Origin of the sequence: Hydrogenophaga sp. (genome assembly GCF_019264445.1) — a bacterium.
Classification (GTDB): Bacteria; Pseudomonadota; Gammaproteobacteria; order Burkholderiales; family Burkholderiaceae_C; genus Hydrogenophaga.
Window position 1 is genome coordinate 1 of sequence record NZ_JAHVAB010000076.1, and the last position, 56005, is coordinate 56005.

Consider the following 56005-nt stretch of genomic DNA (forward strand, 5'->3'; position numbering starts at 1 on the left):
CATGAGGGCGGTGACCACCATGTCGGCGGCGGTGCCGTGACCCAGAGGGGTTTCGCGCAAAAGCGTGCAGCTCACGCCCAGCAGGCCGGCGCTGCCCAGCCAGGTTTGGCCGTTCTCGTTGTAGGCCCAGTGGATGTTGGACGGCACATCGAGTGAAAAACTGCGCGACGCGCCCGGGGAGGCGCCGGGCGCTTCTGACGGCACCAGGGGCCAGAGGGCCGGCGCAATGCGGCCGACCGGGCGGGCTGCGCCCTCCAGCGTCTGGAGCCAGCTGCGCAGCCACACCTTCTGGCAGGCTGCCACCCACACCGTCTGGCCCGAACGGCCACCCGGCTCGAGTGCGAAATGCAGCTCGGTGGTGTCGGCCAGCAACCGGTCTTCGAGCAGGCCTTCAAGGGCGGCGCGCAAACGCGTGGCGGCCACTTTGGGCAAGGCGACGCGGTGCCATGAAACGGCCCTGGGCGGGAGCACGAGGACCACGTCGTCGTCACGTGGCAGCAACGCGGCCGCGCACTGTCCATGGTCGGTAATCTGCTGGCCATTGCTTGACGTAGCCCAGTCGAAGAGGGCCGACGCGCCAGCAGCGGGGGCAGCAGAGAAGTCCGAGGGGGTGACGATCAGCACGGTGATGCGGTCATTCGAAGGTGTTACAGGGGGCCGGGCCTGCCATTCTAGAGACCCGACGTGACACGCGGTGGGCTGGTGTGCACGTGCACGCCGCAGATTTTCACTGGCGGGCGAAGCGTTCGCGCCAGCTCACACGCACATCGAGGTTGTTGCGCACCACGAGAGAACGCTCTTCGATGATGGTGTTGTCCAGCCTCAGGCGCCCCCGGACCTCGAAGTGGTTGCTGCGCACACCGTGGTACAGATCAGACAGTTGGGCCGTCACGGCGGGCACGGCGGCGCGCGCATCGGCCATGGTCCTGAAGGGCTCGCGTTCGCGGGCCGCGATCATTTGCCTGGCCTGCGCCATGTCCATGCCGGGCAGGGTCGCGCAGATCGCCTGCGCGCTGGCGGTGTTCAGGTTGAGTGTGGACCGCGTGGGCAGGACCGTGACGTACGGTTCAAGGCGGGCCAGGCTGTTGCGGCTGATGCCCAGCCAGGCCAGCTGGGCAAATTTCTTGGGCAGCAGCGCGGTGCGCGAGGGCAGCGGATCGTTCAACGCCAGGCCCATGGAGGTGCGCAGCTCGTTGGCGGCCGCATTGAGCTCCGACACCGGCAGCCCCAGTTGTTCGTAGAGTTTGCTGAAACTGCGCATGTCTGGCTCAGACAGCTCGACCTTGGCCAGTGAGCCGGCGCCCACCGTGCGCACCACGTTCATGAAGTTCATGCGCGACTGCATGTCGATGACTTCGCCCGAGAGGAAGGCTTCCAGCATGCCATCCGTGTTGTTGTTCTTGTCGGCGGCCAGAAAGCTGGACAGCCGCGCTTCTTCCAGCGGCATCGCCCAGGGCTCGCCCAGGTGATCGGCGTTGCCGCTGGTCTGGTTGTCGCGCGCATCTTCGCGCAGGATCAGGCGCGCCCAGTCCAGCGCGCCGGTGAGCACCCAGCCCGCTTGCGTTCGCTGGCGCTCGGCTTGCTCCACCTCCGCTGCTCGCCACTGCTGCCACAGGGCAGCCGCCGCCAGCGTGGCCACCAGCGTGACGACCAGCATGGCCAGCAGCAGCGCAGCGCCTTTCTGGTGGTGCCGGTTCATCGACCGGCCTCCAGCGTGGGGCGAACCCAGTCGCGCACCAGGCTGCCGCTGAGGCCCTCGCCAGTGCCCAGCACCAGCTCCAGTCGCACGCCGTTGGGCAGGTCGCCGGTGCGTGTGCCCGTGGTGCCCACGCTTTGCTCGTCGCTGCCGACCGACGATTGGGGGTTCGCCCAGGCTTCTCCGCGGTGGTAGTACAGCCGCCAGTCGTCGATACCGAGCAGGGCGATGGCGCTGTCGGTGCCTGCATTGCCCGTCTGGGAGGGCAGGGTGCCTCGGCCCCATTCGGCGGCGCGCTGCCAGGCGCGCGCCAGTTCGTCGCGGCGCAGCAGCGGGCCCGATTGCCAGCGCACCCATTGGCCGCTGGCCTGGATGCTGGATGAAATCTGCGGCAGCCCGGCCAGTGCCACGCCGGTCAGCCGCGTCCAGGCCACCACCCGAATGCCGCGGCTGTCCAGACCGGATTCGCCGCTGTCGCGCCGCGTCATGCGCAGCACCTGCCCATTAAAGTCCAGCGTGTTCACCTCGCCCGTGTCGATCAGCGCATCAAGGTCGGCCGCCCATTGCCCCATGGCGGCCTGCATGCGCAGCAAGTCGTCGGCGCGTTGCTGGGTGATGTTCTGGGTGCGCGTCATGCCGTCGAGCGAGCGCCAGCTCAGCAGCGCCAGCATGGACATCACGACGATGGCCACCAGCAGTTCGACGAGGGTGAAGCCGCGCGTGCGCTGCATCTCAGTACCGGCCCATCACGGTCGACAGGCTGAGCAGTCGCACGTTCACGCCATCCACGGGCGCTTCCACCACAGCATCTACCCGACGGAAGTTGGGGTTCGGTGTGGGCAACACCGACACGCGCACGCGCATCTCGCGCCCCGCTTGCGAACACAGCGCGTCGTTGTCACCCGTACCGGGCAGCTGCCGTTGCAGCCGCAGGCGGGTGAGCTCGTTCTCGGCGCAGAGTTGCGCCAGCCATTGGTCACTTTGTCGGGCGGAAGCCCGGGTGAGCGCGCCCGTGGCCTGCAGGCCTGCGGCGAGCGTGATGGCCACCACCGCCAGTGCAACGAGCACTTCAATCAGCGTGAAGCCGCGCGCACGGCTCATGGTGTGGCCGCCAGCACCGCGAATGGCGAGAGGCCGTCGGTGCCCAGCGTGATCCGGCGCTCGCCTTGCACCAGCATCAGTCGCTGTGCCGCGATCAGCGGTTCGGGGCCCAGCACCAGGGTCTGTGCTCCCGGCGGTTGCAGCACCTGGGCCTGGGTATCCTGGCTCAGCCAGGGGCGCGGCCCGGTCAGCGAGCCGGTGCCGGCCTGCGTGGGAAGACCGATGAACTCAAATCCCTGGGGAAGGCTGCGCCAGACCACCGGCAGTCCGCTCGTGCGCGATTGGGCGCGCGCTGACTCCAGCATGGCCGTCAGGCGAAGGCCTTCGCGCTCCAGGCGGGTGGCGCCGTCGTCCCTCAGGGCCAGGCTCACGCCAGCCGTGGCAAACGCCACGATCACCAGCACCACCATGAGTTCGAGCAGGGTGAAGCCGTGAGCGTGGGCGCGGCACTTCACTGCCAGCTGCCGATGTCGGCGTCCTTGCCTTCGCCACCGGCCTGACCATCAGCGCCCAGCGAGAGCACGTCGACCTCGCCCCTCAAGCCAGGGTTGATGTACTGATACGAGCGGCCCCAGGGATCCCCCGGCAGTTTGTCGAGGTAGGGGCGCCAGTTGGGTGGCACCGGGCCCGCGGAGGGCTTGGCCACCAGAGCGTTCAGGCCCTGTTCGTTGGTCGGGTAGCGCTGGTTGTCCAGCCGGTACAGCTTGAGCGCCTGCATCAGGTTGTTGACATCGGTCTTGGCGGCGGTCACTCGCGCGTCGTCGGCCCGATCCAGCACATTGGGCACGATCAGCGCCGCCAGAACGCCGATGATCACCAGCACCACCATGAGTTCGATGAGGGTGAAGCCGCGCTGCACGGCTCGCGCAGAACGGGCAACGATGCCAGCCGTGCGACGGGTGGGTGTGGTGAGGTGTTGCAAATCAATCTCCCGCAAACAAGGGCCGCGCAAGGCCTCGATGAACAGGCCTTGAACCGGTGGTCGTCGATCATAATGCGCGCATATGAAACAGGCACCCGCGTTCGGCCATTCCGGCTTTCTCATGGAAAGCCCTGCCGCCCTGCAGACGGCGGGGCGCCGTGGGCCGACCCTCGCTGCAGCGGTTCTCTGGCTTGCGGCTGGCCTGAGCGCCGGGTACTGGGTGTTGATGGCGTGGGGTCGTTCTCCCGTGACCCCGGTGTCGGCCATGGCACCTGCCCAGCCGGTTGCAGACGCTGGCGCGGTGGCCCGCACGCTGGGCGCCTTGCCGGCCGCCGTCGCTGCGAGCAACGTGACGAATGCGCCGCCGCCGCGTTACATCCTGCTCGGGGTGGTGGCCGTGGGTGCCCAGGACGGCGCTGCGCTGATTGCCGTGGACGGGCAGCCGGCGAGGCCGTACCGGGTGGGTTCACCGCTGGACGGCGGCCTGGTGCTGCAAGCGGTGACTCGCAACGCGGTGAAGCTCGGCCCGGCAATGGATGCGCCATCCACCGTGCAGCTGAGCCTGCCCGAGACAGCCGCCACGCGCTCCTGACGCGCGCTTCAGTGCGCGAGCAATTTCTGCGCGGCCAGCAGCAGCGGCCACGCGAGCATCACCCCGGTGCCCTGGCTCACGCGCATGCCCATGTCGAGCAGCGGTTGTGCCTGCAGGTGAATCAGCATCAAGCGGTGGCCGGTATCGCCTGAGCGGTGACCGAACACGAGATAGTCGGCCACTGCGGGCACCAGCCCGCGCGCAATCAGCGCTGCCGAGCTTGCCACGTAGCCGTCGACCAGGACCACGCGCCGCTCGCTGGCCGCTTGCAACATGGCGCCGGCCATCATGGCGATTTCAAACCCACCCAAGGCGGCCAGGGCATCCACCGGGCCCAGTGCCTTGCGGTGTCGGCTGGCGGCGGCTGACAGTTTTTCAATGCGCTTGGGGTGCAGGGCGTCGTCCACGCCCTGAAAGTCATCACTGCCACAAGCATCCGCCAGTGGAACGCCGCACAGGCGCGACAGCAGCATGGATGCGCTCACCGTGTTGGCCACGCCCACATCGCCCAGGGCGATCACGTTGCCGGGCAGATGGCGCACCACATCCATGCCGGCATGCAGCGCCGACACGGCCTGCGCCTGCGACATGGCCGGGCCCAGCATCAGGTTGCGCGTGCCATAACCGATCTTGCGCGGCAGCAGCGGTGCCTTGCGCTGCACCGCATCGGGCAGGGCGATGTGGGTGGCCACGCCCGCGTCCACCACCGTGAGGTCAAAGCCATGCATCTGGGCCAGCGCGTTGACCGGTGTCGTTCCGAGCACGAGTTGCAGCACGTGCTCACTCGTCATGGATTGCGCCTGGTCGGACATGCCCTCATCCGCAATGCCGTGATCGCCTGCAAACACCACCAGTTGCGGTGCATCGAAGGTCAGCGTGTCGAACGGTGTGGCGCTGCTGTTCTGGATGCGCGCCAGCTGCAGCGTCAGCGCTTCCATGCGGCCAAGCGCATGCTCGGCGACTCCCTCGGGTGTCAGCCGCAGCGAAACGGCGTGATCCAGCAACGTGTCCGTCGTTGGCGCAATGTGCGGAAGCGTCAGGTTGGCCGGTAACTCGGGTGCCCGCCGGGTGATCGGTTCAAAGACAGGGTCGAGTGCCATGGTGCAAGCGGCTTTGATCAGCTCTTGAGGAACAAACGGTACACGGGGTTGCTGGTTTCCTCCACGTATGGGTAGCCCAGCGTGTTCAGGAATTTGTCAAAGGCCTTGTGGTCTTTTGCCGGGACCTGAATGCCGACCAGGATGCGCCCGTAGTCCGCGCCCTGATTGCGGTAGTGGAACAGGCTGATGTTCCAGCCAGGTCGCATCAGGCTCAGGAATTTCATCAGTGCGCCCGGGCGCTCCGGGAACACGAAGCGAAGCAGGCGCTCGTCGTGTGCCAGCGGCGAATGCCCGCCCACCATGTGGCGGATGTGCTCTTTGGCCAACTCGTCGTGCGTGAGGTCCAGGGTTTCAAACCCATGCTTGATCAGATTGGCAGCGATCTTGACGGACTCGCCCTTGCCCTGCGTGGTCAGCCCCACGAACACGTGCGCAGCACTGCCGTCGTGAATGCGGTAGTTGAATTCGGTGACGTTGCGTGGCCCGCCGGGCAATTCGCCGATGACCTCGCAGAAGCGGCGAAAGCTCCCGCGCTCTTCCGGAATCGTGACCGCAAACAGCGCTTCCCGCTCCTCGCCCACTTCGGCGCGCTCGGCCACAAACCGAAGCCGGTCGAAGTTCATGTTGGCGCCACAAAGAATGGCGGCGTAGGTCTCGCCTCGCGTCTTGTGGGTGGCGACGTACTGTTTGATCGCCGCCACCGCCAGCGCGCCAGACGGTTCGACGATGCTTCGCGTGTCCACAAAGATGTCCTTGATGGCAGCGCACACCGCGTCTGTGTCCACGGTGATGTACCCATCCACCAGTCCGCGGGCGATGCGGAACGTCTCTTCACCGACCAGCTTGACCGCTGTGCCATCCGCGAACAGACCCACATCGGGCAAGGTGACGCGTGCACCGCCCTCCACCGAGCGCAACATCGCGTCCGAGTCGGTCGTCTGCACACCGATCACCTTGATGTCAGGACGAACCGCCTTGATGTAGTTCGCCACACCGGAGATCAACCCACCACCGCCAATGGCCACGAACACCGCATCGAGGTGTTCGGACCCCAGGCTTTGCAGCTGGCGGAGGATCTCCATCGCGATCGTGCCCTGGCCAGCGATCACGTCGGGATCGTCAAAAGGGTGCACAAAAGTGAGTCCCTGCTTCTTCTGCAGTGCCAGGGAGTGCGTGTAAGCATCGGAATAGCTGTCACCGTGCAGCACGACCTCGCCACCGAAACCGCGCACCGCGTCAATCTTGACCTGCGGCGTGGTGGTGGGCATCACGATCACAGCCCGGGTGCCCAGCTTGCGGGCCCCCAGCGCCACCCCCTGCGCATGATTGCCAGCAGAAGCACAGATCACGCCCTTTTTCAGCTGCTCGGCCGTCAGGTGCGCCATCTTGTTGTACGCGCCGCGCAGCTTGAAGCTGAATACCGGTTGCTGGTCTTCGCGCTTGAGCAGCACCGTGTTGTGCAACCGACGGCTCAGGGTGCCTGCCCGCTCCAGCGCAGACTCGACGGCCACGTCGTACACGCGCGCGTTGAGTATTTTTCTCAGGTAGTCGGCCGGCCCCAGGTTGGTGAGTGGCGACGCAGCGGCAGCGTTGTTTTCTTGTTTGGTGCGGGCAGTCGGCATGGTGTTCCTCGGCGCACATCATATAGAGGGCGAAAAAAAGCCCGGACTGGCAGAACCAGACCGGGCTTGAATCCACCCGTGGAGGGTAGAGGAGACAACCGTAAATACAATGTCGCGAGTATAGCGCTCGCATGCTGCGTTGCAACATGCATCGATCACTTTTCTATGATTTTTAGAGCGCCACCCTCAATACCGTTGGCAAACTCACGACTGGATATACAGATGGAATGCACCGTTACCTGGACCGGCGCCGCCGGTACCCGATCCCACATGGGCTTTGTCGCCGAGACGGGCAGCGGCCACGTGATCACCATGGATGGTGCGCCCGACGCCGGCAAGCCGGAAAACGGCGGGGCCAACATGGCAGCGCGCCCCATGGAGACCGTGCTGGCCGGCACCGGCGGTTGCACCGCCTACGACGTGGTGCTGATCCTCAAACGCGGCCGCCACGATGTGCGCGGCTGCAGCGTCAAACTGCTCACCGAGCGCGCGGCCGTCGACCCGAAAGTGTTCACCAAGATCCACATGCACTTCACCGTCAGTGGCAAAGGCATTCCGGCCTTGGCCGTCGAGCGAGCCATTGCCATGAGCCACGAGAAATACTGCTCGGCCAGCATCATGCTGGGCAAAACCGCGGACATCACCACCAGCTTCGACCTGCTGGAAGCCTGAACTCCTCCTCTGGAGGAGCTCAGATGCGGTGAGCCACGGTGGTCATGACCTTGGCAGCTGCTTGCATGAGGCCCTTGGCCGGTACAGGCAGCTCCACGGCGCCTGCTTGTTGTGCCTCGCGCGCGTGCCGCGCCTCGTCGTCCTTCATCTGCGCCACCACAGCCCGCGACGCGAGGTCTTTGGCGGGCAGACGGTCCATGTGATCGGCCAGGTGCGCTTCCACCTGTCGTTCTGTTTCGACGACAAAGCCCAGGCTCACACCCGGCCCCATCCGGCCCGCAATCAGACCCAGGCCGAAGGCACCCGCATACCAGAGCGGATTCAGCAGCGACGGCCGCGCACCGAGTTCCTCCAGGCGGGTCTGGGTCCAGGCGAGGTGGTCGGTTTCTTCTCGCCCGGCGGCCTCCAGTTGTTGGGCCAGCGCCTCATTCGGGCGTTGACCTGCCCGGCCGGGCCATCGCGCTGCCAGTGCCTGCGCGCTGTACAGCGCCTGGGCGCACACCTCGCCGACGTGGTTCACCCGCATGAGCGCGCCTGAAAGCTGGCGTTCCTGCTGATCCAGCGCCGTGTCCGAGGTGGTTTCTGGCAACGTGGGGCAATCGCGCGTCGCTCTTGGCGCCACGAAAAGGGTTCGTAGCGCCGAGTCGAAGGCGTTCAAAAGGGCGTCGGTGGTGTTGGGCATGGCGAAGCTCATGTGTCTGGCTAGGGGTGCATGCTGCCACGGTTTGCGTGCTGCAGTTTGCAGTGGGGCAAGGACCCATTTGTTTCCTGGGTTGAACGGTTGTGGCCGCAACTCGGCGCACCAACGGCTATACCTATGAGGGTATCTACTAACGCCGTGGCACCTGTGCAACGGATGCACCGCCGTGAGGCAAGAAAAGCCCTCATCACCATGGCGCCATCGGAAACTTTCTGATGCAATTGCCTCAGCTTCCTGAATGGAGGTTGGCTCGGCGGCAGAGACTTCCGGCCCTTATTAACCCTTGGAGAACCCTTCCATGAAAAAGACCCTGATCGCTCTGGCCGCCGTGGCAGCCACCAGCGCCTCCTTCGCACAATCGACCGTGACCCTGTCGGGCACCGTTGAAACTGGTCTCGAAAAGCGCTGGTCTGGCGATGCCACCCGCATGACCTCCAACCGCAACGGCACCAGCAACTGGACCCTGTCCGGTGCTGAAGACCTCGGTGGCGGCCTGAAGGCTGTGTTCCAAGTGTCGACCTCTTTCAACACCGACACCGGCACCGTGACCTCCACCGACGGCTTGGGCAACAACGGCATGTTTGTTGGTTTGACCGGCGGTTTCGGTACCCTGCGCGCTGGTCGTCCGGTCAACACGCTGTACGCAAACGTCTTGTTGGCCAACGGCACCAAGGGTGTTTCGGGTCACGACGCCAACGCAGTGTTGGGTGGCAATGCTGCTGGTGGCGCAGGCGCTACTGGCAAGACCTCCAATGCGTCCAGCTCGGTTTACGTACCCAATGCCGTGCAGTACCACTCGCCCCGTTTTGGCGGCGTGCAAGTGCAGGTTGAATACGCGCCCTCCGAGTCCACTGCTGCTGGCAACAAGGCAGGCACGGGCTTGGCCGTCCGCTATGACGGCGGCCCTCTGAGCGCGTCGTTTGTGAACTACCGTGGTGCCGTTGCCAGCACCGCTGCCGCCAACGGCCTCAAGGCGGTGAACCAGTTCGCCGTGTCGTACGACTTCAGCGTCGTCAAGGTGCTGTTCACCATCCGCGATCAAGGCGGCGTTTCTTCCGCTGCGGACAATTCTTGGGCGCTGGGCCTGACGGCGCCTGTGGGCCCGGGTCTCGTGTACGCCTCGTTCAACAGCAACGAGCAAGTGGGCGACGATGGCCGCACCATCATCGCTGGCTACAAGTACAACCTGAGCAAGCGCACTCAAGCCTACGTGAACGTGGCACGCCGCAACGCTGCCTGGGTTCCCGCAGTCGTGACCGCCGGTGGCGGCAACGGCGCCAAGTCCAGCACTGGCTTTGGCTTCGGTCTGCAGCACAACTTCTGATTTTTTGCTGGCCTCGAGCCAGCTGGAACCATGAATGTGAAAGCCGCTCGTCTATGACGGGCGGCTTTTTTGTTGTCTGGCGAACGTGGAGCGGTTGATGTGATGAGCATGGCATGTTGCACATAGACAACGAAATGACTGGAACTTGAGCCGTTTTTCAGGGCTTACCCTTACGAAGTTGGGCTTTCGTCCTACCATGCACCAGTCAGTTTTCTAACTTTGCGGTGGTGTTCACCGCAATATTCTTAAGGAAGTAACCATGAAAAAATCACTCATTGCTCTTGCTGTGCTGGCTACAGCTGGTGCTGCCTCGGCTCAGTCGACGGTGACGCTTTACGGCTTGGCTGACATTTGGGTCGGTTCCGTGAAGGCCAGCGCAAACGTAGGTGGTGTGTCCACTTCCGCTCGCACCACCAGGATTGACAGCGCCGGCTTCAACACCAGCCGTTTCGGCCTCAAGGGCAGCGAAGACCTGGGTGGTGGCTTGAAGGCCAATTTCCAGTTGGAGCAAGGCTTCAATATGGACAACGGCACCGCCCCAACCGGTACCGCGTTCAGCCGCCAAGCCTGGGTGGGTCTGTCTGGTGGTTTTGGTGAAGTGCAGCTGGGCCGCGTTTGGACCTCCTACGACGACATCCGCTCGTCGGCCAACGACACGTTCAATGCCAACATCGCTTCTTCCTTCAGCACCTGGGTGGGCTACAACGACCGCACCAACAACGGCATCAAGTACCTGACGCCTGCATTCGGCGGCTTCAGCGGCAGCTTGACGTACGCTCTGGGCGAAGACAAGAACACCAGCACCAACGGCAAAGACAACAATCTGCTGTCGCTTGGCGTTCAGTACGCCGGCGGCCCTGTGTTTGTCGGCTTCGCGCACCAGACTGAAAAGTCCGGTACCGTGACCAAGCTTGGCGCTGCTGGAACCTTGGGTGCCCTCATTCCTGATGGCACCAAGGTCACCTACAACCTGCTCAATGGTTCCTACGATCTCGGCGTGGTCAAGTTGCTTGCTGGCTTCAATCAAGCCAAAGCCACCGATCCAACCGCTCCTGGTTACCTGAAGGCTAGCGAGTACTTCTTCGGCGTTGAAGCGCCTCTGTCGTCTGCTCTGAGCCTGGCTGCTGGCGTTTCCCAGTCGAAGATCAAGGATGATGTGAGCCCACAGGCCAAGGGCACTGGCTTTAGCGTTGCTGCGAAGTACGCTCTGTCCAAGCGCACGTTCACTTACGCCGCCTTCAACCAGACCAAGTTCAAGGATGACACTGGCCTGACCAACGACAGCGCCAAGACCCAACTGTTCGCAGTTGGCGTGCAGCACGCGTTCTAAGTCTTCCGCTGACTCTCGTCAGTTGTTGATTCAAAACCCACCGTGGCAACACGGTGGGTTTTTTCATTTTTGAGTGACGCCGGGTTAGTTGGTGTTTGAGGCAGGCCTCTTGGCTTCAGCCTTGTTGGCCTTGTTTTTCTCAGTCGCGGCAGCGATAGCCGGCTTGAACGCTTCGCCGTTGACCGTCAGGCCTTCGGTTGAAAGTTTGGCGGCGCGTTTGTCGCCAATGCCGGGTACCCTCTGGATCAAGTCACTCCAGTTCTTGAACGGCGCCGTCTTGCGCTCTTTCAGGATCTTGGCGGAGGTGTTGGGGCCGATGCCTTTGATGCTGTCGAGATCGGCCACCGTTGCGGTGTTGATATCGACAGCAGCGAAGCTGGCGGCGGCGAGAAGTGACAGCAAGCCGGTGAGAATTTTTTTGAACATGAATGTCCTCCGTGTAATGCGTTTGAGATGCCACGGCGTGGGTTTGCCCCCGATGGTGACCATGGCAGAAGTCAACCAGAGACTTCCGAGTAGAAATGTAATTCGAAAGTTTGATTTTTGAAATCGCAGAATTCTCCCGCGAGCCTGACGACCGGCGACGCACTCATCAGCCGCAGCCTTCAAACGAGCGCCTTTGCCATCTGCCTGGCTTGGGCGCTGAGCGGGTGTGCCGGTGTTTCATGGGAGTCGGCTGGCACTTCAGATGAAACCCCACCGCTGCGGCCGCAACGGGTGGCCACGGGCGCGAGCGCTGCCCTCGTGGAGGCGTCGGCACGCCTTTTTGCCACGCCGGCCGATGGCGTGCCTTGGGAGCCGTTTTACTTCCCCGGCAAGCGGTATGTGCCGTTCGAGCCTGTGCAGGTGGATGGACGCCCGGCGCTGCGGGTGCGCGCGAAAAGCTCGGTCAGCATCCTGCGGCAGCGGTTTGTGCCTTCGCTCGACAAGGTGGGGCGTCTGTCTTTTTCATGGCGGGTGGATGCGGTGTCTCCCACGGCGGATCTGGCCGACTCCGCTCTGGCCGACTCGCCCGTCAGGGTGGTGCTGGCGTTTGACGGTGATCGCTCGCGGTGGCCTGCCCGAACGCATCGGCTGTCTGAAATGAGCCGACTTCTCACGGGAGAGGAGTTGCCCTATGCGACGCTGGTCTACGTTTGGAGCGTGAAGGAGCCTGTGGGCACCGTTGTGGTGAATCCACGCACCGACCGCATTCGCAAGCTGGTGCTCGACAGCGGTACCGCTGAGGTAGGTCACTGGCGCAACCATGTGCGGGACGTGAGGGCCGATTTTCGTCAGGCCTTTGGCGAAGAGCCTGGGCCTTTGCGCTTGGTCGGGCTGATGACGGACACCGACAACACCGAAAGCGCGTTGACCGCTTGGTACGGCGCTTTGTCACTGGAGCATGCAGTCGACTGATTGCAGCGTGTCGCCCACTTGAATGCCCGATTGGGGTTAGTCCCGTGCATGAGCGGGAACGTTTGTTGCATAGTGGCGTGATGTCCATTTTATTTAGGTGTCAACAAATGAATTACTCACTTGCGGTTCTGTGCGCAGCGATGGCGTTGGGGGTGGGCGGCGCCCATGCCAAGACCTTCAAATGGACCAGCGCCAGCGACATTCCCACTTGGGATATTCACTCGCAGAACAACGCGCTGGCCAACGGTGTGCATGCGGCTGTGTACGAATCGCTTGTGTACTACAACAGCAAGACATTCAAGCCAGAGCCTGTGCTGGCCACGGCCTGGAAGCAAGTCACGCCCACCCAGCTGCGCCTCAATTTGCGCACGGGCGTCAAGTTCCACGATGGTTCGACCTTCTCTGCCGATGACGCGGTGTTTTCGATCGAACGCGCGATGTCCAAGACCTCCAACTTCGGCATTTATGCGCAAGGTATCGATCGCGTGGTCAAGGTCGACGCCAACACCATCGACATCTTCACCAAGGACCCCAACCCGGTGTTGCTCAACCAGCTCACTGAGCTGCGCATGATGAGCAAGGCGTGGGCAGAAAAGAACAACTCGACCGCGCCGAAGGACATCAAGACGCAAGACGAGACCTTTGCGCACCGCAACGCAAACGGCACCGGTCCCTTCATGCTGAAAGAGTGGCAGCCTGACCAGAAGATCGTGCTGGTGAAGAACACCGCCTGGTGGGGCAAGGCCGAGGGGAACGTCACCGAGATCGTGTACACGCCCGTGAAGGCTGTGGCCACGCGCATGGCGGCGTTGCTTTCTGGCGAGGTGGATCTCGTGCTTGACCCGAGCCCGCAAGACTTGCCACGCGTGCGCTCGGACGCTTCCCTCAAAGTGATCGATGGCATCGAGAACCGCACCATCTTCTTCGGCATGGACCAGTTCCGTGACGAGCTGCCCGGCAGCAACATCAAGGGCAAGAACCCGCTGAAAGACCGCCGCGTGCGCCAGGCGCTCTACCAGGGCATCGACATGTCGACGATCACGCGCGTGAGCCTGCGTGGGCTGGGCCAGGCCACCGGCGCGCTGGTCGCGCCGCAGGTGAACGGATGGACGGAGGCCGTGCACAAACGCTACCCGTTTGACGTGGAGGCGTCCAAGAAGCTGCTGGCCGAAGCCGGCTACAAGGACGGGTTCGAGGTGGACTTTGCCTGCCCCAACAACCGCTACATCAACGACGAGGCGATCTGCCAGGCCGTGACGGCCATGTGGGCACGTATTGGTGTGAAGGCCAAGCTCCGCACCCTGCCGCTGGTGACCTACTTCCCCATGATCCAGCGCTACGAAGCCAGCATTTACATGCTGGGCTGGGGCGTGCCGACCTTTGATGCGCTCTACAGCCTGCAGTCGCTGGTGCGCTCGGTGGGTGCAGGCGGTGACGGCAACTACAACGTGGGCCGTTACAGCAACCCGCAAATGGACGCGCTGGTGGAGCGCACCAAGAAGGAAACGGATCTGAAGTTGCGCACCGAGTTGCTCACCAAAGCGCTCGCACTGCAGAACCAGGATGTGGCGCACATTCCGCTGCACAACCAGGTCATTCCATGGGCGATGAAGAAGAACATCGACGTGGTGCACCGCGCCGACAACCGGCTGGACTGGCGCCTCATCAAGGTAAACTGATTCGCAGGCATTGATCGAGGGTCGCGCACCGCAGGGGGCGACCCTCTCTTTATTTCCCAAACGATGTTTGCATTCATTCTTCGACGACTCGCGCAGGCCGTGATCGTCATGGTCAGTGTGGCCCTGATCGCGTTCATGCTGTTCCAGTACGTGGGGGATCCGGTGGTCTTCCTGTTGGGACAAGACGCCACCGCTGAACAGATCCGCGAGCTGCGGGCGGACCTCGGGCTGGACCAGCCGTTTTTTGTGCAGTTCTGGCACTTCCTCGCCAATGCGGTGCAGGGCGAATTTGGCCTGTCGCTGCGCCAGGGCGCCAAGGTGTCCCGCCTGATCGCCGAGCGGTTCCCGGCGACGCTGGAGCTGGCGATGGTGGCGGCCGTGCTGGCGCTGGTGGTGGGCATTCCCATGGGGGTGTACGCCGCGCTCAAGCGGGGCACGTTTCTGAGTCAGGTGTTCATGACCGTCTCACTGCTGGGTGTGTCACTGCCGACCTTTCTCATCGGCATTCTTCTGATCTTGCTGTTTGCCGTCACGCTGGGGTGGTTTCCCAGCTTTGGCCGAGGCGACGTGACGCAGGTGGGATGGTGGACAACCGGGCTCCTCAGCGCCAAAGGCTGGCACCACATCACGCTGCCGGCAATCACGCTGGCCATCTTCCAGCTCACGCTGATCATGCGGCTCGTGCGCGCCGAAATGCTCGAAGTGCTGCGCACCGACTACATCAAGTTTGCGCGCGCGCGTGGGTTGACCAACCGCGCGGTGCACTTCGGCCATGCGCTGAAGAACACGCTGGTGCCGGTGATGACCATCACCGGCCTGCAGCTCGGTGGCCTGATCGCGTTCGCCATCATCACCGAGACGGTGTTCCAGTGGCCCGGCATGGGGCTGCTGTTCATTCAGGCCGTGACGTTTGCCGACATTCCCGTGATGGCCGCCTACCTGTGCCTGATCGCGCTGATCTTCGTGGTCATCAACCTGATCGTTGACTTGCTGTACTTTGCAGTCGATCCGCGCCTTCGCGTGGAGAAGGCAGGCGGCCACTGATGTCGACGATGTCCCGCATCAAGGCGCACGGCCGCGCTTTCTCGCACATCGCGGCTTTCCACCCCGAACTCACCGCGCTGCGCCGCGACCTGCACGCGCATCCCGAACTCGGCTTTGAAGAGCACTACACGGCGAAACGCGTGGTCGAGTCGCTCAAGGTGTGTGGCGTGGACGAGATCCACACCGGCATCGGCAAGACCGGCGTCGTGGCGGTGATCCGTGGCCATCGCCATGCCAGCGGCCGCATGATCGGCCTGCGCGCGGACATGGACGCGCTGCCCATGACCGAGCACAACGACTTTGCCTGGAAGTCGTCACGCCCCGGCATGATGCACGGCTGCGGTCACGATGGGCACACCGCCATGCTGGTCGGCGCGGCGCGCTATCTGGCCGAAACGCGGCAGTTCGATGGCACGGCCGTGCTCATCTTTCAGCCCGGCGAGGAGGGCTTTGCGGGCGCCAAGGCGATGATCGAAGACGGCCTGTTCGAGCGCTTCCCGGTGCAGTCGGTCTTTGGCATGCACAACTGGCCGCAGATGCGCCCAGGCATGGTGGGTGTGAACCCCGGCCCCATGATGGCGTCGGCCGATCGCATCACCATTGAAATCATCGGCAAGGGTGGCCATGGGGCGCATCCGTACCAAACCGTGGATCCGGTACTGGTGTCGGCCCACATCATCACGGCGGTGCAGAGCATCGTCTCGCGCAACGTGCGGGCGATCGACAGCGCCGTGATCAGCATTTGTGCGATGCAGGCGGGCGACCTGGGCGCTTTCAGCGTGATGCCCGGCAAGGCCACGCTCGTGGGGACGGTGCGCACATTCAACCCCGAGGTGCAGGCCATGGTGGAGCGGCGGCTGCAGGAGGTCTGCTCCGGCGTGGCGCTGGGCCTGGGTGCCACGGCGCACGTGAACTACGAACGCATTTATCCGGCCACCATCAACACCCCGGACGAGGCGGGCTTCGCGGCCGATGTCGCGCAGAAGCTGGTGGGCCACGAGCACGTGGACCGCAACATGGACCCGAGCATGGGGGCGGAAGATTTCTCTTTCATGCTGCAGGTCAAGCCCGGTGCTTACCTGCGGCTGGGCCAAGGCGCTGAAAACGGCGTGGGCAGCTGCTTCCTGCACAACAGCCGGTACGACTTCAACGACGAGGTGCTGCCACTCGGCGCAGCCCTGCATGCCAGTCTGGTGGAGCAAGGCATGCCGCTGGTGGATTCGGCGCCAGCCCAGATCAAAAGCCAGTCAACAACCACAACCCCATCAAGGAGCGAAGCATGAATTTCAGGACCGCACTGACGACCACCCTGGTCTCGACCGCGCTGGTCGCCATGGGCGCCGCCTCGGCGCAGACGATCCGCATCGGCAACCAGGGCGATGCCCTGTCGATGGACCCGCATTCGCTCAATGAGTCGCTGCAGCTCAGCGTGACCAACAACGTGTACGAGCCGCTGGTGGGCCGTGACCAGAACCTGAAGCTGGTGCCGGCACTGGCCACGAGCTGGAAACAGACGTCGCCCAGCGTGTGGCGCTTCGAACTGCGCAAGGGCGTGAAGTTTCACGATGGCGCGCCCTTCACGGCCGACGACGTGCTGTTCACCTTTGCGCGTGCATCGGGCGACGGCTCCGACATGAAGAGCTACACCAACGACGTGAAGGAAGTGCGCAAGGTCAACGACTTCACCGTCGACATCGAGACCAAGGGCCCGTTCCCCATCCTGCCCGACGTGCTGTCGCTGCTGTTCATCATGAACAAGAAGTGGTCGGAGGACAACCAGGCCACGCGCCCTGTGGACCGCCGCAAGGGCATCGAGAACGCGGCGTCTTTCCGCGCCAACGGCACCGGCCCGTTCCGCCTGCGCGAGCGCCAGCCCAACATCAAGACCAGCTTCGTCCGCAACGGCAACTACTGGGGCAAGATCGAAGGCAATGTGCTCAATGTGGAGTACACGCCCATCGGCAACGACTCCACCCGTGTGGCCGCCTTGCTTTCCGGGCAGGTGGACGTGATCGAGCCCGTGCCGCTGCAGGATGTGGCGCGCGTCAACGGCAGCGGCAAGAGCAAGGTGATCCAGGGCCCGGAGCTGCGCACCATCTTCCTGGGCATGGACCAGAAGCGCGACGAGCTGCTGTATTCCAACGTCAAGGGCAAGAACCCGTTCAAGGACAAGCGCGTGCGCCAGGCCTTCTACCAGGCCATCGACATCAACGGCATCCAGCGCACAGTGATGCGAGGCGCTTCAAAGCCCACCGCGCTGCTGGTGGGCCCGGGCATCAACGGCTTTGACAACGCGATGAACACGCGTCTGCCGTACGACCCCGAAGCGGCCAAGAAGCTGCTGGCCGACGCCGGCTACCCGAATGGCTTCGAGGTGTCGATGAACTGCCCCAATGACCGCTACGTGAACGACGGCGCCATTTGCCAGGCGGTGGCGGCCAGTTTGGCGCGCGTGGGCGTGAAGATCAACCTGCAGGCCGAGACCAAGGGCACCTACTTCCCCAAGGTCTTGCGCCGCGACACCAGTTTCTACATGCTGGGTTGGACGCCTGGCACCTACGACTCGCACAACGCCCTCAACGCGCTGGTGCGGTGTGTGGACGACAAGGGCAGCGGCCAGTTCAACCTGGGCGCGTACTGCAACCCCAAGGTGGACGAGCTGACGGTGCAGATCCAGTCCGAGACGGACAAGACCAAGCGCGATGCCTTGATCAAGGAGGCCTTCAAGCTGCATGCGGATGACATCGGTCACCTTCCGCTGCATCAGCAGGCTTTGGCCTGGGGTGTGGCCAACAACGTCGAGCTGGTGCAGCTGGCCGACAACTTCATGCCGTTTCGCTTCATGTCTGTGAAGCCCGCGAAGTAAGCGCACCCGGTCGCCGCAGGGCCACAAGCCTTGCGGCGACCCCGTTTCCATACAGGTTCCCCACGTGATCAGCCTCATCAAAAGAGGGCTCGACAGCGATGTCGGCCACAGCTTCCGGACTTCGCCCACCGCCATCGTGGCGGCGGTGATTGCGTTCATCTGCATCTTCTGTGCGGTGTTCGCGCCCTGGGTCGCCCCGCACAACCCTTTCGATCTCGCCACGCTCGAACTCTCCAATGCGCGCTTGCCGCCCGCGTGGAGCGCTGAAGGCACCAGCCGGTTCCTGCTCGGTACCGACGACCAGGGCCGCGACATCCTGTCTGCCCTGATGTACGGCGCGCGCATCTCGCTCGCCGTGGGGCTGGCGTCGGTGGTGCTGTCGGTGGTGATTGGCGTCACCTTCGGTTTGCTGGCCGGTTTTCTGGGTGGCTGGATCGACAGCGTGCTCATGCGCCTGTGCGACGTGATGTTGTCGTTTCCCGCCATCCTCATCGCGCTGCTGATCGCGGGTGTGGGCCGCGCGCTGTTTCCCAATGCCCATGAGACCCTCGCGTTTGGCGTGCTGATCATCTCGATCACGCTCACGGGCTGGGTGCAGTACGCGCGCACGGTGCGCGGCTCCACGCTGGTGGAGCGCAGCAAGGAATACGTGCAGGCCGCGCGCGTGACCGGTGTGGCACCGTTGCGCATCATGCGCAGCCATGTGCTCCCCAACGTCATGGGGCCAGTGCTGGTGCTGGCCACCATCCAGGTGGCGACGGCCATCATCACCGAGGCCACGCTCTCGTTTCTCGGCGTCGGCGCACCGCCCACCTCACCGTCGCTGGGCACGTTGATTCGCGTGGGCAACGACTACCTGTTTTCCGGCGAGTGGTGGATCACCATCTTCCCGGGCGCCATGCTGGTGCTGATCGCACTCAGCGTGAACCTGCTGGGCGACTGGCTGCGCGATGCCCTCAACCCGCGCCTGCGCTGAATTCACATGAGCCTTCTACAAGTCAAAAACCTGGTGGTCGAGTTCCCCAGCCGCCGCGGCACGCTGCGCGCGCTCGACGACATTTCCTTCGACATTGCCCCGGGCGAAATCCTGGGTGTGGTGGGCGAGTCCGGCGCGGGCAAGTCGCTCACGGGCGCATCCATCATCGGCCTGCTGGAGCCGCCGGGACGTGTGGCATCGGGCGAGATCCTGCTGCAAGGCCAGCGCATCGACAACCTGCCTTACGACCAGATGCGCAAGGTGCGGGGCCGCAAGATCGGTGCGATCTTCCAGGACCCGCTCACCTCGCTCAACCCGCTGTATTCGGTGGGGCGCCAGCTGATCGAAACCATCACCACCCACCTGCCGGTGAGCCACGCCGAGGCGCGCCATCGGGCGATCGAGCTGCTCAAGGACACCGGCATTCCGGCCGCCGAACAGCGCATCGACCACTTCCCGCACCAGTTCTCCGGCGGCATGCGCCAGCGCGTCGTCATTGCGCTGGCGCTGGCCGCTGAGCCGCAATTGATCGTGGCCGACGAACCCACCACGGCGCTGGATGTGTCGATCCAGGCGCAGATCATCACGCTGCTCAAGACCATCTGCAAACAGCGGGGCGCTGCGGTGATGCTGATCACCCACGACATGGGTGTGATCGCCGAGACCTGCGACCGCGTGGCGGTGATGTACGCCGGGCGCATCGCCGAAATCGGCCCGGTGCATGAAGTGATCAACCAGCCTTCTCATCCCTACACCGCAGGTCTGATGGCCTGTATTCCCGACATGAGCCAGGACCGCGAGCGTCTGCACCAGATTGACGGCGCCATGCCGCGGCTCAACGCCATTCCCCGTGGCTGCGCCTACAACCCGCGCTGCGAGAAGGTGTTTGACCGCTGCCATGTGGACCGGCCCGATCTCCTGACCGCCGGCGCCACGCGCGCTGCTTGCTGGTTGCACGCTGGCGGGAAGGCGGTGGCCGCATGAGCGCCGAGATGACCGAAAACACTGCCCAAGCTCGCACGGCCGAGACCCGCGCTGCCGTGTCTGCTGCCACCACCGAGGCCGCCAACGCGTCACCGTTGGTGCGTGCCACCGATCTGGCCAAGACTTTTGACGTGTCCGCACCGTGGCTCAACCGTGTCATCGAGCGCCAGCCGCGCCAGCTGCTGCGCGCGGTCGACGGCGTGTCCTTCGACATTCCGCGCGGCCAGACGCTGGCGCTGGTGGGTGAGTCCGGCTGCGGCAAGAGCACGGTGGCACGCCTGCTGGTCGGTTTGTATGAGCCCACACGCGGGGGCTTCGAGTTTGACGGGCAGGACGCGCACGCGGCCTTCAAAACCCCTGAAGGCCGCAAGCTGCGCCGCCGGATCCAGATGATTTTTCAGGATCCCTACGCCAGCCTGAATCCCCGCTGGCGGGTGGAAGACATCATTGCCGAGCCGCTGCGCGAACACGAGATCGAGACCGACCCTGCGGCCTTGCGCGCGCGGGTCGATGAGTTGCTGAAGTCGGTGGGCTTGTCGCCCCTGGACCGTGTGAAGTACCCGCACCAGTTCTCGGGCGGCCAGCGCCAGCGCATTTCCATCGCGCGCGCGCTGGCGACCCAGCCCGAGTTTCTGGTATGCGACGAGCCCACCTCCGCGCTGGACGTCAGCGTGCAGGCGCAGGTGCTCAACATCATGAAAGACCTGCAGCGCGAGCGCGGTCTGACCTACCTGTTCATCAGCCACAACCTGGCCGTGGTGCGCCACGTCAGCGATCAGGTGGGGGTGATGTACCTCGGTCGGCTGGTGGAGCTGGCGCCCAAGCACACGCTGTTTGACAGCCCGCGCCACCCCTATACGCGCATGCTGCTGGATGCCATTCCCAAGATGCACGACACCGGGCGTGCCCGCACACCGGTGTCTGGCGAGGTGCCCAATCCGCTGAACCCACCCAGTGGTTGCGCGTTCAACCCGCGTTGCCCGCACGCCAACGACCGCTGCCGCAACGAGCGGCCCGAGCTGTTGACGCTGGGTGGTATCCGAATTGCCTGCCACGCGGTGCAGGAAGGACGCATCTGAGCGGTGGCGCGCGCCTTCAGGCGTAGCGCTTGCTCTTGAGGTTGTTCTTCATTTCCTTGAGCAAGGGCTGCAGCTTCGTGCCGCCGATGCGCAGCGCCAGGCAGGTCGCCACAATGTCGATGACCATCAGGTGCATCAGGCGAGAGGTCATGGGGCTGTAGCGGTCGTAGCCCTCCGGGTGGTCGGCCGACAGGTGAATGTGGCCGCTCTGCGCCAGCGGTGTGCCGCTGGTGGTGATGGTGATCACCGTCGCGCCGTGCTTGCGGGCAATGTCGGCTGCGTCCATCAAGTCGCGTGTGCGGCCCGAATTGGAAATGATCACCAGGCAGTCGCCCGGCCCGAGCAGCGATGCGCTCATCACCTGCATGTGGCCGTCGCTGTAGGCAATGGCGTTGATGCCCAGGCGAAAGAACTTGTGCTGCGCGTCCTGCGCCACGATGCCCGAGTTGCCCGCGCCGTAGAACTCGATGCGGCCGCGGTTCTTGTACGTGGCCACCAGCGCATCGACTGCCTTCTCGATCGCATGGCTGGAGGCGTCGTTGCGGTACTTCAGGAACGCCGCCACCGTGTTGTCGATCACCTTGACCAGCACGTCGCCGGTCTTGTCGTCCATGTCCACGCTGCGGTGGATGAACGGCACGCCTTCGCTCACGGTGCCGGCGAGCTTGAGCTTGAAGTCCGACAGACCGTCGTAGCCCATGCTGCGGCAGAAGCGCACCACCGTGGGCTTGCTCACATGGGCACGGTCGGCCAGTTCGGTCACCGGCAGGCTGGCGAAGGTGCGCGGGTCGAGCAGCACGAGCTTGGCCACGCGCTGCTCGGCAGGTGCCAGCGAGGGCATGGAGGCTTTGATCCGGTCAAGCATGGCGCGAGCCCTCGGTTACATCGATGGACGGAATCGTGAAATTTTATTACACGAGCTGGCCGATAATCCAGCCATGAACCAGCTCGACGCCCTCAAACAATTCACCACGGTGGTGGCCGACACCGGCGACTTCAACCAGATCGCGGCCTACGCCCCGCAGGATGCGACGACCAACCCGTCGCTCATCCTCAAGGCGGTGCAAAAGCCCGAGTACGCGCACCTGCTGAAGGACGCGGTCGCGAGCTACGGCGCGCAGGGGCTGGACGAGGTGACCAACCGGCTGCTGGTGCGTTTTGGGTGCGAGATCCTGCGGCTCATCCCGGGGCGCGTGTCGACCGAAGTGGATGCGCGGCTCAGTTTCGACACCGAAGCGACGGTCACGCGCGCGCGCCGCATCATCGAGCTGTACCAAGGCGAAGGCGTGCACGTGGACCGCGTGCTGATCAAGATCGCCTCCACCTGGGAAGGCATTCAGGCGGCCGCGCGGCTGGAGCGCGAGGGCATTCACACGAACCTCACCCTGTTGTTCTCGTTTGCTCAGGCGGTGGCGTGCGGGCAGGCCAAGGTGCAGCTGATTTCGCCATTCGTGGGCCGCATCTACGACTGGTACAAAAAGTCCGCCGTTGCCGGCTGGGACGAGGCCGCCATGGCCGGTGCCAACGACCCGGGCGTGCGCTCGGTGCGCAGCATTTATGAGTTCTACAAGAAGCACGGCATCGCGACCGAAGTGATGGGTGCCAGCTTTCGCAACGTGGGCCAGATCACGGCACTGGCCGGCTGCGACCTGCTCACCATCAGCCCGGACCTGCTGGCCCAGCTCGCCGCCAGCGAAGCGCCGCTGGATCGCTCGCTCGACGCAGGCGCGGCCAAAGCGATGGACATCCCCTTCGTGACGCACGACGAAGCCAGCTTCCGCTTCGCGCTGAACGAAGACGCGATGGCGACCGAGAAACTGGCCGAGGGCATTCGCGCTTTCGTGGCAGACACGATCAAGCTTGAAGCCTTGATGAAGTAGATCGGCCGCAGCCAAAACAAAAGCCCCGCGATCGCTCGCGGGGCTTTTGTTTTTGGGGCTTTGTCAGAACGCCAAGAGGCATTCCGACGCAGCATGAGGGCCTAGCGCAAGGCGCATGGGCGCTGACAGTAGCGGAGCTACGGCAAGCCCATGCAACGCGGCGATCGGCCCTCAGGCAAGGAGAGCCGGAGCAATTACATGCCCATGCCGCCCATATCACCCATGCCACCCATGCCGCCACCCGGCATGGCAGGTGCGTCATCCTTCGGGGACTCGGCCACCATGCACTCGGTCGTCAGCATCAGGCTGGACACCGAAGCGGCGTTCTGCAGCGCGGTGCGGGTCACCTTGGTGGGGTCCAGGATACCCATTTCGATCATGTCGCCGTAGGTGTCGTTGGCGGCGTTGAAGCCGTAGTTGCCCTTGCCGGCCAGGATGGCGTTGACCACCACCGATGGCTCGCCACCGGCGTTGGCCACGATTTCGCGCAGGGGCGCTTCGATGGCCTTGAGCACCAGCTTGATACCGGCGTCCTGGTCAGCGTTGTCACCCTTGATGGCGCCGGCAGCCTGGCGGGCGCGCAGCAGTGCCACGCCGCCACCGGCCACGATGCCTTCTTCCACTGCAGCGCGGGTGGCGTGCAGGGCGTCTTCCACGCGGGCCTTCTTTTCCTTCATTTCGACTTCGGTGGCAGCGCCAACCTTGATCACGGCCACACCGCCGGCCAGCTTGGCCACGCGCTCTTGCAGCTTCTCGCGGTCGTAGTCGCTGGTGGCTTCTTCGATCTGCACGCGCACTTGCTTCACGCGGGCTTCGATGTCAGCGGCAGCGCCAGCGCCGTCGATGATGGTGGTGTTTTCCTTGCCGATTTCCACGCGCTTGGCCTGGCCCAGGTCGGCCAGCGTCACCTTCTCCAGCGTCAGGCCCACTTCTTCAGCGATGACCTTGCCGCCCGTCAGGATGGCGATGTCTTCCAGCATGGCCTTGCGGCGGTCGCCGAAGCCAGGTGCCTTCACGGCCACAACCTTCAGGATGCCGCGGATGGTGTTCACCACCAAGGTCGCCAGGGCTTCGCCTTCGACGTCTTCGGCAATGATCAGCAGCGGACGGCCGGCCTTGGCGACTTGCTCCAGCGTGGGCAGCAGGTCACGGATGTTGGAGACCTTCTTGTCGTACAGCAGCACGAAGGGGTTGTCCAGCAGGGCCGATTGCTTCTCGGGGTTGTTGATGAAGTAGGGCGAGAGGTAGCCGCGGTCGAACTGCATGCCTTCGACCACGTCGAGTTCGTTTTGCAGCGACTTGCCGTCTTCCACGGTGATCACGCCTTCCTTGCCAACCTTGTCCATGGCATTGGCAATGATCTCGCCGATGCTGGAGTCGCTGTTGGCGGAGATGGAACCCACCTGGGCGATTTCCTTGCTGGTGGTGGTGGCCTTGGAGGCCTTCTTCAGCTCGGCGATCAGGGCTTCCACAGCCTTGTCGATACCGCGCTTGAGGTCCATCGGGTTCATGCCGGCGGCCACGTACTTCATGCCTTCGCGCACGATGGCCTGGGCCAGCACGGTAGCGGTGGTGGTGCCGTCACCGGCGTTGTCGGAGGTCTTGGAAGCGACTTCCTTGACCATCTGGGCGCCCATGTTCTGGAGCTTGTCCTTCAGTTCGATTTCCTTGGCCACGGACACACCGTCCTTGGTCACGGTGGGGGCGCCGAAAGAGCGCTCGAGCACCACGTTGCGACCCTTGGGGCCCAGGGTGACCTTGACCGCGTTGGCCAGGATGTTCACGCCTTCAACCATGCGTGCGCGGGCTTCGCCGCCGAAAATGACGTCTTTTGCTGCCATGTTGATTTCTCCGGAATATTAAAAAGTTAATCAGTTCGGGATGGAGCGGCCGGGCGCGCTGCGCGTCGGTCGGTCAGTCCCGCAAAATCACTTGGATTCGACAACTGCGAACAGGTCGTCTTCCTTCATGACCAGCAGTTCGTCGCCAGCGACCTTGACGGTCTGGCCGCTGTACTTGCCGAACAGAACGCGGTCACCGACCTTGACGTTCATGGCGGACAGTTCGCCTTTGTCGTTTTTCTTGCCGGGACCGACCGCCAGGACTTCGCCCTGGTCAGGCTTTTCGGCGGCGGCGTCAGGGATGACGATGCCGGAGGCGGTCTTGGTTTCGCTGTCAATGCGTTTGACGATCACGCGATCGGCGAGAGGACGAAGGTTCATTGCATCTCCTGGGTATGAAACAGATGGGGTTGTTCAGAACGGTGAAGCGGACCCGCAGGGCCAGCGCTTGCCGCTGATCGACTTGGGATTGGGTGTTAGCACTCAACTCCAGCGAGTGCTAATGATAAGGGTGCCGCAGGGGGTTTTCAAGGCAGCCCGGGGTTTATTTGCCAAAAGCGCGGACCTGACAGGAATACCCCCGGGGTGTATGTCACAAACATTTACGATCACGGGATGGACCGATCCTCCCGTGCTGTTTTTCCTTCATACCGAGCGGTGTTTCGCCGATGGCTGGCTTGTGCCGTGCTGCTGTGTGGCGTCGCCCAGGCCTCTGTGCCGGGCCTGGCGAGGGCGGCGATTGCCCCTGAAGTCGATGTCACGCTGCAGGCGGCTTTTTGGGTGGACGCCACGGGTCAGGCCACCGTGGACGAGGTGGTTTCGCTGCCCGCCACCGCCTTGCAGCCCATGGAGCACTACCGCGCCTTCCGGCTCGATGGTGCGGCCTTGTGGCTGCGCGTGGAACCACCTTCGCTCGATCCCGGACACCGCTGGTACCTGATGCTCAGTGCCGCAGCGTTTGCCAACCGGGCGACGCTGCACACCCTGGGGCCTGATGGGCAGTGGCAGAAGCAGGAGGCCGGAGATCGATTGCCGGTGTCGCAGTGGGACCACCCGGACCAGACGCCCGTGTTTGCCCTCGCGCCCCAGGCGGGGGCCCCTGTCTGGCTGCGACTGGAAAACCGGCCGGCCTCGCTGAGCCCGCGCCTGCTGCTCATGACCGAGGAGCGCTTGCTCGAGATGCGCTCCTGGACTTTTCTGATGGTGGGCGGTTACCTGGGGTTTGGCTTGCTCGTGCTTTTTCTGGCGTGGGTGCACGCGCGCTTGTACGCCGACCGCGCCTTCGTGGCCTATTGCGCCTACGTGATCTGCATGCTGGGCTTCCAGGCCTCATTCACCGGCATCGGGGGGCTGTTTTTCTGGCCGGATCACGCGCGCTGGAACGATGCCGCACCCGCGTTGTTCATGCTGTGGCTGACGGCCTCCGGCATCTGGTTCGTTCGCGAAGTCTGTGCGGTGTCGAGGTACCACCAGCGCGTGGACCGGTTCGTGCTGGTCTGGTCGTTGTTCGGTCTGGTGTTTCCAGCGCTCTACCTCTGGCTGCAGAACCAGGCCGTCTTCGTGGTGCTCAATCTGTATGGCCTGCTGTCGGTGCTGCTCAGTTTTGGCCTGTGCGTGTGGACGTGGCGTCTGGGAGAAAAGTACGCCGGCTGGATGGCCATTGGTTTCCTGCCCGTGCACCTGAGCTATCCGTTTCCCGCCTTGCGCAGCGCCGGCTGGCTGCCCGATGGCTGGGCGACGCAGTACGCGGTGCTGATCGGTTCGGCCATCGAGATCCCTTTGCTGCTCTACATCCTCCACCGCCGTGCGAAGGAATTCAACGAGAACCGGGCGCGCCTGCGTGCCATTGAAAGCACCGACCCGCTGACAGGTCTGACGGTGGTGCCCGTGCTCACGCTGCGTTTGCGCGATGCGTTGCGCCGCGCGCGGCGGTACGGGCATCGCTGCGGGCTGGTGCTGGTGGACCTGGCCAACCACGCGGACATCGTGTCGCGCGAGGGGCGCGAAGCGGGCGATCGTGCGCTGGTGGTGGCTGCTTCCCGCCTGTCTGCCGTGGTGCGCGATGTGGACACCGTGTGCCGCATTGCTGAAGCGCGTTTTGTGGTGCTCGTTGAGGGCCCGCTCGCCGACGATGAGCTCAAGCGGCTGGCGCAGCACATCGTGGCCAGGGGGCTGGAGCGCATCCCGGCGTTGCCCGCTGACGTCGCCTTGCGTTTCCGGCTGGTGTCGATGGCCTTGCCCGATGACACCATGGCCGGGGTCGACGACGACCACCTCGTCACGCACATGGGCGCTGCGCTGGATCGGATGGTGAGCGATCCGCGCAAGGTGGTGCAACACCTCTCACCGGCAACGAACTCGCCACAGCCGGAGGAGGGCAGCGTCGAACTGCCCGCCGCTCAGAAGTGGGCCAAGTAGCCCCCATCGACCACCAGCACCTGCCCGGTGACGTAGCTCGCGGCGGATGACGCCAGAAACACCGCAGCGCCACCGATCTCGTCGGGTTGCCCCCAGCGGCCCAGTGAGCTGCGCCGGGTGAGCCACTGTGTGGTGGCCGGGTCTTCCACCATGCCTGCGTTGGCTTCGGTGGCGAAATAGCCCGGTGCAATGGCATTGACGTTGATGCCCTGAGCGCCGAGTTCGGCCGCCAGCGCACGGGTGAGCGCCTCCAGCGCCCCCTTGCCTGTGGTGTACGCGGCATCGCCTGCGCGCGCGATGGGCCCGGCGATGGACGTGACATTGATGATGCGGCCAAAGCCTTGCTCGCGCATCGGGCGAGCCGCCTCGCGGCACAGGTGCCAGGCCGAGACCAGGTTCGACTCCAGCAGCTCGCGCAGGGCCTGGGCCGGCAAATCATCCAGCGCCTGGCGCCGGCGTTGGCCGACGTTGTTGATCAGGATGTCGAGCCGTCCGCTCTGGGCCAGCACATGGCCGACGGCAGCGCTGGCGGCGGCTTCGTCGGTCACGTCAAAGGCGAGGGCATGCGCGCAGCCCGCGGCGTCCCTTCCTGCCTGGCTCACTGTGTCTGCGGCGTCCTGCAAGGCACTTGCGTCGCGGCCGTTGAGCCAGACCGTGGCACCGTGAGCGGCCAGTGCCGTGGCCATCGCGAGACCCAGACCCCGGCCCGCACCAGTGACCAGGGCCACGCGGCCTTGCAGCGAGAACAGCGTGGTGGAAATCGGGCGGGTGGTGTTCACCGCCCGATTATCACGGGCACATGCGTTAGAGCGAGAGCTCTGCCATCGACGATTCGGAGAAGGTCATCTCCGGCTCCATGCCATCGAAGGGCAGCGTGAAATAGAACGTGCAGCCCTCGCCAGGCGCGGTCTCTGCCCAGATGCGCCCGCCATGGCGCTCGATGATGCGCTGCGACAGCGCCAGGCCGGTGCCCGTGCCTTCGAAGTCCATCGAGTGGTGCTGGCGCTGGAACATCACGAACAGGTTGTGCGCCTTTTCCAGGTCAAAGCCCACGCCGTTGTCGGCGATGAAGAACGTGCGTCCGCCGACCGGGTTGACCTTCCAGCCCAGCTCGATGCGTGCCACGTCGCGCGGGCGGGTGTACTTCACGGAATTGCCCAGCAGGTTGCCCAGGGCCTGCGCGAGCAGCATGGCATCGCCGCGCACCACGGGCAGGTCGTTCTCGATCACCCACTCGATGCGGCGGTCCGGATTTTCCTGCTTGAGGTGCGCAATCACCCCCTGCACCAGCTGCGAGATGGGCACCGGCTGCGTCTCGATCGCGACCCGGCCCAGCCGCGCGTATTCCAGCAGGCCTTCGATCATCAGGCTCATGCGCTTGGATGCCTTGGCGATCGAGTTCTGGTACTGCAGCGCCAGTGCGTCGGTCGATTCGCCCATCTGCTCCTGCAGCAGGCTGACGAAGCTGGCGATGTGTCGCAGCGGCGCACGAAGGTCGTGCGAGACCATGTGCGAGAACACGTCCAGGTCCTTGTTGGCCGCCACGAGCTGTTGCGTGCGCTCGGCCACGCGCTTCTCCAGCTCACGGTTGAGGTCGTTCATGACGTCTTCCAGGCTCTTGGCCGCCGTCATGTCGCGTGTGATGCTGGAGAGCCCCTGCAGCTCACCGGCTTCGTTGCGCAGCGCGGTCAGCACCGTGTGCGCCCAGAAACGCGAGCCATCCTCGCGCAGCCGCCAGCCGCGCGTTTCCCATTGCCCGTGGGCTTTGGCCAGGCGCAGCACCTGCCCTGGGTCGACCTCGTCCTCGCCAGCGTTGTCGGCCGCCAGCAGCACTTCGTAAGAGCGGCCCATGATCTGCGAGCGGCTGTGCCCATGCAGGCGCTGGGCGCTCTCGGTCCACTCGGTGATGCCGCCGTTCTCGTCGACGAAGTAGATGCAGTAGTCCTGGATGGCGTCCACCATCAGCCGGTACCGCTGCTCGCTGGCGAACAGTTCGGCGGATCGGTCGCGCACGCGCTCTTCAAGATCGCGGTTGGCGTGCAGCACGAACTCTTCGGTGCGGCGGCGCTCGCTGATGTCGTGCAGCTCGATGAAGATGCCCTCGACTGCGCCATCCCGGAAATCGGGGATGTAGTGGATCTCGAAGTAGTTGCGAAGACCATCGGCGCCCACGCGTTCGGCTTCAAAGGTTTGCGTCTGGCCTGAGAGCGCCTGCGCCACGCGCGGCAGGATGTCGGGCAGGATTTCAGGCCGCACCACCTGGCTGAGCGGCGAGCCGACCATCTCGGCAGGCGTCTTTCCGTAGCGGCTGGCGTGGGCCTGGTTGGCAAAGCGGCAGATCAGGTTTTTGTCGTAGTACGCCAGACGCGCAGGAATGCGGTCGGTGATGCTGCGCAGCAGCCCGTCCTGCGCCTGGGTGGTCGCCTCATCGCTCTGGGTGATCACCGCACTGCCGTGCATGAAGTGCCCCTCGGCATCGAACACCGGGGTGGATGCGAGTTGGGCGCGGAAGACGCTGCCGTCCACACGCATCCAGTCGAGCACGACCGGCTCGGCGTGACCGATCCGGCACAGCGATTCCACATGGGCAGTCAGTGCTTCGCGCGAGCGAGGCGTCACCAAGCCATTGAGGTGCGCGCCTGCCGCGCCGTGGCCCAGCCAGTTGTGCAAGGTCTGATTGAGGTGGACGCAGCGCTGCGCTGCATCAAACGTGAGCAGGCCACAGGTGGCCTGGTCGCACAGGGATCGAGCGCTGTCCAGCGCGGCCTGAAGTTCTTGCGTCCGCAGGGCCAGTAACTGCTCGAGCCGCTGCTGCTGCTCAGGCGCGTCCATCCCATCGGGGCAGATCGAGGTGTCCATGGTTCAGGGCTCCGGGGTCGTTGCAGTGCAAGCCAGAAAAACGGCTTGTACTCCCATATCGGACGCAGCTGCGGAAAATTCAAATTGTTACGACCGGTGGCCCCACGCTTTCTGTCAGAAAAAAGTGCGCAAAAAAAGCCCCAGGGCTTGCGCCTTGGGGCTTGGGCGGTTTTTTCTGTGACTATTTACAGTCCGGCGGCTTTGCGCAGGGCCGCGGCCTTGTCGGTGCGCTCCCACGTGAACTCGGGCTCTTCGCGGCCAAAGTGGCCGTAGGCCGCCGTCTTCGAATAAATCGGACGCAGCAGGTCCAGCATCTGGATGATGCCCTTGGGGCGCAGGTCGAAGTGCTCGGCCACCAGCGCGGAGAGCTGGTCGTCCGGGATCACGCCAGTGCCTTCGGTGTAGACAGTGATGTTCATCGGCCGGGCAACGCCAATGGCGTAGGCCACCTGCACCTGACACTGCTTGGCCAGGCCGGCGGCCACCACGTTTTTGGCCACGTAGCGTGCGGCGTAGGCGGCCGAGCGGTCCACCTTTGAGGGGTCTTTGCCAGAGAATGCACCGCCACCGTGCGGGCATGCGCCGCCGTAGGTGTCGACGATGATCTTGCGGCCGGTGAGGCCACAGTCACCCTGCGGGCCACCGATGACGAAGCGGCCGGTCGGGTTGATCAGGTACTTCGTGTCCTTGAGCCATTCCTTGGGCAGCACCGGCTTGATGATCTCCTCGATGATGGCTTCGTTGAACGATGCCTTCATCTTGGTGGAGGTCTCGCTCTGGTCGGGCGAATGCTGGGTGGAGAGCACCACGGTGTCGATGCTGTGGGGCTTGCCGTCCACGTAGCGCATGGTCACCTGGCTCTTGGCGTCCGGGCGCAGGAAGGGCAGGCGGCCGTCTTTGCGCAGCTGGGCCTGGCGCTCCACAAGGCGGTGCGCGTAATAGATGGGCGCGGGCATGAGCTCGGGCGTCTCGTCGCAGGCGTAGCCGAACATCAGGCCCTGGTCGCCGGCGCCGGTGTTCAGGTGGTCGTCGGACGCGTGGTCCACGCCCTGGGCGATGTCGTTGGACTGCTTGTCGTAGCAGACCATGACGGCGCAGCCCTTGTAGTCGATGCCGTATTCGGTGTTGTCGTAGCCGATGCGCTTCAAGGTGTCGCGGGCCACCTGGATGTAGTCCACATGCGCGTTGGTGGTGATCTCACCGGCCAGCACCACCAAGCCGGTGTTGCACAGGGTTTCAGCAGCCACGCGGCTGCGCGGGTCCTGGGTGAAGATCGCGTCGAGAATCGCGTCGGAAATCTGGTCGGCGACCTTGTCGGGGTGGCCTTCAGAGACAGATTCGGAGGTGAAAAGAAAGTCGTTCGCCATGGTTAAACTCCAAGTTGGTTGATCGGCGTTGCCGGTCTGTCAGAGTTCGGCGAACGCTTTAGCGGAATTTGTGAGTCGCCCCGCAATTAGTTCGATAACTCGGCGATGGCGGGATTTTAGTTCAACTCCCCGCGCGTCCTTTTCCCTCCCACCCGTGGCCCTGCTGATTCATTGCCTCTTCCGTGCGCTGAGCTGGCTGCCGTTGTCCGTCCTGCACGCGCTGGGCTGGGGACTGGGCTGGCTGAGTTTTTTGCTGTCGGGGCGCTACCGTCGCCGCCTGTTTGCGCACGCGCAGCAGGCCGGCGTCTCGCGCCGTGTGGCGTTGGCCTCGGTGGGGGAGTCGGGCAAGCTGGTGGCGGAACTGCCCCGCTTGTGGCTGGGTCGGCCCGTGCCGGTGGTGTGGTCGGGGGCGGAGCACATCGAGGCCACGCAGTCGCAAGGTGCCGGGGTCCTGTTCCTCACGCCGCATCTGGGCTGCTTCGAGATCACCGCGCAGGCCTATGCGCGGCGTTTTGGTGCAGCGCACCCCATGACCGTGCTGTTTCGCCCGGCGCGAAAGCCCTGGTTGCGCGATCTGGTGGCCGGAGCGCGAGGCCGCCCCGGGCTGTTTGCAGCACCCACCACGCTCGCTGGCGTCAAGCAACTCATCAAGGCCCTCAAGGCGGGGCAGGCGGTGGGGTTGTTGCCCGACCAGGTGCCGCCGGACGGCCAAGGCGTGTGGGCGCCATTCTTTGGGCGCGAGGCCTACACCATGACCTTGTCGGCGCGGCTGGCGCAGGCGGGCCAAGTGACGATCCTGCTCAGCTGGGGCGAACGTCTGGGCTGGGGTCGGGGCTATCGCGTGCATGTGCTTCCCTTCGACAAGCTCAATGGTGGCCCGCTGTCGAGTGACGCGGCGCTGGCCGCGACGCAGATCAACCGGGCGATGGAGTCGCTGGTGCGAGAATGCCCCGCCCAGTACCTCTGGTCCTACGACCGATACAAGGCGCCGCGCGGTTCGGCGCCACGCCCCCGCTGATGTCCTCATTGCCTCCCGAGCTCGAACTGCCTCGCGGCAACCTCGCCAACCGCCTCGGGGTGGCGTTCATGCGCCTGCTCGCCCGGCTGCCGCTGCGCTGGGTGAGGGCGCTGGGTTGGTGCCTCGGGCAGGTGCTCCATGTGCTGGCGGCCCGTCGCCGGCGCATCGCCCGCATCAACTGGGCGCTGTGCTTCCCGCAAAGCAGCGAGACCGAGCAACGCCAGGCGGTGCGCCAGCACTTTGTCTATTTCGCCCAGGCCTGGCTGGACCGCGGCTGGCTCTGGGAAGCGCCGCTGGCCACCGTGCAGCGGCGCTTGAAGCTCACAGGCGACCTGAAGGCGCTTGAGGGCAACGAGCCCACGGTCATTTTTGCCCCGCATTTCGTGGGCATGGACGCGGGCTGGATCGCGCTGACAGCGCACCTTGAGCGCCGCTTCTGCGGCCTGTATGCCGAACAGCTCAATGCCGACGTGGACCGGTGGATGGCGCAGGGTCGGCAACGTTTTGGCAACCCCCACGTGGTGGGCAAGCGCCAGGGCATCAAGCCGCTGGTGGCGGCCATGCGCCAGGGCCTGCCGCTGTATCTGCTGCCCGACATGGACCATGGCATGCGCGACGCGGCTTTCGTGCCTTTCTTCGGCGTGCAGACGGCCACCCTCATGTCGCTGTCGCGCCTGGCGCGATTGGGGCGTGCGCGCGTCGTGCCGGTGGTGAGCCGGCTCACGCGCGATGGCTACGAGGTGACGGTGATGTCCCCGTGGGCCGACTATCCCACCGACGATCCCGAGGCAGACACCGCCGAGATGAACCGCTATCTGGAAGGCTTCATCCGCCGTGCACCGGAGCAGTACTACTGGGTACACAAGCGTTTCAAGACACGACCCGGGAGCGAGCCGTCTTTTTACGCGGACCTCTGAGCCGCGTCAGGGCGCGATGAAGCGCCCGATCAGTTCGGCCAGGCGCGCGGGCTGTTCGTGCACGATCCAGTGCGTGGCGCCCGGCACGCGCTCGATGCGCAGATCTTTCACAAACGCATCCAGGCCATCCAGCAGCGCTTCGGGCAGCGCGGTGTCTCCCAGGCCCCAGATCACCAGCGTCGGCGCAGTGACCGTTGCCTTGTCCCGCGGCACTTGTACCGCGGCCGCACCAGGGTCATCCGCCGTCGGCGGGCGCAGGGGCGAAGCGGCGTAGTACGCACAGGGCCCGTTGAGGCCTTGGTTCCACACGGCTCGGTAGCGATCGCGCATGGTGTCGTTCAGCCAGGCAGCGGGTCCGCTGTCGGCCGCCATGTGGGTGAAGAAAGGCCAGAGGCGCGCGAAATCGTTCTCGGCCAGCAGCGTAGGGGCATCCGGGCGCGCCAGAAAGTTCATGTAGGCGCTCGCCGCTTGCTGCTCTTGCGAGTGCGCGAGCTCGCGCTGGAAGGTGGCGGGGTGCGGCGCGTTGACGATCACCAGGCGTTGCATCAGCGCCGGGCGCTGCGCCGCCAGACCCCAGGCCAGTGCGCCGCCCCAGTCGTGTGCCACCAGCGCCGCCAGTTGGCCCGGGGTAGGGCTGTCCGCTGAGACGGCGTCGATCAGCGCTTCCAGGTCTTGCAGCAGCGGCTTGGCGCGATAGGCGCTGACGTCGGCGGGCGCGCTGGATCGCTCGAACCCGCGCAGGTTGGGCGCGATGCACCGGAAGCCGCCGTGTTCGGGTTGTGCAAAGTGTTCAAGCAGTTCGTCCCAGACGAACGCGGCTTCCGGGAAGCCATGAAGGAACAGCAGCACCGGTGCGCCAGGTGTGCCCGTGGCGCGGCAACTCAACGTGATGCCGTGCGGCAGTGTCTGCAGGAAGGTCTGGATCATGTGGGCATGTGCTGTGGGCCCACACGGGCTTCAGTCCAGTGCGGGCGGTTCGTCTTCGGGAAGGGGCTGCGGGGCTTGGGCCGTTGCTCCGGCGCCGTGGGTCCACTGCCACAGCAGCATGGCCACTTCGTCCACCCCTTTTTTCTTCAAGGCAGAAAACAGTCTCGCTTCGCCGCCGCCCGATTGCAGTCGCGCAATCGACAGCGCCTTTTGGGCTTCGGCGTGGTTGAGCTTGTCGGACTTGGTGAGCAGCACCAGGAACTTCAGCCCTTCCTCGACCCGCGGCCGAATCACTTCCAGCAGGATTTCGTCGAGCTCGGTCAGCCCGAGGCGGGGGTCGATCAGGAGCACGACACCCTTGAGGTTTTCGCGGGTGAGCAGGTAGTTGCCCATCACGCGCTGCCAGCGCAGCTTGGCCTCGCGCGGCACGGCGGCGTACCCGTAGCCTGGCAGATCGGCCAGTACCGCGTCGGTCACGCCTTGCTTGCCAAGCGAAAACAGGTTGATGCTCTGCGTGCGACCGGGCGTTTTGGATGCGAAGGCCAGGCGTTTTTGCTGCGTCAGTGTGTTGATGCAGGTGGACTTGCCGGCGTTGGAGCGCCCCACAAAGGCGACCTCGGGCACGTCCAGGGGGGGCAGGTGCTCCAGCTGCGGGGCGGTCGTGAGGAACCGGGCGGTGTGCAGCCAGCCGTGGGCGATCTTGGGATCGGGCTTGAGGGAGTCGATGATGTTTCCAGCTCGGGGTGTCGGGGCTTTGAGGCCCGGGGCGTCTTGAGACGGCGAAGCGTTCGTGGGGGCTGGAGTGGGGCGGTGGGTCATTTGGGGGTTTTCCCGGTGGGACATTGTAAAATCGATTGGCTTTGTCCAGACAAACCGAGAATTCCCACAAACCGAACCCGTCGCAACCGACGCCCGCCCCGTCATGAAATTGCCTGTTTCCTTCCTTTGCGCCGCTGCTGCTGCAGCCTTGTCGTTCAGCGCCCAGGCGCAATCGGTCAAGCCTGACCTGGCCAAGGGCGGCGCCATATTCGGTCAGGCTTGCGTGGCTTGCCATGCGGCGGACGGCAACTCCAGCACCCCGGCGAATCCCAAGCTGGCCCAGCAGCACCCTGAGTACCTGGTCAAGCAGTTGCAGGAGTTCAAGTCGGGCAAGCGCGACAACGCGATCATGAAGGGCTTTGCCTCGACCTTGTCGGACGCCGACATGCGCAACATCGCCTACTGGCTGGCCGATCAGAAGGCCAAGGGTGGCGCTGCGACCGACAAGGACCTGGTGCGCCTGGGCGAACGCATCTACCGTGGCGGTATCGCCGATCGCCAGATCGCAGCTTGCGCTGGCTGCCACAGCCCCAACGGTGCAGGCATTCCTGCTCAATATCCTCGCTTGGCGGGACAACACGCCGAGTACACCAAGACGCAGCTGGAGCACTTCCGCAACGGCACCCGCAAGAACAACGCGCAGATGATGGGTGTCGCTGCCAAGATGAACGACCGTGAAATCCAGGCGGTATCGGACTACATCGCCGGCCTGCGTTGAAGGGCTTGGCGGTCGGCCTCATACCCTTGGTCATGGGCCGGGATATAAGCCAGTGTTGATATTCATCGGCACAATGCAATAAACCCGCCGGGCGGTGAACCGCCAGCCATAAAACACATCACATCAGGGCGCGTTCCGGGACCACCGGAGCCGCCCTTTTTGTTGCACCGTTCTTTTCGCCACGCCCCCATGACTGTTTCCACCCAAGGCATGCAGATTCGCACCGGCTCGCGGCTCGTCAGCGAGGTGGTTGAGCTGCTGTCGTCGATGCGGTTTGCCATCTCGCTGCTCACCGTGATCTGTATCGCGTCGGTGATCGGCACGGTGGTGAAGCAGCACGAGCCCTTCCTCAATTACGTCAACCAGTTCGGGCCTTTCTGGGCCGATGTTTTCGCCAGCGCCGGCTTGTTCTCGGTGTACAGCGCCTGGTGGTTTCTGCTGATCCTGGCGTTCCTGGTCGTCAGCACGAGCTTGTGCATTGCCCGCAACACGCCCAAGATCTTTGCCGACTTCAAGGCCTACAAGGAGAACATCCGCGAGCAAAGCCTGAAAGCGTTTCCGCATCGGGCCGAGGGCGATCTGGCTGAAACGCCGGAAGCGGCGGCCAACCGGATCGGCCAGACCTTGTTGGGCTCGGGGTGGAAGGTCAAGCTGCAGTCGCGTGAGACACCCACCGGCAAGGGCTGGATGGTGGCGGCCAAAACGGGGGCGGCCAACAAGATCGGTTACCTGGCAGCGCACAGCGCGATCGTGCTGGTCTGTATCGGTGGCCTGCTCGACGGCGACCTCATGGTGCGCGCGCAGACCTGGTTCAACGGCAAGACGCCTTTCATGGGCGGAGGCCTGATCGCCGATGTGCCGGCTCAGCACCGGCTGTCGTCCAGCAACCCGACCTTTCGTGGCAACCTCCTGGTGACCGAAGGCACCACAGCGGGCACTGCGATCCTGGCGCAACCGCAAGGCGTGCTGTTGCAAGACCTGCCCTTCTCTGTGGAACTCAAGAAGTTCATCGTCGAGTATTACGAAACGGGCATGCCCAAGCTGTTTGCCAGCGACATCGTGATCCACGACAAAGAGACGGGTGAGAGCAAGCCTGCCCGCGTGGAAGTCAACCACCCGGCCAGCCACCGTGGCATCAACATTTACCAGTCCAGCTTTGACGATGGAGGCTCGCGCGTGAAGTTGCGCGCCGTGCCGCTCAATGGCCCGTCGCGCCCTTTCGAGATCGAGGGCACCATCGGCAGCTCGACCGCGCTGAGCAATGGCAACGACAAACTCACGCTGGAGTACACCGGCCTGCGCGTGATCAACGTGGAGAACTTTGCCGGCGACAAGGCGGCTGCCGGTGTGGACGTGCGCAAGGTCGACCTGCGCGGTTCGATCGAGAGCCGGCTGGGCTCGGGCCACAAGACCGTGACCGAGAAGAAGCTGCGCAACGTCGGGCCAAGCGTGACCTACAAGTTGCGCGATGCGGCAGGCCAGGCGGTGGAGTACCACAACTACATGCTTCCTGTGGAGATTGAAGGCGCCCGCGTGTACCTCCTCGGTTTGCGTGAAACACCAGCCGAGCCATTCCGCTACCTGCGCATTCCCGTGGACGACCAGGATGGTCTCGAAGGTTTTGTGCGCCTGCGCGCCGCGCTGGCCGATCCCCAGATGCGAGAGCTGGCCGTGCGCCGCTATGCCACCGCGGCAGTGGAAGACGGGCGCCCCGAGTTGGCTGAGGCGCTGTCGGCCTCGGCTGCGCGTGCTCTCGGTCTGTTCGCGGGTGCAGAGTCGAATCCAGCGTCGGCGCTTCAGCCCACAGCCGGCCGCACCGATTCATCGCCGCCCATTCGTGGAGGCCTGCAGGCCGTCTCGGCTTTCCTGGAAAACAATGTGCCCGAGGCCGAGCGTGAGCGCGCGAGCGACGTGCTGGTGCGCATTCTCAACGGCACACTGTTCGAGCTGATGCAGATCAGCCGCGAGCGCGCCGGGTTGCCCCCGCTGCAACTCGGCGACGCAACGCAGCAGTTCATGTCGCAGGCCGTCATCAGCCTGAGCGACACCTTCTTCTACCCGGCACCCATGACGTTCCAGCTCACCGACTTCACGCATGTGCAGGCCAGCGTGTTCCAGGTGGCGCGTGCGCCCGGCCAGAACATCGTGTATCTGGGCTGCCTGTTGCTCATTCTGGGCGTTTTTGCCATGCTCTACGTGCGCGAGCGCCGTCTCTGGGTCTGGCTCGCACCGTCGGGTGACCAAGGTTCTCAAGCCCGCATGGCCTTGTCGTCGAACCGCAAGACGATGGAAGCCGACCGTGAATTCGATCTTTTGAAGACCCAATTGCTGAAGGTGCATTGATGAATACCGCCACCGCCACACAAACCATTGAACTCAAAAAGGGCCACGGGGGCCAGGGCCTGCAGCCGGGTTACTGGGCCCGTCGCAACGTCTGGGACTGGTTGTTCGCCGTGTTGGTCACGGTGGGCGCCGCGTGGGCTTTCGTGCGCTACAACGCGGCCATGGATGTCTACGAGAAAGCCATCCTCGTGGGCACGGTGCCGGCCATGGTGTGGCTGGGCTGGTTCTGGCGTCCCTTGCGTGCGTTGGCGGCGGGTGTGGCCGCGCTGTCGCTGCTGGCCATCTGGCTGTACCAGACGCCGGCGGGCAGCGCCGACCTGGCCCGAGCCGACCAGGTCTTCATGCTGAAGTACTTCATTTCCAGCCAGTCGGCCATCCTCTGGATGAGCATGCTGTTCTTCATGAGCACCGCCTTCTACTGGGCGGGCATGTTCAAGCGCGCGGGCGATACGTTTGAGCTGCTCGGGTCGCGCCTGGCCTGGGCGGCCGTGACGCTGGCGCTGGTCGGCACCATGGTGCGCTGGTACGAGAGCCACCAGATCGGCCCCGACATCGGGCATATCCCGGTCAGCAACCTGTACGAAGTGTTCGTGCTGTTTTGCTGGATGACCGCCGCCTTCTACCTCTATTACGAAGAGCAGTACAAGACGCGCGGCATGGGTGCCTTCGTGATGCTGGTGGTGAGCGCAGCCGTGGGCTTCCTGCTCTGGTACACGGTGGTGCGCGAAGCGCATGCCATCCAGCCCCTGGTGCCGGCGCTCAAGAGCTGGTGGATGAAGCTGCATGTGCCGGCCAACTTCATTGGCTACGGCACCTTTGCGATTGCGGCCATGCTGGCGTTTGCCTACCTGATCAAGCAAAGCGCCACGGAGAGCCGCTGGTACAAGCTCGCGCCACTGTGGTTGCTGGGCGTGGCGCTGTGTTTCGAGCCCATCGTGTTCCGCCAGTCGGCGGCAGAGAACGGTGGCAGCTACTGGTTTGTCTACTTCGGCATTTCGGCGCTCATCGTGGCCACCATTTTGTTTGGCCGCCGCCGCATCGCCGAGCGCCTGCCCAGTTTTGAAGTGCTCGACGACGTGATGTACAAGGCCATCGCGGTGGGCTTTGCCTTCTTCACCATTGCCACCGTGCTCGGCGCGCTGTGGGCTGCGGAGGCCTGGGGCGGCTACTGGAGCTGGGACCCGAAGGAAACCTGGGCGCTCATCGTCTGGCTGAACTACGCGGCCTGGTTGCACATGCGCCTCATGAAGGGCCTGCGCGGCACAGTGGCGGCATGGTGGGCGCTGGTGGGGCTGGCGATCACGACGTTTGCCTTCCTCGGTGTGAACATGTTCCTGTCGGGCCTGCACAGCTACGGCGAGCTCTGATACCCGCGCAGCGCCCAGGGGCAGGGCGCTGCGACTGGAACTTTGTAAGAATGGCGCCGGTCCCACGACCGACACTCAAGCCCGCCCGGCATCTTCCGTGGCAGGGTCCTATTCATTGAGGACAGCGCCATGATCTTCCGCCACCGCGACAACGGTTTCAACCATCCCCTGTCCAGTGAAATCACGCCGCAGGCGGTTTACCAGAACCGGCGGCAATGGCTGTTGACCACCGCAGCGTTGGGCGGTGGCATGGCCGCCTGGGCCGGGCGCGACGCGTGGGCGCAGGGCTCACCCGCCACCGCGAAGCCGCCAGGCAGGCTCGCCGCCTTGCCTGGTCGCCGTTCTGCCGTGGACGGCGCGGTGACCATGGAAGCGCTCACCTCCTATGAAGACGCGAGCTCGTACAACAACTACTACGAGTTCGGCACCGACAAGTCCGACCCCGTCGACCAGGCCAAAACGCTCAAACCCCGCCCGTGGACGGTGGCGGTGGAAGGGTTGATCAACAAGCCGGGGACGTACGACCTGGACGCCCTGCTCAAGCTCAGCCCGATGGAGGAGCGCATCTACCGGCTGCGTTGCGTGGAGGGCTGGTCGATGGTCATTCCGTGGGTGGGCTATTCGTTGAACGAACTGATCAAGCAGGTGCAGCCGCAGGGCAGCGCCAAGTACGTCGAGTTCGTGACGCTGGCCGACCCCAAGCAGATGCCAGGCCTGCGTTCCAACGTGCTGGGCTGGCCGTATGTGGAAGGCCTGCGGCTCGACGAGGCCATGCACCCGCTGACGATGCTGGCCTTTGGCATGTACGGCGAGGTGCTGCCCAACCAGAACGGCGCGCCGCTGCGGCTGGTGGTGCCCTGGAAGTACGGCTTCAAAAGTGGGAAGTCGCTGGTCAAGATCCGTTTCACCGACAAGGAGCCGCGCACCGCCTGGAACGTGGCTGCGCCGCAGGAGTACGGCTTCTACTCGAACGTCAACCCGGAGGTGTCGCACCCGCGCTGGAGCCAGGCCACGGAGCGTCGCATTGGTGAGGGAAGCGGGCTGTTCGCCAAGCGGCGCCAGACCCAGATGTTCAATGGCTATGCGCCCCAGGTCGGGCAGCTCTACGCCGGCATGGACCTGCGCAAGCTGTTCTGACGCTGCACGCTCATGGTGACCACAACGGCTGCCGGGACACCCGGCACACGGGCGGGCGGCTCGCGCGTGAACCGCTGGCTGGGACACAAGGCTGCCAAGCCGCTGGGTTTTGCGCTGGCCACCCTGCCTTTTGCTTGGCTGGTCTGGGCCGCTTTCAGCAATCAGCTGGGTGCCAACCCGGCAGAAGCGCTGATCCGCTCATTGGGTGACTGGACGCTGCGCTTCCTGGTGCTGGTGCTGGCCATCACACCCTTGCGTGTGACGGCGGGCTGGCCGGCGTTGGCGCGGCTGCGGCGCATGGTCGGCCTGTTCGTGTTTTTCTACGCCAGCATGCACTTGCTGGCCTATGCCCTGTTTGACATGGGCTTTGACGTGGCCGGCATCGCCGCCGACGTGGTCAAGCGTCCCTTCATCCTTGTGGGGTTTCTGGGCTGGGTGTTGTTGCTGGCCCTGGCGGCCACTTCGTTCAACCGGGCGATTCGTGCCATGGGCGCCAAGCGCTGGCAGATGCTGCACCGCGCGGTCTACCTGATCGCGGGTCTGGCGGTGCTGCACTTTTTCTGGATGCGCGCGGGCAAGAACAACTTTGCCGAAGTCGGGGTGTATGCCGCTGTGCTGGGCAGCTTGCTGGCTTGGCGCGTGTGGCGCCGCTGGCGGGGCTGAGCACCCCGCCTGCAGCATCAAGCGCGTTTGCCGCGCCAGCGCTCCACCAGCGCATTTGCCTCGCCCATGATGCCGCGCCGGAAGGCCAGCACACACACCACGAAGATGAAGCCAATCACCATGGTCACCGACTCGCCCAAGTTGTTGAACCACTCGATGCCCGACACCGCGGCGAGAAAGTGACCGATTTCGCCCAGCTTGTTCTCCAGCGCCACCACCACGGCGGCACCCACCAGCGGGCCAGAGAGCGTGCCCAGGCCACCCACGAGCGTCATCAGCACCACCGAGCCGGACATCGTCCAGTGCACGTCCGTCAGCGTGGCAAAGCCCATGGCCAGTGTCTTGAGCGAGCCAGCCAGGCCCGAGAGCGCAGCCGACAGCACGAACACCAGCAGCTTGAAGCGCTGTGTGTCGTAGCCCAGTGAAATCGCGCGCGGTTCGTTTTCCTTGATGGCCTTGAGAATCTGGCCAAACGGCGAGTGCACGATGCGCATGATCAGCAGGAATGCGCCCACCGTGATCAGCAGCGCGAAGTAGTACATCGTGAGGTCATTGCTCAGATCGATGACGCCCAGCAGCTTGCCGCGTGGCACGCCCTGCAGTCCATCCTCACCGCCAGTGAACGGCATTTGCAGGCAGAAGAAGAACAGCATCTGCGCCAGCGCCAGCGTGATCATGGTGAAGTAGATGCCCTGGCGGCGGATGGCCAGTGAGCCCACCAGCCAGCCCAGCACCGCACCGGCGAGCGTGCCGATCAACAGGCCCAGCTCCGGCGGCACGCCCCATACCTTGAGCGCGTGCCCGGTGACGTAGGCCGAGCCGCCCAGAAAGGCGGCGTGGCCAAAAGACAGTAGACCTGTGTACCCCAGCAGCAGGTTGAACGCGGAGGCAAACAGCGCGAAGCACAGCAGCTTCATCACCAGCACCGGGTACAGCCCGACAAAGGGTGCCACCACGAGGCCGAGCAACAGCAAGCCGTAAAGAATGTTCTTGGAAGTCGAGTTCATGCGGCAGGCTTCACTTTTCCTTGCCAAACAGCCCGGCGGGGCGGATCAGCAACACGATGGCCATGATGACGAAGACCACGGTGGACGACGCCTCGGGGTAGAAGACCTTGGTCAGTCCTTCGATGACGCCCAGGCCCAGGCCGGTCAGGATCGTGCCGAGGATGGAGCCCATGCCCCCGATCACGACGACCGCGAAGACGATGATGATGAGGTTCTGTCCCATCAGCGGCGATATCTGCATGATGGGCGCGGCCAGCACACCCGCCAGGCCCGCGAGTGCCACGCCGAAGCCATAGGTGAGCGTCACCATGAGCGGCACGTTGATGCCGAAGGCTTCCACCAGGCGCGGGTTTTCAGTGCCCGCACGCAAGTAGGCGCCCAGCTTGGTTTTCTCGATCACGTACCAGGTGGCGAAGCAGACGATGAGCGAGGCCAGCACCACGAAACCGCGGTAGTTGGGCATCACCATGAAACCGAGATTGGTCGCACCGGAAATGGGCGCGCTGTAGGGCAGGCCGGATACGCCGTAGGCCGAGCGCAGCACGCCCTCCAGCATGAGCGTGATGCCCAGGGTGAGCAGCAGGCCGTAGAGGTGGTCGAGGCGGTAGATCCAGCGCAGGAAGAGCCGCTCGATCACGACCCCGAGCACGCCCACCAGCAGCGGCGCAAGCACGAGCATCACCCAGTAGTTCAACTCCAGGTAGTTCATGCCCATCCAGGTCAGGACCGCGCCCAGCATGAACAGTGCGCCGTGCGCAAAGTTGATCACGTTGAGCAGACCAAAGATGACCGCGAGGCCCAGGCTCAGGATGGCGTAGAAAGATCCGTTGACCAGGCCCAGCAGCAGCTGGCCCAGCAGGGCGGACAAAGGTATTCCGAAGAAGTCCATCGGCGGTGCGTCAGGTTGAAGAGCGGGCGTCGCAGCGTCAGGCGCCGCGGACCGAAGACCGCGGCGCCCGCATCAGATCACTTCCAGAGTGCGCACTTGGACTCGGCCTTGGTCGTGAAGACCTCGTCGCCCTTGAGCGTGGCAGCGACCTTCATGTAGTCCCAGGGTTGCTTGGACTCGGCGGGCTTCTTGACTTCCAGCAGGTACATGTCGTGCACATACCGGCCATCAGGACGGATGCGGCCCTTGCCGAAGAAGTCGTTGATTTCCATGCTCTTGAGCTGCGCCATCACCTTGTCGCTGTCGGTGGTCTTGGCCGCCGTGACGGCTTTCAGGTAGGTGGTGGCTGCAGAGTAGTTGGCCGCGTGGATGCTGGTGGGCATGCTCTTGGCCTTCAGGAAAAACTTCCGGGCGAAGGCGCGGCTTGCGTCGTCTTTGTCCCAGTACCAGCTGTCCGTCAGGTACATGCCTTGCGTGTCCTTCAGGCCAAGGCTGTGGATGTCGGTCACGAACATCAGCAAGCCGGCGAGCTTCATCGTCTTGGTGATGCCGAATTCGCTGGCGGCCTTGATGGAGGCGATGGTGTCGCCGCCGGCATTGGCCAGCCCGAGGATCTTGGCGCCCGAGCTTTGTGCCTGCAGCAGGAACGAGGAGAAGTCCGAGGTGTTCAGCGGGGCACGCACCGTGCCCTTGACCGCGCCGCCCGCGGCCTTCACCACGTTGGCGGTGTCGGTTTCCAGCGCATGGCCAAAGGCGTAGTCGGCTGTCAGGAAGAACCAGTCCTTGCCGCCCTGCTTCACCACGGCACCGCCCGTGCCTTTGGCGAGCGCCACGGTGTCGTAGGCGTAGTGCACCACGTAGGGCGAGCAGGCCGCGTTGGTCAGGGCCGAGGAGCCCGCGCCGTTGACGATGTAGACCTTCTTCTTTTCTTCAGCCACCTTGGCCGTGGCCAGGGCGGTGCCGGAGTTGGTGCCGCCGATCATTGCGTCCACGTTTTGCGTGTCAAACCATTCGCGCGCCTTCGAGGCAGCGATATCGGCCTTGTTCTGGTGGTCGGCGGTCAGCAGTTCGATGGGCTTGCCCAGCACCTTGCCGCCGAAGTCGTCGATGGCCATCTGGATGGCCATGGCGCCATTTTTGCCATCCACGTCCGAGTACAGGCTGGACATGTCGGTGGTGAAGCCGATGCGGACCTTGTCCTGCGCCTGCACGGCCGTGACGAGGCCAGCGGCACCCAGGGCCAGTGTGAGCAGTTTGATGGTGTGTTTCATGCTGTCGGTCTCCATTGAGTTGGTGTGGAAGAAAGCGGTGGCGGGCTTCAGACGCCGAGCAGTTCGTTCAGAACGGGCATCTTTTCCTGCAGTTGGGCGGCGTCAAAGCGCTCGACCATGCGGCCGTGCTCCATGACGTAGAAGCGGTCGGCCAGGGGTGCGGCAAAGTGGAAGTTCTGCTCCACCATCACCACGGTGTAGCCCTTGCTTTTGAGCATCTTGATCATGCGCGCCAGCGCCTGCACGATCACAGGCGCCAGGCCTTCGGAAATCTCGTCGAGCAGCAGCAGGTTGGCACCTGTGCGCAGGATGCGGGCCACGGCCAGCATCTGCTGCTCACCACCCGACAGGCGCGTGCCCTGGCTGTGGCGGCGCTCAGCCAGATTGGGGAACATCTCGTAGATGTCGGCGACCGACATGCCCTTGTCCGTGCCCTTGAGCGTGGGCGGGAGCATGAGGTTTTCTTCGCACGTCAGGCTCGCGAAGATGCCGCGCTCCTCCGGGCAGTAGCCGATGCCATGGCGGGCGATTTTGTGTGTGGGCAGGTGAATGAGCTCCTGGCCGTTGCTCTTGATGGAGCCTTTGCGCGAGCCGGTCAGGCCCAGGATCGCGCGCAGTGTCGAGGTGCGGCCCGCGCCGTTGCGCCCGAGCAGCGTGACCACTTCACCCGGCTGCACCACCATGTCGACGCCGTGCAGCACATGCGATTCGCCATACCAGGCTTGCAGGTTCTGGATTTCGAGGGCAGGCGCGCTCATCAGTGAGCCCCCTGCAACTGGCCTTCGGTGGTGCCCATGTAGGCTTCCATCACAGCGGGGTTGCCCGACACCTCGGCGTACGAACCTTCTGCCAGCACCGCGCCGCGCTGCAGCACCGTGATCGTGTCGGCGATGGTGGAGACCACGCCCATGTTGTGTTCAACCATCAGGATGGTCCGGCCAGCCGCCACCTTCTTGATGAGTTGCGTCACCCGGTCCACATCCTCATGGCCCATGCCCTGCGTGGGCTCATCCAGCAGCATCAATTCGGGCTCCATGGCCAGCGTGGTCGCGATTTCCAGTGCGCGCTTGCGGCCGTACGGCAGGTTGACGGTCGTCTCCTGGGCGAAGTCCTGCAGGCCCACCTCGGTGAGCAGGCTGTAGGCCTGGTCATTCAGCCGGGTGAGGCTGCGTTCGCTCTTCCAGAAGTGATACGCCGTGCCCAGCTTGCGCTGCAGGCCCACGCGCACGTTTTCCAGCACGCTCAAGTGCGGGAACACCGCCGAAATCTGGAACGAGCGGATGATGCCGCGTCGGGCGATGTGAGCCGGCAGTTCGCGGGTGATGTCTTGTCCGTTGAACAAGATCTGACCCTGCGTGGGTTCAAGAAACTTGGTCAGCAGGTTGAAGCAAGTCGTCTTGCCCGCGCCGTTGGGTCCGATCAACGCGTGGATCGCGCCACGCCTGACGCGCAGGTTGACGTTGTTGACGGCGGTGAAACCCTTGAAGGATTTGGTGAGCTGGCGCGTTTCGAGAATGGTGTCGCTGGTCTTGTCGTGCATGGGTGTGAGACGCTTCCAGTGCGGGCCGTCGGGCTATGTTGCTGTGCACAATGTGACGGGATTCTGGAGGACGACACGTGCCCCGGCCTATAGGTGCAAACACCGAGGGGGGTATCCACGAAACTCTGATTTGGCCGCAGCCATGCGGGCCAACGCGCGATGGCTGCAGCCCTTGCTGCAGCGGCCACCTGATGGGCTGTCTGTGGTGTCGATCGCGCAGCACCGCGCGATCGCGCGGTTCAGGGCAGGCGTTCCAGCCGCGTTTGATCGGCCGTGGATTCGCGTGCGCGGATCAGATGGGCCTGGTTGCCATCCACCAGCACTTCGGCGGCGCGACCCCGCGTGTTGTAGTTGCTGGCCATGCTCATGCAGTAAGCGCCAGCCGACAGCACAGCGAGCCGGTCACCGGATTGCACAGCCAGCTCGCGATCGCGCCCGATCCAGTCGCCGCTCTCACAAACAGGGCCCACCACGTCCCAGGTCATGGGCGCCGCGTTGGCACGCGGCGAGACCGGCACGATGCGGTGGAACGCCTGGTACATCGCTGGCCGCGGCAGGTCGTTCATGGCTGCGTCGACGATCAGAAAGTTTTTCTGTTCGCCGGGCTTGAGGTAGAGCACCTCGGTGAGGCAGACGCCCGCATTGCCCACCAGCGAACGACCGGGTTCGATGAAGATTTTTCGATCGCCAAATCCGCGCGCGTCCAGGCGCTGGAGCAGTGCAGACCAGAGTGCATCGGCCTGCGGCGGGTTGTCACCTTGGTAGTCGATACCCAGACCACCGCCGAAGTCGATGTGCTCAATGCGGACGCCGGCGGCTTCGATGTTCTGCACGAGGTCGAGCACGCGGTCCATGGCGTCAAGATACGGGCCGGTCTGCGTGATCTGCGAGCCGATGTGACAGTCGATGCCCACCACCCGCAGCCCCTGGCACTGTGCGGCGTGCTGATACGTCGACAGCACATCCTCGTGGGCGATACCGAACTTGTTACCCTTGAGCCCGGTCGAGATGTACGGGTGGGTCTGGGCGTCCACATTGGGATTGACGCGCACACTCACCGCTGCGCGCACGCCCATCCCGCGGGCCACTTCGTCCAGCACATCGAGTTCTGCGCGGCTCTCCACATTGAAGCAGCCAATACCGACCTCCAGAGCCTGCCGCATCTCGGCGCGGGTCTTGCCCACACCCGAGAAGATGATCTTGCCGGGGTCGACGCCGACAGCCATTGCACGTTCCAGCTCACCACCGGAGACGATGTCCAGCCCGCAACCCGCCTGCACCAGCGTGTGCAGGATGGCCAACGAAGAGTTGGCCTTCATCGCGTAGCAGATCAGGTGCTGGCGCCCCGCCAGCCCGCGCTGGTAGGCTGACAGCGCATGGAGCATGGCGGCCCGGCTGTACACAAACAACGGCGTGCCATGTTCCTGAGTCAGTCGATCCAGCGACACACCTTCCAGCATCAACTGGTCTTGCTGGTAAGTGATGAAGGGAGGCAGCGTGGTGCCTGAAGACAGGCCGGTCGAGGTGGTCATGCAGGGCAAGGCTGGGGGTGCGGGTCAGCGCGCAACAGGTGCGGTGGGCGCTTCGTAAGGTGTCGTGCTGGATGGCTTTTTGGCGGGCGCGTGGTCTGGCGCAGGCAGGTACAGGGGGCCTCGTTGGCCGCATGCCGTGAGCATCAGTGCGCACAGGGCCGACGCCGCGATGGCCTTGCCTCGAGAGGGGCGAAGAGCCCGACCTAGAATGCGTTTCAATCCAAACATCGCCGCATTGTAATGACCGACATCGAGTACCTGGACCGCGCTGAGGCGCTGCTGCGGGCCATTGAACAGGCTTGTGACGACATCAACGACGCCACCGATGCCGACGTTGATAACCAGCGCGTGGGAGGCATGATCACCCTGACGTTTTCCAACGGCAGCCAGATCATCATCAACCTGCAGAAACCGTTGCACGAAGTGTGGATGGCGGCTCGGGCGGGAGGTTTCCACTACAAGCACGATGGTCAGGCTTGGCGGGACACCAAGGGGCAAGGCGAGTTTTTTGCCCACCTGTCGCGATTCGCCTCCGAGCAGTCGGGCCGGGCGCTGAGCTTCAGTTCCTGAACAAGTCCAGGATGCTGCGGCGCTCTTCCGTGGGTGCCGGGGGCTTGTTCACGGGAGCGTTTGCATCAGGCGCCGTGACCGCCGGTGCTCCACCGGGCCAGGGGTCTTGCAGGCCGAGGCTGTGCACGCCACTGCCAGGCCCGAACTCCTCGTAGTACCACTCGCCACCCACGTTGATCACGCCCGAGGGTGGCGCATAGGGCGCAACGGGCACACCCTTGAGCGCCTCCGACATGAACGAAATCCAGATGGGCAGGCTCAGGCCGCCACCGGTTTCGCGGCTGCCCAGGTTGCGAGGCGTGTCGTAGCCCACCCAGGCGGCCGCCACCAGGGTGGGTTGGTAGCCGACAAACCACGCGTCCACCGAGTCGTTGGTCGTACCGGTCTTGCCGTACAGGTCGGGCCGCTTGAGTGTGGCCTGGGCGCGTGCGGCCGTGCCAGAGCGTGTGATCTCCTGCAGCAGGCTGTTCATGACGAATGCGTTGCGCGGTTCGATGGCGCGCTGGGCATCGCTCAAGGCGATTTCGGGCGTTTCGTACAACACCTTGCCTTTGTGGTCACTCACGCGCGTGATGAGCGTGGGCGAGATGCGGTAGCCGCCATTGGCAAATACCGAATAGCCTGTGACCATCTGCATGGGTGTCACGGAGCCAGCGCCCAGCGCCATCGTGAGGTAGGGCGGATGTTTGTCGGCATCGAACCCGAAGCGCGAGACCCACTCCTGCGCGCTCTGGGTGCCCACCAGTTGCAGAACGCGAATGGACACCATGTTTTTGGATTTGGCCAGGGCGCGCCGCACAGACATCGGGCCTTCGAACTGACCATCGTAGTTTTTGGGTTCCCAGGGCTTGCCGCCGGTCTCGCCCGCGGAATAAAAGAGGGGGGCGTCGTTCACCACCGTCATGGGCGTCAGGCCCTTTTCGAGAGCGGCGGAGTAGATAAACGGCTTGAAGCTCGAACCTGGCTGGCGCCACGCTTGCGTGACGTGGTTGAACTTGCTCTTCTGAAAATCAAAGCCACCGACCAGTGCAATCACCTTGCCCGTGCGCGGGTCGAGCGCCACAAACGCCGATTCCACCTCTGGCAGCTGGGTGATGCGCCAGACTTTGGGAGCCGTTTGCACCACCCGGATCACGGCGCCAGGCCGGATCTTGATGTTGGGCCCCGCCTTGTCGGACAGCCCGGACTGCACTGGCTTGAGACCTTCGCCGGTGATCTCGAAGGGCTCGCCGTCTTGCCGGACAGCCACCACGCGCTTCGCATTGGCCTCGAGCACGACCGCCGACAGCAGGTCGTCATTGTCTGGACGGTCGTTCAGCGCCTCGTCAATTGCGTCGTCCCGCGCTGCCTTGTCTTCCGGCAACTCGATGAACAACTCGGGTCCGCGATAGAACTGCCGGCGCTCGTAGTCCAGCACACCCTGGCGCACCGCGCGATAGGCGGCCAACTGCTCGTTGGCCTTGATCGTCGTGGTCACCACCAGACCGCGCGTGTACGCTTCTTCGCCGTACTGAGACACGATCGCCTGCCGCACCATTTCGGCGACAAACTCTGCATGCGGCCGGTCGGGGTTGTTCACGACCCTCAGCTTGAGCTGCTCCGCCTTGGCCACTTCCGCTTCGGCCTCCGTGATGAAGCCGTTCTCCACCATGCGATCAATGATGTGCAGCTGGCGCGCCCGCGCTCGGCGGGGATTCCTGACCGGGTTGTAAGCCGACGGTGCCTGCGGGAGGCCGGCCAGCATCGCAGCTTCGGCGATGGAGACGTCCTTGAGCGATTTGCCGAAGTAAATCTGTGATGCCGCAGAAAAGCCGTAAGCCCTCTGCCCCAGAAAAATCTGGTTCATATAGATCTCGAGGATCTGCTCCTTCGTCAGCATGTGCTCCAGCTTGAAGGTCAGCAGCACCTCATAGATCTTGCGCGTGTAACTTTTCTCTGCGGAAAGGTACACGTTGCGCGCCACCTGCATCGTGATGGTGGAAGCGCCCTGGCTCTTGGCTTGCCGCAAGTTGGCCAGCGCAGCGCGGATCATGCCGCGATAGTCCACACCGTTGTGCTCGAAAAAGCGCGCGTCCTCGATGGCCAGCACGGCATTCTTCATGACGGCGGGAATTTCATTGATGGTGAGCAGGTTGCGCCTTTCCTCACCAAATTCACCAATCAAAGAGCCATCGGAGGAAATCACCCGCAAGGGCAGCTTCGGCCGGTAGTCGGCCAGCCCCGCCACTTCGGGCAAATTCGGATAAGCCACCGCGAGCGCGATGCAGACGGCCATCAGCACGCACGCAACACCCGCCGCCGCCAGTCCGGCCAGACCCACCACCAAGCGACCGGCCCAGACCAGTGCAGTTCGGCCAGTCAATACTGGCGCGTCGGGGGGGGTGTTTGAAGAAGTGTCGTTCTTGGCCATGCAGTCGTTCGGTGCCGGAGCCGGCGATTATAAAAATCCGTTGAGGGCGCTTTGAGAGGCCCGGACACGTATTGTGAGTTGTTGTGTATTTCTCGGCCAAGTGGCCGATGAAGCAGTGAGCATGAGGCCTTGAGTGCGTATGCTTTTGACAACGTTTCACTTTGTCTCAAAGGCAAAAAATCTTTGCTGGACAAGGGGCTTACTGCTAGCATTCAAGTGAATTCTTAAGTTTGGCAACGCGTGTTGCCGTCTATTTTGGGGGCCGCCTTGATCTCATTGGGGTCGTTATTCAGCCGTGAACCGGCGCCCTTGTTGGGCATCGATGTCAGCTCGTCCAGCGTCAAGCTGGTTGAACTGGGCCGCAACCGCTCGGGCGATCTCGTGCTGGAACGTTGCGCCATGGAGCCTCTGGAGCGTGGCTGGATCACCGACGGCAATATTGAAAAATTCGACGAGGTGGCCGAGGCGGTCCGTCGCGTGGTGCGCAAGAGCGGCAGCAAGACCAAAAACGTGGCGCTGGCACTGCCGGCATCGGCGGTCATCACCAAAAAGATCATCCTGCCGGGTGGCCTTTCGGACAAAGAGCTTGAGGCCCAGGTTGAGTCTGAGGCGAACCAGTACATCCCCTTCTCGCTTGACGAGGTGAGCCTCGATTTCTGCGTCATTGGTCCCAGCGCGAACTCGGTGGGTGACGTGGAGGTGCTCATCGCCGCGTCTCGCAAGGAAAAAGTGTCTGACCGCCAAGGTCTGGCCGAGGCTGCTGGGCTCAAGCCCGTGGTGATGGACGTTGAGTCGTACGCGTCGCGCATGGCCGCTGGCCGCGTGATCGAGACCTTGCCCAACCAGGGCGTGGATGCACTCGTGGCGCTGTTTGAAGTCGGCGCTTTGACCACCAGCATGCAGGTGATGCGCAACGATGAAGTTCTGTACGAGCGGGACCAGGCGTTCGGCGGAGCACAACTCACGCAGCTCATCGTTAGACAGTACGGCTTCTCTTCAGACGAGGCAGAGGCCAAGAAGCGGTCAGGCGATCTGCCCGACGACTACCGCTCGGCGGTTCTTGACCCTTTCATCGAGAGCATGGCCCAGGAAGTCGGCCGGGAGCTCCAGTTCTTTTTCACCAGCACGCCTTACAACAAGGTCGACCACATTCTTCTGGCCGGCGGGAGCGCCGCTTTGCCCGGTCTGACCGAGGCGGTAACTCACCAGACGTCGTTTGCCTGCATGATCATCAATCCGTTTGATGCGATGGAGATGGCCGCTTCGGTGCAGGCCCGCAAGATGTCCCGGGAGGCTCCCTCGTACCTGACCTCCACGGGTCTCGCGCTGCGGAGGTTCTACCAATGATTCTGATCAATCTGTTGCCGCACCGGGAGGCGGCGCGAAAGAAGCAGAAGGACCAGTTCTTCACGCAGTTGGGACTGTCCGCCTTGCTCGGGGGCATTGTCTGTGGCGCAGTGTTCACGTGGTACCAAGGGCAGATCGCTTCGCAGCAGGATCGCAATGCGTTTCTGCAGACCGAGATCAAGAAGCTTGAGGAAGAGATCAAGGACATTGCCAACCTGCAACGAGAAATCGCCTCGTTGCGTGCCCGTCAAACCGCGGTCGAAAACCTGCAGGGTGACCGCAACCTGCCTGTGCATCTGCTTGATGAGCTGGTGGCCCAGCTCCCCGATGGCGTGTACCTGAGCAGCATGAGGCAAGAGAACCAGAGCGTGCTTCTGGTGGGTGTGGCCCAGTCTCAAGAGCGGGTATCGGATCTCTTGCGCAATCTGGCCAACAACAGCCCATGGCTCGTGCGGCCTGATCTGGTGGAAATCGTTTCGGCCCGGTCTTCGGTGTCTGGGCGTGACCAGCGACGCGTGTCCAACTTCACCATCCGTGTGTCATTGCAGCGGCCATCTGCCGCGCCTGCTGCGGGGTCGGCCGCCCCAGCGCCAGGCGCGACGGGCAAAGTCTGAACATAGGACCTCGCAACATGGCCAAGTCGCCCAGCATCAATGTGGATTTCAAGGGAATCCAGGACAAGCTCAAGGCCCAGTTCACAGGACTGGATCCCAACGACCCGTCTCAGTGGCCGGGGTTGCCGCGCAATTTGCTTTTCGTGGCCGTGTGCGCCGCCGTCATCGCTGGCCTCTGGTTCGCGTGGTTGAAAACTTCAGATGAAGAGCTGATTGCGGAAAAAGCCCGAGAAGAGCAGTTGCGGGAGGACTACCGCAAGAAGCTGGTGCAGGCGGTCAATCTGGATGCGTTGCGCAAGCAGCTGGAACAGGTTCAGCAATACGTGACGCAGCTTGAGAAGCAGCTGCCCAGCAAGGCCGAAATGGATGCCTTGCTGTCTGACATCAACCAGGCCGGCCTGGGACGCAGCCTTCAATTTGAACTGTTCCGTCCTGGTCAAGTGAGCGTGAAAGAGTATTACGCCGAGTTGCCCATTTCGGTGCGTGTGACCGGCACGTACCACGACATCGGCTTGTTTGCCGCGGATATCGCCAACCTGTCCCGCATCGTGACTTTGAACAACATGACGTTGACGCCCATCAAGGAGCGCGACGGTGTTTTGACGCTTGACTGCACAGCCAAGACTTTCCGTTACCTGGATCAGGAGGAAATTGCGGCGCAGCAAAAGGCGGCAGGGAAGGGGCCCAAGCAGTGAGCTACAGCCGATGGATTTCAATGGGTGCAGGCCTGGTGCTGCTGGGCTCGCTCGCGGCGTGTACCGCTTCCGGGCAGGACGAACTTCACGCCTGGATGCAGACCGAGCGGAACTCGATCAAGCCTTCTGTTCAGCCCATTCCCGAGCCCACCAAATTTGTGCCTCAGGCCTACCTGGGCGAAAGACAGACAGAGCCGTTCAGCAGCGAAAAACTGGCCAGCGTATTGCGTGGCAGTCAGGCCGCCCCGGTTGTCAATTCCGCGCTCATCGAGCCCGAACTGAACCGCCGCAAGCAGCCGCTCGAAGCGTATCCGCTGGACACGATGTCGATGGTGGGAAGTCTGAACCGAGACGGCAAGCTGGTGGCGCTGGTGAAGGTGGACAACCTGCTTTATCAGGTTCGGCCAGGCAGTTACCTCGGGCAAAACTACGGACGGGTCACGCGAATCAGTGAAACCGAGGTGGTGATGCGAGAGATCGTGCAGGATTCGGCTGGGGAATGGATCGAGCGCGCTGCGGCGCTGCAGTTACAAGAGGATGCTTCTAAATGAACAAGCCAAACAGGGCAACCACGTTCGCAGCGCTGGGGTGGGGGGCTCTTAAAGGGGCCGCGATTGCCTGCATGACCTTGACGGCCGTTTGGGCCCAGGCCCAAAACGCCATCCAGTCCATCACCGGCGGCATTCAAGGTGGTGTCGAAGTCATTCGCATCAACACCACGGAGCCGCTGGCTGCGGTGCCTACAGGCTTCACCATCCAGGCGCCTGCACGCATCGCGCTGGACTTCCCAGGCGTGGCCAACGCCATTGGCCGCAACGCCGTGGACATCAACGAAGGCAATCTGCGATCGGCGAACGTCGTTCAGGCCGGTGACCGCACGCGCGTGGTCATCAATCTGAAGCAATCGGCCGCATATGAAGCCAAGATCGAGGGCAAATCCCTGATCGTCGTGCTGGAGCGGTCACAGCCGGTCACCGCCACGACCGCGCCTTCCGCGGCCTTTGCCGAGAACCGCAACCGCGACGTGGTGGCCTTGAGAGACATCGATTTCCGCCGGGGCGTGGGCAACGCCGGCCGTGTCGTGGTCGACCTTGCCAACAGCCAGGTGGGCGTGGATATCCGCCAGCAGGGCCAAAACCTGGTGGTGGAGTTCCTCAAAACATCCCTGCCTGAAGGCCTTCGCCGCCGACTGGACGTGAGCGACTTCGGGACTCCGGTTCAAAGCGTGACCACTTCGCAGGCAGGCGACCGCGTGCGCATGGTCGTGACGCCCACGGGGAACTGGGAGCATTCGGCCTACCAGAGCGACAACCAGTTCGTGCTGGAGATCCGCGAGCAGAAGGTCGATTCCTCCAAGTTGACGCAAGGCCCCGGCTATAACGGCGAAAAACTCTCCCTGAACTTCCAGAACATCGAGGTGCGCTCGTTGTTGCAGGTCATTGCCGACTTCACGAACTTCAATATCGTGACGTCGGACTCGGTCTCCGGCTCGGTGACCTTGCGGCTGAAGGATGTGCCTTGGGACCAGGCGTTGGACATCATCTTGCAGGCCAAGGGTCTGGGCATGCGCAAGTCGGGCAACGTGCTGTGGATTGCGCCCAAAGACGAGATTGCCACGCGTGAAAAGCAGGAGCTTGAGTCGAAAGCGTCTATCCAGAGCCTGGAGACGCTGCGCACCCAAGGGTTCCAGATGAACTATGCCAAGGCGGCCGACATCGCGACTCAGTTGACCGCTTCTGGCGGCGGCGGTGGTGGCGCATCGGGTGGCGCCAGCGCCCGGATTCTCTCGGAGCGCGGCAGTGTCATCTCTGAGCCACGCACCAACCAGCTGTTTGTCACGGACATTCCGTCGCGCCTGGAGCAGGTGCAGGAGCTGATCCGCAAACTGGATATTCCGATCCGCCAGGTGATGATCGAAGCACGCATCGTCGAGGCCGACGATACCTTCGGTAAATCCTTGGGTGTTCGTCTGGGTGGTGGCGTTCGTGGTTTCGGGGCAGGATCGGTCAACGGCAACCCTGTGCTGGGCAACTTTGGCTCCACATACGGGGCCGTTTCCACGGGCCCCACGCTGACATCGGCCCCCTTCGTCAGCCTTCCTGCGAACCCTGGATCGGCCGCGGCTGCGTCTTACGCGCTCTCGCTGTTCAGCCCCAACGCCTCGCGGTTCCTGAGTCTTGAGATCTCGGCGCTTGAATCGGATGGCAAGGGCCGTATCGTCTCCAGCCCTCGCGTGGTGACTGCTGACCAGGTCAAGGCCTTGATCGAGCAGGGCACGGAGTTCCCTTACCAAACAGCGACTTCGAGCGGCGCCACGGCCATTGCGTTCCGCAAGGCGAACTTGAAGCTGGAGGTCACGCCCCAGATCACGCCGGAAGGCAACATCATTCTGGATCTGGATATCAACAAGGACAGCCGAGGCGAGTCAACGCCCGACGGCATCGCCATCAACACCAAGCACGTGCAAACGCAGGTGCTGGTCGAGAACGGCGGTACGGTGGTGATCGGCGGTATCTTCGAGCAAACCGAACGCGATGAAGTCAACAAGGTTCCGTTGCTTGGTGATCTGCCAGCCGTCGGCAACCTCTTCAAGTCGCGCAACCGCATCGCCAACAAGTCCGAGTTGCTGATCTTCATCACACCGCGTGTCCTGGGGCGTTCGGCGATCAATTGAACCCGGGTTCTTCGATTTACCTGATCGGCTTGCCGGGCTCCGGCAAGTCGACGGTTGGGCGCCAGCTGTCGCGTCGCATCGCGCTTCCGTTCTTTGA

The 56005-nt window shown here is 63.8% G+C and carries 54 protein-coding genes (1 of these 54 cut by a window edge); 28 read left to right on the forward strand and 26 right to left on the reverse strand.

Annotated elements, in window-relative coordinates; translation table 11 throughout:
* The 6 genes from gspL to gspG form a co-directional block, all read right to left on the reverse strand.
* On the reverse strand, nucleotides 1-624 hold a 624-nt coding region (gspL, locus tag KXJ60_RS16450), incomplete at its 3' end, for a type II secretion system protein GspL (protein ID WP_291130445.1).
* 103 nt (nucleotides 625-727) lie between these two features.
* Nucleotides 728-1699, reverse strand: coding sequence for a type II secretion system minor pseudopilin GspK (gspK, locus tag KXJ60_RS16455; RefSeq protein WP_291130449.1), 972 nt, complete (start codon nucleotides 1697-1699; stop codon nucleotides 728-730).
* Nucleotides 1696-2427, reverse strand: a complete 732-nt coding sequence (locus tag KXJ60_RS16460; RefSeq protein WP_291130452.1) for a prepilin-type N-terminal cleavage/methylation domain-containing protein — start codon at nucleotides 2425-2427, stop codon at nucleotides 1696-1698. The genes gspK and KXJ60_RS16460 overlap by 4 nt, the downstream gene beginning before the upstream one ends.
* Nucleotide 2428: 1 nt before the next feature.
* Nucleotides 2429-2797: a type II secretion system minor pseudopilin GspI gene (gspI, locus tag KXJ60_RS16465; protein WP_291130454.1), complete on the reverse strand. Its 369-nt coding sequence runs from the start codon at nucleotides 2795-2797 to the stop codon at nucleotides 2429-2431.
* Nucleotides 2794-3252 (reverse strand): prepilin-type N-terminal cleavage/methylation domain-containing protein, encoded by a 459-nt coding sequence (locus KXJ60_RS16470; RefSeq protein ID WP_291130455.1) that lies wholly within the window; start codon nucleotides 3250-3252, stop codon nucleotides 2794-2796. The genes gspI and KXJ60_RS16470 overlap by 4 nt, the downstream gene beginning before the upstream one ends.
* Nucleotides 3249-3680 (reverse strand): type II secretion system major pseudopilin GspG, encoded by a 432-nt coding sequence (gspG, locus tag KXJ60_RS16475; protein ID WP_291130725.1) that lies wholly within the window; start codon nucleotides 3678-3680, stop codon nucleotides 3249-3251. Before gspG ends, KXJ60_RS16470 begins: the two co-directional genes overlap by 4 nt.
* A 121-nt stretch (nucleotides 3681-3801) precedes the next feature.
* On the opposite strand from gspG, the gene KXJ60_RS16480 reads away from it, so the two are divergent.
* Nucleotides 3802-4311 (forward strand): general secretion pathway protein C, encoded by a 510-nt coding sequence (locus KXJ60_RS16480; protein ID WP_291130458.1) that lies wholly within the window; start codon nucleotides 3802-3804, stop codon nucleotides 4309-4311.
* An 8-nt stretch (nucleotides 4312-4319) separates the two neighbouring features.
* On the opposite strand, the gene KXJ60_RS16485 is transcribed toward KXJ60_RS16480, so the two are convergent.
* Together KXJ60_RS16485 and ilvA are read right to left on the reverse strand one after the other, a co-directional pair.
* Nucleotides 4320-5411, reverse strand: a complete 1092-nt coding sequence (locus KXJ60_RS16485) for a nicotinate-nucleotide--dimethylbenzimidazole phosphoribosyltransferase (RefSeq protein WP_291130461.1) — start codon at nucleotides 5409-5411, stop codon at nucleotides 4320-4322.
* Between the two features lie 17 nt (nucleotides 5412-5428).
* On the reverse strand, nucleotides 5429-7033 hold the full coding sequence (gene ilvA / locus KXJ60_RS16490; RefSeq protein ID WP_291130463.1) for a threonine ammonia-lyase, biosynthetic: 1605 nt from the start codon (nucleotides 7031-7033) through the stop codon (nucleotides 5429-5431).
* 222 nt (nucleotides 7034-7255) lie between these two features.
* Between ilvA and KXJ60_RS16495 the strand changes: the two genes are divergently transcribed.
* Nucleotides 7256-7705 carry an OsmC family protein gene (locus KXJ60_RS16495; RefSeq protein ID WP_291130466.1) on the forward strand — a complete coding sequence of 150 codons (450 nt, stop codon included), beginning with the start codon at nucleotides 7256-7258 and terminating at the stop codon, nucleotides 7703-7705.
* A 19-nt stretch (nucleotides 7706-7724) separates the two neighbouring features.
* On the opposite strand, the gene coq7 is transcribed toward KXJ60_RS16495, so the two are convergent.
* Nucleotides 7725-8387, reverse strand: a complete 663-nt coding sequence (coq7, locus tag KXJ60_RS16500; protein ID WP_291130469.1) for a 2-polyprenyl-3-methyl-6-methoxy-1,4-benzoquinone monooxygenase — start codon at nucleotides 8385-8387, stop codon at nucleotides 7725-7727.
* Nucleotides 8388-8703: 316 nt separating this feature from the next.
* Here coq7 and KXJ60_RS16505 point away from each other — a divergent pair, with 316 nt between their 5' ends.
* Nucleotides 8704-9729 (forward strand): porin, encoded by a 1026-nt coding sequence (locus tag KXJ60_RS16505; protein WP_291130470.1) that lies wholly within the window; start codon nucleotides 8704-8706, stop codon nucleotides 9727-9729.
* 259 nt (nucleotides 9730-9988) lie between these two features.
* Nucleotides 9989-11059, forward strand: a complete 1071-nt coding sequence (locus KXJ60_RS16510) for a porin (protein ID WP_291130472.1) — start codon at nucleotides 9989-9991, stop codon at nucleotides 11057-11059.
* An 84-nt stretch (nucleotides 11060-11143) separates the two neighbouring features.
* On the opposite strand, the gene KXJ60_RS16515 is transcribed toward KXJ60_RS16510, so the two are convergent.
* Nucleotides 11144-11485, reverse strand: a complete 342-nt coding sequence (locus KXJ60_RS16515; protein WP_291130475.1) for a DUF655 domain-containing protein — start codon at nucleotides 11483-11485, stop codon at nucleotides 11144-11146.
* Nucleotides 11486-11602: 117 nt separating this feature from the next.
* Here KXJ60_RS16515 and KXJ60_RS16520 point away from each other — a divergent pair, with 117 nt between their 5' ends.
* From KXJ60_RS16520 to KXJ60_RS16555, 8 genes are all read left to right on the forward strand, one after another.
* Entirely contained in the window at nucleotides 11603-12457 is an 855-nt protein-coding gene (locus tag KXJ60_RS16520) for a DUF3047 domain-containing protein (protein WP_291130478.1), read from the forward strand.
* Between the two features lie 107 nt (nucleotides 12458-12564).
* Entirely contained in the window at nucleotides 12565-14136 is a 1572-nt protein-coding gene (locus tag KXJ60_RS16525) for an ABC transporter substrate-binding protein (RefSeq protein ID WP_291130481.1), read from the forward strand.
* Between the two features lie 63 nt (nucleotides 14137-14199).
* Complete coding sequence (locus tag KXJ60_RS16530) at nucleotides 14200-15180, forward strand: ABC transporter permease (protein WP_291130482.1); 981 nt, start codon at nucleotides 14200-14202, stop codon at nucleotides 15178-15180.
* Complete coding sequence (locus tag KXJ60_RS16535; protein ID WP_291130484.1) at nucleotides 15180-16463, forward strand: M20 aminoacylase family protein; 1284 nt, start codon at nucleotides 15180-15182, stop codon at nucleotides 16461-16463. The genes KXJ60_RS16530 and KXJ60_RS16535 overlap by 1 nt, the downstream gene beginning before the upstream one ends.
* Nucleotides 16464-16513: 50 nt before the next feature.
* Nucleotides 16514-18046 carry an ABC transporter substrate-binding protein gene (locus tag KXJ60_RS16540; protein WP_363318035.1) on the forward strand — a complete coding sequence of 511 codons (1533 nt, stop codon included), beginning with the start codon at nucleotides 16514-16516 and terminating at the stop codon, nucleotides 18044-18046.
* A 64-nt stretch (nucleotides 18047-18110) separates the two neighbouring features.
* Nucleotides 18111-19022, forward strand: coding sequence for an ABC transporter permease (locus KXJ60_RS16545; RefSeq protein WP_291130489.1), 912 nt, complete (start codon nucleotides 18111-18113; stop codon nucleotides 19020-19022).
* Between the two features lie 6 nt (nucleotides 19023-19028).
* Nucleotides 19029-20006, forward strand: a complete 978-nt coding sequence (locus KXJ60_RS16550; RefSeq protein ID WP_291130500.1) for an ABC transporter ATP-binding protein — start codon at nucleotides 19029-19031, stop codon at nucleotides 20004-20006.
* Between the two features lie 56 nt (nucleotides 20007-20062).
* Complete coding sequence (locus KXJ60_RS16555; protein WP_291130727.1) at nucleotides 20063-21085, forward strand: dipeptide ABC transporter ATP-binding protein; 1023 nt, start codon at nucleotides 20063-20065, stop codon at nucleotides 21083-21085.
* 16 nt (nucleotides 21086-21101) lie between these two features.
* Here KXJ60_RS16555 and KXJ60_RS16560 read toward each other — a convergent pair whose 3' ends face one another.
* Entirely contained in the window at nucleotides 21102-21950 is an 849-nt protein-coding gene (locus tag KXJ60_RS16560; protein WP_291130505.1) for an SIS domain-containing protein, read from the reverse strand.
* A 73-nt stretch (nucleotides 21951-22023) separates the two neighbouring features.
* On the opposite strand from KXJ60_RS16560, the gene tal reads away from it, so the two are divergent.
* Nucleotides 22024-22965, forward strand: a complete 942-nt coding sequence (tal, locus tag KXJ60_RS16565; RefSeq protein ID WP_291130507.1) for a transaldolase — start codon at nucleotides 22024-22026, stop codon at nucleotides 22963-22965.
* Between the two features lie 194 nt (nucleotides 22966-23159).
* Here tal and groL read toward each other — a convergent pair whose 3' ends face one another.
* Together groL and KXJ60_RS16575 are read right to left on the reverse strand one after the other, a co-directional pair.
* Entirely contained in the window at nucleotides 23160-24806 is a 1647-nt protein-coding gene (groL, locus tag KXJ60_RS16570; protein WP_291130510.1) for a chaperonin GroEL, read from the reverse strand.
* A gap of 87 nt (nucleotides 24807-24893) precedes the next feature.
* Nucleotides 24894-25187, reverse strand: a complete 294-nt coding sequence (locus KXJ60_RS16575) for a co-chaperone GroES (RefSeq protein WP_066268460.1) — start codon at nucleotides 25185-25187, stop codon at nucleotides 24894-24896.
* Between the two features lie 234 nt (nucleotides 25188-25421).
* On the opposite strand from KXJ60_RS16575, the gene KXJ60_RS16580 reads away from it, so the two are divergent.
* Nucleotides 25422-27224, forward strand: coding sequence for a 7TM diverse intracellular signaling domain-containing protein (locus tag KXJ60_RS16580; protein ID WP_291130514.1), 1803 nt, complete (start codon nucleotides 25422-25424; stop codon nucleotides 27222-27224).
* On the opposite strand, the gene KXJ60_RS16585 is transcribed toward KXJ60_RS16580, so the two are convergent.
* From KXJ60_RS16585 to metK, 3 genes are all read right to left on the reverse strand, one after another.
* Nucleotides 27206-28003, reverse strand: a complete 798-nt coding sequence (locus tag KXJ60_RS16585; protein ID WP_291130517.1) for an SDR family oxidoreductase — start codon at nucleotides 28001-28003, stop codon at nucleotides 27206-27208. The two genes, KXJ60_RS16580 and KXJ60_RS16585, sit on opposite strands and share 19 nt — an antisense overlap.
* Before the next feature lie 25 nt (nucleotides 28004-28028).
* The gene (locus tag KXJ60_RS16590) at nucleotides 28029-30083 is read right to left on the reverse strand and encodes a PAS domain S-box protein (protein ID WP_291130519.1); all 2055 of its coding nucleotides are present in this window, start codon (nucleotides 30081-30083) and stop codon (nucleotides 28029-28031) included.
* A 185-nt stretch (nucleotides 30084-30268) separates the two neighbouring features.
* Complete coding sequence (gene metK / locus KXJ60_RS16595; RefSeq protein WP_291130522.1) at nucleotides 30269-31450, reverse strand: methionine adenosyltransferase; 1182 nt, start codon at nucleotides 31448-31450, stop codon at nucleotides 30269-30271.
* A gap of 154 nt (nucleotides 31451-31604) precedes the next feature.
* Here metK and KXJ60_RS16600 point away from each other — a divergent pair, with 154 nt between their 5' ends.
* Together KXJ60_RS16600 and KXJ60_RS16605 are read left to right on the forward strand one after the other, a co-directional pair.
* A complete protein-coding gene (locus KXJ60_RS16600; RefSeq protein ID WP_291130525.1) occupies nucleotides 31605-32468 on the forward strand; it encodes a lysophospholipid acyltransferase family protein in 864 nt (287 codons plus the stop codon).
* Nucleotides 32468-33385 carry a lipid A biosynthesis acyltransferase gene (locus KXJ60_RS16605; protein ID WP_291130528.1) on the forward strand — a complete coding sequence of 306 codons (918 nt, stop codon included), beginning with the start codon at nucleotides 32468-32470 and terminating at the stop codon, nucleotides 33383-33385. The genes KXJ60_RS16600 and KXJ60_RS16605 overlap by 1 nt, the downstream gene beginning before the upstream one ends.
* 6 nt (nucleotides 33386-33391) lie before the next feature.
* Here KXJ60_RS16605 and KXJ60_RS16610 read toward each other — a convergent pair whose 3' ends face one another.
* Nucleotides 33392-34312 carry an alpha/beta fold hydrolase gene (locus KXJ60_RS16610; RefSeq protein ID WP_291130531.1) on the reverse strand — a complete coding sequence of 307 codons (921 nt, stop codon included), beginning with the start codon at nucleotides 34310-34312 and terminating at the stop codon, nucleotides 33392-33394.
* 30 nt (nucleotides 34313-34342) lie between these two features.
* Entirely contained in the window at nucleotides 34343-35131 is a 789-nt protein-coding gene (gene yihA / locus KXJ60_RS16615; protein WP_291130534.1) for a ribosome biogenesis GTP-binding protein YihA/YsxC, read from the reverse strand.
* A 103-nt stretch (nucleotides 35132-35234) separates the two neighbouring features.
* Between yihA and KXJ60_RS16620 the strand changes: the two genes are divergently transcribed.
* From KXJ60_RS16620 to KXJ60_RS16640, 5 genes are all read left to right on the forward strand, one after another.
* Nucleotides 35235-35849, forward strand: a complete 615-nt coding sequence (locus KXJ60_RS16620; protein ID WP_291130537.1) for a c-type cytochrome — start codon at nucleotides 35235-35237, stop codon at nucleotides 35847-35849.
* A 189-nt stretch (nucleotides 35850-36038) separates the two neighbouring features.
* A complete protein-coding gene (locus KXJ60_RS16625) occupies nucleotides 36039-38192 on the forward strand; it encodes a cytochrome c biogenesis protein ResB (RefSeq protein WP_291130540.1) in 2154 nt (717 codons plus the stop codon).
* Complete coding sequence (gene ccsB / locus KXJ60_RS16630; protein WP_291130543.1) at nucleotides 38192-39559, forward strand: c-type cytochrome biogenesis protein CcsB; 1368 nt, start codon at nucleotides 38192-38194, stop codon at nucleotides 39557-39559. Before KXJ60_RS16625 ends, ccsB begins: the two co-directional genes overlap by 1 nt.
* Before the next feature lie 129 nt (nucleotides 39560-39688).
* Nucleotides 39689-40696 carry a protein-methionine-sulfoxide reductase catalytic subunit MsrP gene (msrP, locus tag KXJ60_RS16635; RefSeq protein WP_291130544.1) on the forward strand — a complete coding sequence of 336 codons (1008 nt, stop codon included), beginning with the start codon at nucleotides 39689-39691 and terminating at the stop codon, nucleotides 40694-40696.
* 12 nt (nucleotides 40697-40708) lie between these two features.
* Nucleotides 40709-41359 (forward strand): protein-methionine-sulfoxide reductase heme-binding subunit MsrQ, encoded by a 651-nt coding sequence (locus tag KXJ60_RS16640; RefSeq protein WP_291130547.1) that lies wholly within the window; start codon nucleotides 40709-40711, stop codon nucleotides 41357-41359.
* Nucleotides 41360-41376: 17 nt separating this feature from the next.
* Here KXJ60_RS16640 and KXJ60_RS16645 read toward each other — a convergent pair whose 3' ends face one another.
* The 7 genes from KXJ60_RS16645 to KXJ60_RS21695 all read right to left on the reverse strand — a co-directional run bounded on the left by KXJ60_RS16645 (nucleotide 41377) and on the right by KXJ60_RS21695 (nucleotide 47826).
* Nucleotides 41377-42366 (reverse strand): branched-chain amino acid ABC transporter permease, encoded by a 990-nt coding sequence (locus tag KXJ60_RS16645; protein WP_291130549.1) that lies wholly within the window; start codon nucleotides 42364-42366, stop codon nucleotides 41377-41379.
* A 10-nt stretch (nucleotides 42367-42376) separates the two neighbouring features.
* Nucleotides 42377-43255, reverse strand: a complete 879-nt coding sequence (locus tag KXJ60_RS16650; RefSeq protein WP_291130552.1) for a branched-chain amino acid ABC transporter permease — start codon at nucleotides 43253-43255, stop codon at nucleotides 42377-42379.
* A gap of 77 nt (nucleotides 43256-43332) precedes the next feature.
* The gene (locus KXJ60_RS16655; protein WP_291130554.1) at nucleotides 43333-44526 is read right to left on the reverse strand and encodes an ABC transporter substrate-binding protein; all 1194 of its coding nucleotides are present in this window, start codon (nucleotides 44524-44526) and stop codon (nucleotides 43333-43335) included.
* A 47-nt stretch (nucleotides 44527-44573) separates the two neighbouring features.
* Entirely contained in the window at nucleotides 44574-45284 is a 711-nt protein-coding gene (locus KXJ60_RS16660) for an ABC transporter ATP-binding protein (RefSeq protein ID WP_291130556.1), read from the reverse strand.
* The gene (locus tag KXJ60_RS16665; RefSeq protein ID WP_291130559.1) at nucleotides 45284-46066 is read right to left on the reverse strand and encodes an ABC transporter ATP-binding protein; all 783 of its coding nucleotides are present in this window, start codon (nucleotides 46064-46066) and stop codon (nucleotides 45284-45286) included. The genes KXJ60_RS16660 and KXJ60_RS16665 overlap by 1 nt, the downstream gene beginning before the upstream one ends.
* Nucleotides 46067-46305: 239 nt before the next feature.
* On the reverse strand, nucleotides 46306-47598 hold the full coding sequence (lysA, locus tag KXJ60_RS16670; protein ID WP_291130562.1) for a diaminopimelate decarboxylase: 1293 nt from the start codon (nucleotides 47596-47598) through the stop codon (nucleotides 46306-46308).
* Between the two features lie 24 nt (nucleotides 47599-47622).
* Nucleotides 47623-47826, reverse strand: a complete 204-nt coding sequence (locus tag KXJ60_RS21695; RefSeq protein ID WP_363318050.1) for a lipoprotein — start codon at nucleotides 47824-47826, stop codon at nucleotides 47623-47625.
* Nucleotides 47827-47838: 12 nt separating this feature from the next.
* Here KXJ60_RS21695 and cyaY point away from each other — a divergent pair, with 12 nt between their 5' ends.
* Nucleotides 47839-48168, forward strand: coding sequence for an iron donor protein CyaY (gene cyaY / locus KXJ60_RS16675; RefSeq protein WP_291130564.1), 330 nt, complete (start codon nucleotides 47839-47841; stop codon nucleotides 48166-48168).
* On the opposite strand, the gene KXJ60_RS16680 is transcribed toward cyaY, so the two are convergent.
* Nucleotides 48158-50443: a penicillin-binding protein 1A gene (locus KXJ60_RS16680; RefSeq protein WP_291130729.1), complete on the reverse strand. Its 2286-nt coding sequence runs from the start codon at nucleotides 50441-50443 to the stop codon at nucleotides 48158-48160. The genes cyaY and KXJ60_RS16680 overlap by 11 nt on opposite strands.
* 402 nt (nucleotides 50444-50845) lie before the next feature.
* On the opposite strand from KXJ60_RS16680, the gene KXJ60_RS16685 reads away from it, so the two are divergent.
* The 6 genes from KXJ60_RS16685 to KXJ60_RS16710 all read left to right on the forward strand — a co-directional run.
* Nucleotides 50846-51925 carry a pilus assembly protein PilM gene (locus KXJ60_RS16685; protein ID WP_291130732.1) on the forward strand — a complete coding sequence of 360 codons (1080 nt, stop codon included), beginning with the start codon at nucleotides 50846-50848 and terminating at the stop codon, nucleotides 51923-51925.
* Nucleotides 51922-52539, forward strand: a complete 618-nt coding sequence (locus KXJ60_RS16690) for a PilN domain-containing protein (RefSeq protein ID WP_291130567.1) — start codon at nucleotides 51922-51924, stop codon at nucleotides 52537-52539. Before KXJ60_RS16685 ends, KXJ60_RS16690 begins: the two co-directional genes overlap by 4 nt.
* 17 nt (nucleotides 52540-52556) lie before the next feature.
* A complete protein-coding gene (locus KXJ60_RS16695; RefSeq protein WP_291130569.1) occupies nucleotides 52557-53234 on the forward strand; it encodes a type 4a pilus biogenesis protein PilO in 678 nt (225 codons plus the stop codon).
* A gap of 20 nt (nucleotides 53235-53254) precedes the next feature.
* Entirely contained in the window at nucleotides 53255-53785 is a 531-nt protein-coding gene (locus KXJ60_RS16700; protein WP_291130734.1) for a pilus assembly protein PilP, read from the forward strand.
* A 71-nt stretch (nucleotides 53786-53856) separates the two neighbouring features.
* On the forward strand, nucleotides 53857-55908 hold the full coding sequence (locus KXJ60_RS16705; protein WP_291130737.1) for a type IV pilus secretin PilQ: 2052 nt from the start codon (nucleotides 53857-53859) through the stop codon (nucleotides 55906-55908).
* Nucleotides 55905-56005, forward strand: partial view of a shikimate kinase gene (locus tag KXJ60_RS16710; RefSeq protein WP_291130572.1) — the 5' portion only. It continues 457 nt past the right edge of the window; the window shows 101 of its 558 coding nt (coding positions 1-101); the start codon lies at nucleotides 55905-55907; its stop codon lies off the right edge, out of view. The genes KXJ60_RS16705 and KXJ60_RS16710 overlap by 4 nt, the downstream gene beginning before the upstream one ends.

Bases quoted from the DNA above. Each gene is read 5' to 3' on its own strand.
- gspK (WP_291130449.1), bottom strand. From the start codon at position 1,699: ATGAACCGGCACCACCAGAAAGGCGCTGCGCTGCTGCTGGCCATGCTG.
- KXJ60_RS16460 (WP_291130452.1), bottom strand. From the start codon at position 2,427: ATGCAGCGCACGCGCGGCTTCACCCTCGTCGAACTGCTGGTGGCCATC.
- gspI (WP_291130454.1), bottom strand. From the start codon at position 2,797: ATGAGCCGTGCGCGCGGCTTCACGCTGATTGAAGTGCTCGTTGCACTG.
- KXJ60_RS16480 (WP_291130458.1), top strand. From the start codon at position 3,802: ATGAAACAGGCACCCGCGTTCGGCCATTCCGGCTTTCTCATGGAAAGC.
- KXJ60_RS16485 (WP_291130461.1), bottom strand. From the start codon at position 5,411: ATGGCACTCGACCCTGTCTTTGAACCGATCACCCGGCGGGCACCCGAG.
- ilvA (WP_291130463.1), bottom strand. From the start codon at position 7,033: ATGCCGACTGCCCGCACCAAACAAGAAAACAACGCTGCCGCTGCGTCG.
- KXJ60_RS16495 (WP_291130466.1), top strand. From the start codon at position 7,256: ATGGAATGCACCGTTACCTGGACCGGCGCCGCCGGTACCCGATCCCAC.
- coq7 (WP_291130469.1), bottom strand. From the start codon at position 8,387: ATGCCCAACACCACCGACGCCCTTTTGAACGCCTTCGACTCGGCGCTA.
- KXJ60_RS16505 (WP_291130470.1), top strand. From the start codon at position 8,704: ATGAAAAAGACCCTGATCGCTCTGGCCGCCGTGGCAGCCACCAGCGCC.
- KXJ60_RS16510 (WP_291130472.1), top strand. From the start codon at position 9,989: ATGAAAAAATCACTCATTGCTCTTGCTGTGCTGGCTACAGCTGGTGCT.
- KXJ60_RS16515 (WP_291130475.1), bottom strand. From the start codon at position 11,485: ATGTTCAAAAAAATTCTCACCGGCTTGCTGTCACTTCTCGCCGCCGCC.
- KXJ60_RS16525 (WP_291130481.1), top strand. From the start codon at position 12,565: ATGAATTACTCACTTGCGGTTCTGTGCGCAGCGATGGCGTTGGGGGTG.
- KXJ60_RS16530 (WP_291130482.1), top strand. From the start codon at position 14,200: ATGTTTGCATTCATTCTTCGACGACTCGCGCAGGCCGTGATCGTCATG.
- KXJ60_RS16535 (WP_291130484.1), top strand. From the start codon at position 15,180: ATGTCGACGATGTCCCGCATCAAGGCGCACGGCCGCGCTTTCTCGCAC.
- KXJ60_RS16540 (WP_363318035.1), top strand. From the start codon at position 16,514: ATGGGCGCCGCCTCGGCGCAGACGATCCGCATCGGCAACCAGGGCGAT.
- KXJ60_RS16550 (WP_291130500.1), top strand. From the start codon at position 19,029: ATGAGCCTTCTACAAGTCAAAAACCTGGTGGTCGAGTTCCCCAGCCGC.
- KXJ60_RS16560 (WP_291130505.1), bottom strand. From the start codon at position 21,950: ATGCTTGACCGGATCAAAGCCTCCATGCCCTCGCTGGCACCTGCCGAG.
- tal (WP_291130507.1), top strand. From the start codon at position 22,024: ATGAACCAGCTCGACGCCCTCAAACAATTCACCACGGTGGTGGCCGAC.
- groL (WP_291130510.1), bottom strand. From the start codon at position 24,806: ATGGCAGCAAAAGACGTCATTTTCGGCGGCGAAGCCCGCGCACGCATG.
- KXJ60_RS16575 (WP_066268460.1), bottom strand. From the start codon at position 25,187: ATGAACCTTCGTCCTCTCGCCGATCGCGTGATCGTCAAACGCATTGAC.
- KXJ60_RS16580 (WP_291130514.1), top strand. From the start codon at position 25,422: ATGGACCGATCCTCCCGTGCTGTTTTTCCTTCATACCGAGCGGTGTTT.
- KXJ60_RS16590 (WP_291130519.1), bottom strand. From the start codon at position 30,083: ATGGACACCTCGATCTGCCCCGATGGGATGGACGCGCCTGAGCAGCAG.
- metK (WP_291130522.1), bottom strand. From the start codon at position 31,450: ATGGCGAACGACTTTCTTTTCACCTCCGAATCTGTCTCTGAAGGCCAC.
- KXJ60_RS16605 (WP_291130528.1), top strand. From the start codon at position 32,468: ATGTCCTCATTGCCTCCCGAGCTCGAACTGCCTCGCGGCAACCTCGCC.
- KXJ60_RS16610 (WP_291130531.1), bottom strand. From the start codon at position 34,312: ATGATCCAGACCTTCCTGCAGACACTGCCGCACGGCATCACGTTGAGT.
- yihA (WP_291130534.1), bottom strand. From the start codon at position 35,131: ATGACCCACCGCCCCACTCCAGCCCCCACGAACGCTTCGCCGTCTCAA.
- KXJ60_RS16620 (WP_291130537.1), top strand. From the start codon at position 35,235: ATGAAATTGCCTGTTTCCTTCCTTTGCGCCGCTGCTGCTGCAGCCTTG.
- KXJ60_RS16625 (WP_291130540.1), top strand. From the start codon at position 36,039: ATGACTGTTTCCACCCAAGGCATGCAGATTCGCACCGGCTCGCGGCTC.
- ccsB (WP_291130543.1), top strand. From the start codon at position 38,192: ATGAATACCGCCACCGCCACACAAACCATTGAACTCAAAAAGGGCCAC.
- msrP (WP_291130544.1), top strand. From the start codon at position 39,689: ATGATCTTCCGCCACCGCGACAACGGTTTCAACCATCCCCTGTCCAGT.
- KXJ60_RS16640 (WP_291130547.1), top strand. From the start codon at position 40,709: ATGGTGACCACAACGGCTGCCGGGACACCCGGCACACGGGCGGGCGGC.
- KXJ60_RS16645 (WP_291130549.1), bottom strand. From the start codon at position 42,366: ATGAACTCGACTTCCAAGAACATTCTTTACGGCTTGCTGTTGCTCGGC.
- KXJ60_RS16650 (WP_291130552.1), bottom strand. From the start codon at position 43,255: ATGGACTTCTTCGGAATACCTTTGTCCGCCCTGCTGGGCCAGCTGCTG.
- KXJ60_RS16655 (WP_291130554.1), bottom strand. From the start codon at position 44,526: ATGAAACACACCATCAAACTGCTCACACTGGCCCTGGGTGCCGCTGGC.
- KXJ60_RS16660 (WP_291130556.1), bottom strand. From the start codon at position 45,284: ATGAGCGCGCCTGCCCTCGAAATCCAGAACCTGCAAGCCTGGTATGGC.
- KXJ60_RS16665 (WP_291130559.1), bottom strand. From the start codon at position 46,066: ATGCACGACAAGACCAGCGACACCATTCTCGAAACGCGCCAGCTCACC.
- lysA (WP_291130562.1), bottom strand. From the start codon at position 47,598: ATGACCACCTCGACCGGCCTGTCTTCAGGCACCACGCTGCCTCCCTTC.
- KXJ60_RS21695 (WP_363318050.1), bottom strand. From the start codon at position 47,826: ATGTTTGGATTGAAACGCATTCTAGGTCGGGCTCTTCGCCCCTCTCGA.
- cyaY (WP_291130564.1), top strand. From the start codon at position 47,839: ATGACCGACATCGAGTACCTGGACCGCGCTGAGGCGCTGCTGCGGGCC.
- KXJ60_RS16680 (WP_291130729.1), bottom strand. From the start codon at position 50,443: ATGGCCGTCTGCATCGCGCTCGCGGTGGCTTATCCGAATTTGCCCGAA.
- KXJ60_RS16690 (WP_291130567.1), top strand. From the start codon at position 51,922: ATGATTCTGATCAATCTGTTGCCGCACCGGGAGGCGGCGCGAAAGAAG.
- KXJ60_RS16695 (WP_291130569.1), top strand. From the start codon at position 52,557: ATGGCCAAGTCGCCCAGCATCAATGTGGATTTCAAGGGAATCCAGGAC.
- KXJ60_RS16700 (WP_291130734.1), top strand. From the start codon at position 53,255: ATGGGTGCAGGCCTGGTGCTGCTGGGCTCGCTCGCGGCGTGTACCGCT.
- KXJ60_RS16705 (WP_291130737.1), top strand. From the start codon at position 53,857: ATGACCTTGACGGCCGTTTGGGCCCAGGCCCAAAACGCCATCCAGTCC.